Origin of the sequence: Vibrio rumoiensis (assembly GCF_002218045.2) — a bacterium.
GTDB classification, from domain to species: Bacteria; Pseudomonadota; Gammaproteobacteria; order Enterobacterales; family Vibrionaceae; genus Vibrio; species Vibrio rumoiensis.
The window spans coordinates 287,591-341,767 of sequence record NZ_AP018685.1; the positions used below are offsets into that span (position 1 = coordinate 287,591).

Consider the following 54,177-nt stretch of genomic DNA (forward strand, 5'->3'; position numbering starts at 1 on the left):
GAGCTGACGTTGATGATTCAGGGGCAGACATAACACACCAATAGTAAGGAATATCGAAAACAAAACAGGCCGCGCAGAGTAAAGCTTGCACAAGGGATTGTCAACGTCTAGACGTCTAAACATCTGTTCTTGGGTGGCAATAATAAAGGAGGGGTGAAAGTAAAAGAACGTTAAAAATAAAACAAAGGCCACTTGCTAGCCGCCTTTGTTTTGTGGGTTAGTGGGGCTTGATCAATTATTGGGCGAGTTGCGCTTGAATAATCGGCTCGAGTTTTTCAATCGGTAAATAGCCAGGAATCACCTGATCGCCAATGAGCATTGCGGGTGTGCCCTGCAAGCCAAGTTGCGCAAATAATTGATAGTTCTTAGTGACTTGCTGGTGCGTTTTGTCTTGAGGCTCCAATTGTTGACGAGTATCGGTTTTCTTGGCGACTCGTAACAATGAGCCTGGGTTGTGACTGCCTGGCTTGTTGACCAATAACTCACTGACTTGCGCAAACTTGGTAGGTTGATTTTGCCAAGTGTTCAGCGCATAAGAAGCCGAGTTTTCATCACTATTGATTTCTTTTAGTGGTACGAGAATATCCACGACTTTTAGCTCCGGATATTTCTCGGCTAATTGTTGTAATACCGGCGTGAGTTTTTTACACCAAGGGCAGCTGTAGTCGGTAAAAAATGCAATCGTCAGTTTCGGTTGTTTCGCACCGTAAGACGGTTGTTTCGCACCGTAAGACGGTTGGTCTGGGTTGTTGTAGATATAATCATGGTGTTGTTTTAACACCGCATCAAATTGATTTTGTTGGTGTACATAGCGTTGTAAGCTTTCATGGAGATCATCAACTACTTGTGGGTTATCTCGTAGCATTTGGCTAATGTCATTGATTTTCTGCTCAGTGGCTTGTGGCAACGTTGCCGCTTGTCGCGCCGTTACCGGCAAGCTCATCATCAGTAGTCCAAGCCAAATTACAGCGCGTTGTTTTATGGTGGTTCTCATCATAGTGGTTCTCATAATAAATAATTCCCAAGTGAAACTTAATAAAAGGGGTATGCGACTTAACTTAGCCATAGACGGGCAAGTAAACCGAGTGGCGAGGTAAAGCCGGTGGTGATGTGTTTAATCTCGCCATTTTTTACGATGAAAATGGTTGGCGTGACATTCACTCCCCACTGTTGGCCGATCTGGCTACGAGGATCATTGATGTTGGCAAAGCCCAACTGTTTATATTCAAAGTAGCGTTGCAGTTTGTGCGACTCACCAGATGATAGGGAAACGCCGACCGTGGGGTAGTAATCGCTCACCCAATTAACACTTGGCGTGACTAACTGACACACCGAACACCAGCTCGCCCAGAAGTACACCACCACAAGTTGCTGTTGGCTAAGCGCCTCAATATCAATCCATTGTTGATTAATATCTTCTGCTTTGAGGGTAAAACTGGTTTGTGTTGGTACTGACTGACTACGCCATAGATCAACCGCAATTGAGACGATAATCAGCAATAATAGGTACTTGAATAGCCCAATCAGTTTTGATTTTATCGACTTCATTGAACACCTCCCGAGGCTTGCGCGATGGCTTGCATCACATCGTCACTGGAGTAGATCACAGGTAACTCAATACCTTGCGGCGCTTGCGGTCCATACACAATATTGAACGGCACGCCAAAGCGATTATAGGATTGTAAGTATTCACTCACTTGTGGGTTGGGCACCGTCCAATCATCTTGCATGCGTACAATCTTGTCTTGTTGCAGCGCGTCATAAACCGGTTGTTGCAGCAGCACGCCGATCTTGTTGGCTTTACAGGTAATGCACCAATCCGCCGTTACATCGACAAACACGGTATTACCTGCCGCGACTTGTTGTTGGATATGCTGAGTATCTAGCGGCTGCCAGCTTAACTCGGCGGGCAACGGCGAGCGCCAATGATCAGCCGTGAGACTGGCAATGAAAAAGACTAATGCCGCGGCAATTAACCCTAGACTGGCGGTGATGCCAACCAAGCGGCCGCCAAATACCTGAACACTACGCCAAACGAGCAATAACAAAGCGCAGGCACTTATCGCCCATAGAAGTCCGGTCGATAGATGTGATGAGAGCAAAGTGATGAGCCACACGCAGGTCGCGAGCATCATCAAGCCAAATACCACTTTCAGGCGATTCATCCATTGACCCGGTCGAGGCAGTTTTAATGCTAATGAAGGGCGCAGCGCCACCAATAGCCAAGGTAGGGCCATGCCGATGCCTAGACCGGTAAAAATCAGAAATAACGTTAACCAGGAAGCGCCAAGTGCAAAGGCGACTGCGGTACCAAGAAACGGCGCAGAACAAGGCGTGGCCAATAATGTTGCAAACATACCTTGTATAAAGTGCCCGGAATGATTATTGCCTCCCTTCGTGGCGAGCCAAGTGTTCATCGAAGCAGGTAAACGCAGTTCAAATAAACCCAGCATATTGGCGCCAAACAAAGCGGTAACTAGAGCCATCACACCAAGAAAGCCGGCACTTTGAAATTGAATGCCCCAACCAATCGATTGACCAGACCACTTAAGGAGCGCCAAGCTCACGGCAATTAACCAAAACGAAAAGATAATGCCAGCCGCCGAAGCGAAAGATTGCATTCTCACCTGTGATTTTTGCTGGTGTTCCACACTTAATACCGAGGTGAGTTTCATACCTAATACTGGGAGCACGCACGGCATTACATTGAGGATCAAACCACCTAGCAAAGCAAAGAGAAACATCGTCAATAATGATGAGCCTGCGCCGGCTTCAATAACCGGTCCATCGGTTAACGCAATGGTTTGTTCGGCAATAAATTGCTTATCGACCACCGTGATTTGTACCGATTCACCGCTTAAATTCGGCTCACCTAACCAATTAGAAACATCAAACCAAGCCGTCAGCTGATTACCATCAATCGATACCCTTGGGTGAGAAAAACTGCTATCGGCAACATTTTCTGCCTTGCCATCAATAAACAGATCAGGTTGCTGCCAACCTTGCTGACTGGTGAGAGAGACTTGCAGTTTATGATTAGATTCATCCCATGTAGCTCGTGCATTATCCAATCGAGACGAATCTTGCGGCACTAAACTGACCGCTTGAGCATAACGGCGCATCGCCTCCGGATCCGCTTGTAAGTCTGATGGAGTAAAGCTGAGCTCTAACGGATAGTCGGTGATCACGCACACGGTTGAGCAAGACGATAAGCTTAAATTGGCCTTAAAGGTCACGGGCTGGTGGCTATCCTCGACCTTAATCGATAATGGAAATAACACATCATGCTTATAGCCGAGGGTCTCGATGCCTAAAACATCAAAACGCTGCGGATAAGGCCACTGCCAATCGACCGTTTCGATATTACTGGGGGCTTGCCAGTTTAGCTCTGGAGACACGCCGCCTTCGCCCGGAGAACGCCAGTAGGTTTTCCAGTCATCATCGAGTTTGACTTCAATAAAACCGGCGACATGCTGGTCAGCATCCATCTGTCCCGTTAATACAAATTGCACCTCAACTGGCGGGTGCTGTGGTGCTTTAATCCAGCCCGTCGTCAATGGTGCGGCGGTTAATTGAATGCTGAATAAAGCAAATAGCCCAAACAACCCAAAGCGCAATGGACAAAGCTTAGATTGAAGGCGTGTGAATACAGTAAAAAATGGCATAAGTATTCCTAACAATGAAAATAACAAACACGACCCACCCTATAAAAAGGGGGAGATGATTAGAGTGGTGGGTTATTTATCATTCTTGAAAAATACAAAGCTCTAAATGACGTCGCCGTTTGGGGACCGGAGGTTTATGAAATATTCGATGTGAGGTAAGACTAAACCACAGGAAGGCGGCAATTATTAAGCTCGGTAATAGGTTACTAATCACCACGCTATCAAGTTGATGAAAATGAAATTGCAGCAGCTTTTCTGATAAGTGGCATTCGCTCGCACTATCCGATTTCACTGTATTTTCAATGCTATTATCAGAAAATGCAGTGAAATTTGCAGCGACACTACTCGATTGAGAAGCCGACACCGAGCAAGCCGCCGACAACACATTCATATTTTTCATCAGGCACACTAACACCACCCACAGCACAAGAATCAGTGCCCAGCGAGTTGCGGTAGAAGTACGTAGATGATGCAGTGTTTTCAAACCTTACCTTTATCATGATGTTATGTAAGACATCTAAGAGACAGATGATGAGGGTTCAAGTTCGAATCGGCATCTGTTTGATTGTAACTAGGTGTGAATGAGAGTAATAAAAAGCCCTCAATCAAGAGGGCTGTTTTAGTTTGAATGCAGAGTGGTTGATTACTCAATATTCTGAATTTGCTCTCTCATTTGCTCAATCAAGACTTTCAGCTCAACACCTGATGCGGTTACATCTGTACTAATTGATTTAGACGCTAACGTATTCGCTTCACGGTTGAATTCTTGCATCATGAAATCGAGTTTACGACCACAGGCACCGCCTTTTTTCATAATGTTGTTGGCTTCTTTTACGTGAGAATCTAGGCGGTCGAGTTCTTCGGCTACGTCAGATTTTTGCGCCAGTAGAATCAGCTCTTGCTCAACGCGTGAGCTGTCGAGTTCGATTTTGGCTTCTTCAAATTTATTCATTAGGCGATCACGTTGCCATTGTAGGATCTCTGGCATGCGAGCACGGACTTTGGCAGCTTCTGCTGTGATGGCTTCAAGGCGTTGGTCGATCAGCGCTTTCATATTGGCACCTTCACGGCCACGCGCGTCGATGAAATCGGTCATCGCTTCTTCAAATGCCGCAAGCAATTCTTTTTGGATAGCATCCATATCTTGCTCTGGTGCTTCCATCACGCCCGGCCAGTTCATCACTTGGAATGGGTTAATGCGGGAGTCTTCACCGGTTAGCGACATCACTTGGTTGGCCGCTTGAATCACTTGCTTAGCAAGATCTTCATTGATGTTGAGGGCACTTTGCGCTTTGGTATTCGCTTCAAAACGTAGGTGACATTCTACTTTACCGCGTGCTAGACGCTTACGAAAACGCTCACGTAGGATTGGCTCTAAACCACGGAATTGTTCTGGTAGGCGGAAGTAAGTTTCTAAATAACGTTGGTTAACGCTGCGAATTTCCCATACGGCATTGCCCCAATCAGATTTGATTTCTTTGCGGGCATAAGCGGTCATGCTATAGATCATTGAAGATTACCTAGTCTAAATAATGTGGTGATTTTCTGCCGCTATGGTAGCACAGCTCAAGGTGAAAATGGCTAAGTGATGATCGCTTTTTAACGTTAAGCTCGTTATACTCTTGCCCCAATTCTATCGCTAATCAGGTATTTCTTTATGTCTTCAACTTTACGCCCAAATGATCGCGCTGCTGATCAAGTTCGTCCGATTAAAATGACTCGTAACTATACGGCTTATGCTGAAGGTTCAGTATTGGTTGAGTTTGGTAACACCAAGGTGTTGTGTAATGCCAGTGTTGAAGAAAAAGTACCGGGTTGGTTAAAAGGCCGTGGTAAAGGTTGGGTAACTGCTGAATACGGTATGCTGCCACGTGCAACCCATACTCGTAACCGTCGTGAAGCTGCCAGTGGTAAACAAGGCGGCCGTACTATGGAAATCCAACGTCTGATAGCTCGTAGCCTACGTGCGGTCGTCGATTTAGAGGTACTCGGCGAAATGATGATCACCGTTGATTGTGATGTGATTCAAGCGGATGGCGGCACACGTACCGCTTCTATTTCTGGTGCAAGTGTTGCCTTGGCTGATGCGATTCAATCATTAATGGCTTCTGGTAAATTGAAGAAGAACCCGATGAAAGGTCACGTTGCTGCGGTTTCAGTGGGTATTCTAGGTGAGCACGCGTTATGCGATTTAGAGTATGTGGAAGATTCTGCTGCCGATACCGATATGAACGTGGTGATGACCGAAGAAGGTAAGATGATTGAAGTGCAAGGCACCGCCGAGGGCGAAGCGTTCTCTCGTCAAGAATTGAATCAGTTACTGGATTTAGCCGAGAAAGGCATTAACGATATTATCGCGGTCCAGAAAGCCACTCTGGCGGAATAGTTTGTTTTTATAGCTCCTCATTGAGGGGCTATTTTTTTGAGTACAATTTGAGTCTGTTACAGCTGAAATTGAAGATGAAACCCTCTAGGGACTAGACACTAGAAACTAGGGACCAAATAGAGATATTTTATGAAAGCATATCAACGTGAATTTATTGAGTTTGCCCTTGAGAAACAAGTTCTTAAATTTGGCGAGTTTACTTTAAAGTCTGGCCGTACTAGTCCGTATTTCTTTAATGCGGGTTTGTTTAATACTGGTCGTGATCTTGCGCGCTTAGGTCGCTTTTATGCGGCAGCTTTGGCTGATTCTGGTATTGAATTTGATGTGTTATTTGGCCCTGCGTACAAAGGCATTCCGATTGCAACGACGACAGCAGTAGCACTTGCCGATCATCACGATATCGATACGCCTTATTGTTTTAACCGCAAAGAAGCCAAAGATCATGGCGAAGGCGGTAATCTGGTGGGTAACCCGTTAGAAGGTCGCATTATGCTGGTGGATGATGTGATCACAGCCGGTACCGCGATTCGTGAATCGATGGAAATCATTAAAGCCAATGGCGCTGATCTAGCAGGCGTTTTAGTGGCCATCGATCGCCAAGAAAAAGGCAAAGGTGAGTTATCGGCGATTCAAGAAGTAGAACGAGATTTTGGTTGTGCAGTGATTTCGATCATTAGCCTCGGCGATCTTGTGACGTACCTTGAAGAGCAAGGTGGTAATGCTGAGCAGCTTGAATCGGTAAAAGCATACCGTGCGCAATACGGCATTTAAGCTTTATTATTTCAATCTTTGAAAGCCAATGATGTCAAAACCTGGAGGGAATCTCTCTCTGGGTTTATTTTTATTTACATGTGTAATTATTTTTATACACACCAATAAAACCCCATTCCAAGTCAATTTTGTCGAATGTTTAATCAATATCTCGACTTTTCACCTCGATTTACTTCTGATAAATGGTAATGTGTCAGCTAAATATTCCACTAGGTAAAAGACACACTCATGAGTAACTCAAAGGTTTTTGGCAGTACTTTGATTATTGCTGGCACTACGATTGGCGCAGGTATGTTGGCCTTGCCAATTGCTTCGGCAGGCTTAGGTTTTAGCACTTCTTTAATCATTATGATTGGGATGTGGGCGTTAATGGCCTATACCGCATTGCTCATGTTAGAGCTGCACCAACATGCTGATTACGATGCCACTCTACACACGTTAGCGAAACAATTTTTGGGTGACAAAGGAAAATGGGTGGCGACTTTTGCCATGCTCTTTCTTTTCTATGCACTGTGTGCCGCTTACATCGCGGGCGGTGGTGGTCAGTTTAATGAAAAATTACATAACTGGTTTGCTATTGATGTATCTAATGGTATCGGTACGTTGATTTTCACCATCATTATTGCTGCGATTGTGACGTTTGGTACCTCATCGGTCGACCGCGTTAACCGAGTTTTATTTACCTGCAAGCTCATTGCGATGGCCGTGATGTTGTTCTTCTTAACGCCCAATATTCAAGCGGTTCATCTACTTAATATGCCATTAGAGAAAGGCTTGATTATTGCTGCATTGCCTGTGATTTTTACCTCTTTTGGTTTTCACGGTAGCATCCCTGCGGTGGTGCGTTATTTGAACCTTGATATGCAAGCATTGAAAAAGGTGATGGTTTTCGGTTCTTTACTACCGCTAGTCGTCTACATCTTATGGCAGCTGGCCACGCTCGGTGTGGTTGAACAAGCCACGCTTTCACAAGCGGGTGATGTTACCGCTTTAGTGGGCACGCTTTCACAAGTGATTCATAGCTCGGTGATTTCACAAGTCGTTTCTGTCTTTGCCGACTTGGCGTTAATCACTTCCTTCCTTGGTGTGAGTTTAGGCTTATTTGAATTTTTAGGTGACAGCTTAAATAAGAATCAAAGCAAAGGTGGCCGTGTTGGTATTGCACTAGTGACATTTGTACCACCGTTATGTTTTGCGCTGTTCTACCCACAAGGTTTTATTATGGCCTTAGGTTATGCAGCGATTGCGTTAGCGATTTTAGCCATTTTATTACCGGTTGCGATGGTGATGCGTTCTCGAGTCCTAAACCAAGAGACTCAGTCGTTTACCGTTTCCGGTGGAACGCCAGCCTTAATGCTAACACTTGCCGTTGGTGTGGTGATTATTTCAGTTCAAGTTATGATCAGCCTTGGGATGTTGCCGGCAATAGGGTAATTTCGATATTCGTGTCTAGGACGCTAGGCTCGGGAGCTGAAAGAATTATTGACATTAGTTTGTCTCGCTGCACAATCTTCTCGGCTCTCGGCTCTCGGCTCTCGGCTCTCGGCTCTCGGCTCTCGGCTCTCGGCTCTCGGCTCTCGGCTCTCGGCTCTCATCTTTTTCGATCCACAAGCAGCGTAGCGCCCGAATAACGAAACTCGAATACTAAAAAAGCCACTGAACTTATCATTCAGTGGCTTTTAATTTTGTAACTCTGCTAAACGCGATGTAATGCTTAACGCGTGCCGTAAACCACGATGGTTTTACCGTGGGCAGAAATCAAGTTTTGCTCTTCTAGCATCTTCAAGATACGGCCAACCGTTTCACGTGAACAACCTACAATTTGACCAATCTCTTGACGAGTGATCTTAATTTGCATGCCGTCTGGGTGCGTCATTGCATCAGGTTGTTTCGCTAGGTTTAGTAGCGTTTGAGCGATACGACCGGTTACGTCTAGGAATGCTAAGTCACCTACTTTTTGGCTAGTGATTTGCAGACGTTTTGCCATTTGTGCAGAAAGACGCATCAAAATATCTGGGTTAACTTGGATAAGTTGACGGAATTTCTTGAATGAGATTTCAGCAACTTCACAAGGTGATTTGGCTCGAACCCAAGCAGTACGCTCTTGGTCTTCTTCAAATAGGCCTAATTCACCAATGAAGTCACCTTGGTTCAAGTAAGACAAAATCATTTCTTTGCCTTCTTCATCCTTGATTAATACAGCCACGGACCCTTTTACGATGTAATAAAGGGTTTCTGCTTTCTCGCCTGCGTGAATCAAAGTACTTTTTGATGGGTACTTATGGATGTGACAATGCGATAGAAACCACTTTAATGTTGGGTCAGTTTGAGGTTTACCTAGAACCATAATTTGTTACTTCCTCTACAAGGCTTGCTCAGTTTTGAGTCATTCATCCTGAGACCGGCTAAACTGGTCAAATAGAATAGGTGTTAATTGTTATAGCTACAAACTTTGTTGCAGTCGCCCTTCAATACTACCCCTTTCTAGAGCGGATTTCTTGACTTTGATCGGCTAAGTGTGGGGTTTTAGGGGATTAAACCGTGTTCAATGTCACAGAGTCGGCACTAAGTGTGTTCTGAGTAACACTTTTAGGCGATTTTTCCTGTTTCGATTAATTGATGGAGTAGCGGCTGAATAATTAATTCCATCGCAAAACTCATCTTACCGCCCGGCACAACAAGTGTGTTATGACGTGACATGAATGAACCTTCAATCATTGCGAGCAGATATGGGAAGTCAACATTCTTAATTCCACGCAATCGGATCACCACAAAGCTTTCATCCAAACTCGGTATGCCTTTGGCATTAAGCGGATTGGATGTATCAACGGTGGGTACACGTTGGAAGTTAATGTGAGTGCGGGAGAATTGTGGCGTGATGTAATTTAAGTAATCGTCCATTGAGCGCACAATTGAATCCATCACCGCTTCACGTGAATGTCCACGGTCTCGAGTATCACGGACGAATTTTTGAATCCATTCAAGGTTAACAATCGGCACCATGCCAATCAAAAAATCCACATGTTTGGAGACATTAACATCACCATCGACCACCCCACCATGTAAGCCTTCATAAAAAAGAACATCGGTATTTTCAGGTAGGTCCTGCCATGGTGTGAAAGTGCCAGGCATTTGATTGTAAGGAACGGCTTCATCAAAGCTGTGTAAGTAGCGACGAACTTTACCCGTACCTTCTTTGCCAAATTGATGGAAAAAATTAGCTAGAGCGGGAAAGTCATTCGCTTCAGGGCCAAAGTAACTGATGTGTTTACCTTGCTCTTTGGCTTTACGGATCGCGACATCCATTTCTGGGCGTGTATAGCGATGGAAGCTATCGCCTTCAACCCAAGAGGCTTTGATGCCCATCATATTGAACATTTTTCTGAAGGTTTCTGAGGTGGTGGTCGTTCCTGCACCTGATGAACCCGTTACTGCAATAATGGGATGCTTTGCCGACATGATAATCCTTTCTTTCGACTTAAATATTGAGAGATAGTGTAGATGAATGATCCACAAGAATAAATAGCGGCACCATTTGACCGCTTTTTCACTAGCTCAACTCATTGATGGATTTGATATCGACGCTCTCATGCAGTTCAGAGAAAACAATCGCGACACTGCCTGATTTTAGTTGTCCCTTCACTTGTTTGATCTTGGTTTCAAGCGAGGTTTCTTGCATACCGTAATCGGTACCTTCACGTAGGATAAACTCTTTGATTAAGTTATCGAGTGTATCAGGATCGATGTCTTGCCATGGAATGATCATTTATGAGCTCCAGAAAACCACAGATTCTAAAGAATTGCAGTTGAGGTTAAATAGGTTGGCGATAGCCAAGTGGCATGGTGAAGTCAGCAGCGTTATCGCCCAAGTAAGGATGATTATCTACCCAAACACTAGAGGTGGTGCCTTAGCGGTACGCTTTTAGTGTTCCTTTGTCCTAACCCAATGCATCACCGATTTTAATTGGTAGACCCATTGCTTGTAGGGTGATGAAACTGGCCAGAAGTAAGGGAATATATTTTGTAGATGGCATGAAGATTAGCCTTTAATTTTCTATCTTATAAAAAATGGCTGACAGGTGTGGCGCGCCTAGTTTTTGACAATAAAGATGAGTCATTGGTTGGCTCGTTCTTGATGATAGATCAAGATGATTAATACAATGAACAAGATCGGATTGTTGTTGGCGTTCTAATTGTAATTCAAATTGCAGTGATTCACGATAAAGTGTATCAGGTAAGTGAGGTTTGGCTTTGCGGCGGTAATCTCGAAATTGTTGCAATAGGGTTTCAGTTCGCTCAATCGCGTTATCTAATTGTTCCCATTGCTGTTCAGAAAGGCTCAATTCATGTTCATCGAGCCATTTTAATAATAAGACTAAGTTAACCTTGCCTTTATGCCGGTTCTGTAAAACTAAGCAAGCTTCTTTTATTTCACGCACGCCGTAATGTTGCAAACTAAATTGCCATAAGCGTTCAAAAGTTAAAGGCAGAGGGTTATATTGCGTCATTATTGATTAAGAGATTCCAATTCTTCTTGCAAGGCCATCCATTCCATTTCAACGTCTTCTAACTGAGATTTACTGGAGGCTTGCAATGTTAATACTTCGGTAAGCTTAGCCTTATTTTCATCTTGGTAGAGAGAAACATCGCCAAGTTGTTCTTCAGCATCGGCTAATTGTGCGCTCAGTTTGTCCATTTTTACTTCGAGTTGTGTCAGTTTTTTGCGAATTGGTGCACTTTGTTTACGTAATTCTGCTTCAAGTCGCTTTTGTTCTTTACGGGCTGCGGCGCTATTTTGACTTGGTTCCGTCGTGCTATCAGGCTGTGCGTCTTTTTTATCTTGCTTTTGTTGTTCGGTAAGCCATTTGTAGTAATCCCCTAAATCACCATCAAATGGCACGACTTGTTTGGCGTCGACCAGGTATAAATCATCGGTGGTAGCACGGAGTAAATAGCGGTCGTGACTGACGATGACCATCGCACCTTCAAAGGTTTGTAGTGCCATGGTTAAGGCTTGACGCATATCTAGATCAAGGTGGTTAGTGGGTTCATCGAGCAAAAGTAAATTCGGTTTTTGCCAAACGACTAAGGCGAGAACGAGGCGCGCTTTTTCACCACCTGAAAATGGTGCGACTTTATCGAGCGCTTTCTCACCGACAAAGCCAAAGCTGCCTAAGTAATCACGTAGTTGCTGCTCTGTATGATTGGGCGCTATCTGCATCATGTGTTGTAAAGGGGTTTCTTCAGGATGCAAGGTTTCCAATTGGTGCTGAGCAAAGTAACCAATTTTCACGCCTTGAGAGTAGGTTAAATCACCACTTTGTGGATTGAGTTCGCCGGAAAGCAATTTAATAAGCGTCGATTTACCCGCGCCATTACGACCAAGTAGGCCAATACGGCTACCCGGAACGAGATTTAATCGAATATGTTCTAGTATTAAGTTATCACCGTAACCTGCCGATACTTGATCCATCATCATGATTGGGTTCGGCAGAGCTGCAGGTTCTCTAAATTCAAAGCTAAATGGGTTATCAAACTGTGCGGGGAGCACTTTTTCCATTTTCTCTAGTGCTTTAATTCGGCTTTGGGCTTGACGAGCTTTAGAGGCTTTGTAGCGAAAACGATCAATATAGCTTTGCATGTGCGACATTTGTTTTTGCTGCTTGGAATACATCGCTTGTTGCTGCATTAACTTTTGCGCACGTTGATTTTCAAATGATGAATAATTACCGGTGTATTCGTTGAGTTGTTGATTTTCAACATGAATAATGCGGCCCACGATGGGATCAAGAAAATCACGGTCGTGCGAAATTAAGATTAATGTGCCAGGGTAGTTTTGTAGCCATTTTTCTAACCACAATACGGCATCTAAATCTAAGTGGTTGGTGGGCTCATCGAGCAGGAGTAAATCCGAGCGACAAAGTAGGGCTTGAGCAAGGTTCAAACGCATGCGCCAACCACCAGAGAATTGGGTTAGGCTCCATTGCATTTGTTCTTGACTAAATCCGAGGCCATTTAATAATTCTGCGGCGCGAGATTTGATGGTGTACCCACCAACCGTTTCGAGTTTGCCGTGTAACTCAGCCACTAAGGTACCGTTGTCGGCTTGTTCCGCTGCTGCAAGATCTTGCTCTAATTGACGATATTCACGATCGCCATCAATCACATAGTCTAAAGCGGCACGCTCTAAAGCTGGCGTTTCCTGAGCAATCCAAGCCAGTTCCCAATGTGCGGGCATTTGGAAATTACCAGCATCAATGGATAATTCATTTTTCAGTAAAGCAAATAGCGTAGACTTACCACAGCCATTTTTCCCCACTAGGCCGACTTTATCGCCAGGATGAATAGTGGCTGAAGCTTGTTCTAAAAGTGGCTTACCACCACGAAGTAATTGAATGTCTGAAAATGTAATCATAGAAGTCTTATTTTAGGCATGAAAAATCAGAAAATGCAGCGGCTTGAATATTAGGCGTTTCAAGGATAAATGTCGATTATTATACGATTTACGATATGATGATTTTATCCCTTTGCTTTATCGCGATGAAGATTGACTGAATCGGTTTTGGGCGTTTCAATCGTTTAAGGGGTAGGCAATCAGGAGGTTACTTGCCTAAAGCTTAGAGACAAGGTTTTTATATCTTGTTTGAATAGAGAGTCATCGATGTCAGGGAGTCAGGATGTCCGATATAAACCAGCATGTAAGCACGCCAACTCAAAGTGACGATAACTGCGCACAATCACCGCGCGTTTTAGTTATTTATGCTCACCCCGATCCCGATAATTCCATTGCTAACCAAATGCTATTGAAGGCAGCTCATGGCTTGCCTCATGTCACCGTGCATGATTTATATGCCTGTTATCCTGATTTCTTTATTGATGTGGCTTCAGAGCACCGTTTGTTGCTGGAGCACGATGTGATTGTCTTTCAGCACCCGATGTTTATGTATTCATGCCCAGCCTTAATGAAAGAATGGATGGATACGGTATTAGGGAAAGGGTTTGCCTTTGGGAAAGGGCGAGCATTAAAAGACAAATACTGGCGTAGTGTGATCACAACGGGAGGGTCGAAAGAGGCCTTTTCGGCTCAAGGGTATAATCAATATCCTTTGGAACAAATTTTGCAGCCTTTTGAGTTAACCGCAAAACTGTGTCAGATGCATTGGGTTGAACCTTTGGTTCTTTATTGGGCAAGAAATGTAGCGCAAGCGGTGCGTGTTGAACATGCGCAAACGTATCGCTCCTGGTTGTTGAATCCACTGAAAGATAGTCAATAGTACAAGGAAGGATTATGGCATCAACAATTGATTTCTTAGAAAGCGGCGTGGTATTTCTTGCCGCCGCGGTTGTCGCGGTTCCTTTAGCGCAACGTTTAGGTTTAGGCTCGGTGTTGGGGTATTTATTGGCGGGTATAGTGATTGGTCCTTGGGGGATGGGATTGATTAGCGATGTTGATAGCGTGATGCACTTTTCTGAACTTGGGGTGGTGTTATTACTGTTTCTGATTGGCCTTGAGTTAAACCCCAAAAAACTCTGGCAAATGCGTATGCCGATTCTTGGATTGGGCGGTGCGCAAGTGGTCGTAACAACCTTGGTTATTTCGGTTATTACCAATACGTTTGGCATGAGTTGGCAAAATAGCTTAGTGATAGGGATGGGGTTAGCACTTTCTTCGACGGCAATTGCACTACGAGTGATCGAAGAACAAGGCTTGGCAGGAACCGAAACGGGTCAGTCTGGTTTTGCGGTTTTACTGTTTCAAGATATTGCCGTGATCCCAATGTTGGCGGTACTTCCTCTATTAGCTGGTAATGTTGGCGGTGATTGGCTCGACGCCGTTTGGATGATTGGTGGTGTGGTGGGGCTATTAGTCGGCGGTCATTATTTATTGCGTCCGATTTTTCGTTATGTAGTGATGAGCCGGGTACGTGAACTGTTCACGGTGGCGGCGCTGCTGTTGGTGATTGGTATCTCCGTTATCATGCAACAACTTGGGTTATCGATGGCGCTTGGCACATTTTTGGCGGGCGTACTGTTGGCCGAAAGTGAATATCGTCATGAATTAGAAAGCGCGATCGAACCATTCAAAGGTTTGTTGCTGGGTTTGTTTTTTATGTCAGTAGGCATGGCGGTGAATCTTGGGTTACTGACTTTGTATCCCATTAAAATTTTGGCGGCGGTCGTCGCGTTGGTCACCATAAAAGGCTTTATTCTTTACTTGTTGGCTCGTTTGATGGGCACTCGAGCAAAAGCCCGTAGCCGTATGGCGGCAATTTTAAGCCAAGGTGGTGAGTTCGCTTTCGTATTATTCACAGCGGCGAAAGGTCATGGCTTACTTGGCGCAGAGGTGAGCTCATTCTTATTAGTTGTGGTGAGTTTATCTATGATGACCACCCCCTTGATTTTATTAGCCCAACAAAAATGGTTTAACCGTACGATTAACGATACGGAGAGTATGCAATCGGATGTAGTGAATGAAGAGCCCAAAGTGATCATTGCGGGTTTTGGTCGTTTTGGCCAAGTTGTGGGGCGTTTGCTGTATGCCAATAAGATCCGTATCACGGTATTAGAAAGTGATGCGAGTCAAATTCAATTATTACGCAAATTTGGCTACAAAGTGTATTACGGTGATGCAACTCAACTTGATTTGTTACGTGCAGCTGGCGCCGAACAAGCAGAGGCGATTGCTATTTGTACGGACTCTCCTGATGAAGTATTGAAAATTGCAGAGTTGTGTAAACAGCATTTTCCTCATTTAAAGATATTGGCGCGTGCTCGTAGCCGGGTTGAAGCCTATCAATTGATGAATATTGGCGTGACGCTATTTTCTCGTGAAACCTTTTTAGGGGCATTAGATCTTGGGCGGCAAGTCTTGACGCAATTAGGTATGCATCCATACCAAGCGAAGCGGGCTGAAGCGCATTTTCGTAAGCTCGATACGACAATGTTAAAAGAGCTATTACCTCTGCACATGGAGGATAAAGATATGGGGATTCGAGCCAAGGAAGCACGTAAAGAATTAGAAGAAATTTTTGACCGAGAGATGGAAAGTGATCGCCAAGCTCAACAGCATTGGGATTAACTAAGCTCATGGCTATGAAATAGGACCGTTATGAAAACCAAGAAACGATTTATTGCCGGCGCTAAATGCCCGATGTGTAAACAAAGTGATAGTTTGCGTGTATGGGAAGAAAACCAAATTGAAGTAGTGGAGTGCGTTGAGTGTGATTATGTGGAGCAAAAGACGCCACAAGCAATAGAGCAGAGCGTGCACGGGACTGAGCAATTAATTGGTATTTTTAAACCAGAATAGGGTTGGCTAAGCGCCAGATCTTAATAAGATTTGTAAAATAATCCATTAATATCGATTGAAATCTGCTTAGCTTATCCCCATTATCTTGCACATAAAGATTAAGTGCTCACACATTCTCACGCTTAATCTGAATTTGGAGCGAATATGAAAATTGAAAAAAACGTTGTTGTAAGCTTGGCGTATCAAGTAAAAGTTGAAGATGGTGTTGTCGTTGACCAATCAACGGTTGAAGCACCGTTAGATTACCTACACGGTCACAACAACCTGATTACTGGCCTAGAAAATGAGCTAGAAGGTAAAGTCGCTGGTGATAAATTCTCAGCAACGATTGCTCCAGAAGATGCTTACGGTGAGCACAATGAAGGTCTAGTTCAACGTGTTCCTGCTAACGTATTCCACGGTGTAGATGAAATTGAAGTGGGTATGCGTTTTCTAGCGGATACTGACCAAGGTCAAATCCCTGTAGAAATTACTGAAGTGGATGGCGATGAAGTTGTGGTTGACGGTAACCACATGCTTGCTGGTCAAACATTAACATTTGATGTTGAAGTTGTTGCCGTTCGTGCTGCGACAGAAGAAGAAATGGCTCACGGTCATGTACACCAAGCTGGTGGCCATGATCATGATCACGATGGCGACTGTTGTGGTCATGACCACGAAGAGAAAAAAGAAGGTTGTGATGGTAATGGCGGCTGTGGCTGCTCTCACTAATCTTTAAATAAAAAACGCCAGCGTCTAACGTTGGCGTTTTTTATTATGCAAACAATCAAAGCAACAGTGTGCACTAGTAATGAGGCGGTGGTGTTTCTTCTGATGCATCGGCTAAGTTAGAGGCATCTAGATTTTTCACTTTACCGACCACGAACTTCATTTGATCTTGTATGCGAGTGAGCTGCATTTGTTGCTGACTTAACGCATCATTTAGTTCGTTGATGGTTTGTTCTTGGAAGGCTACCTGACATTCTAGATCATCAATTCGTTGTTTTAATTCGTGGGTCATATTATCTGAATGCATGTTGTTCACTATTTGGTTATTCAATACAGGTCGTGATGAAACACGATCGTTTCAATATGGAGTGGCGGGATTATACCTGAAATATGCCACTCTGTTTATCATTGATTGAGTGAAATCATTCGGTGACAAATACAATACACTTCATATTTTATTAATATATTCACCAATAGTCAGGCTTATTTTATGGATAAAAATGAACTTTACTGAAAAAATACAGTCAGCTAACAATAGCTTAAATTAAGCCCGTGATAGTGTTAATGTACACCAATCGCATAGGGAGTTGCTTGGCTATAGAGCTACGACAGTTCTAAGATATTAATAAAATAAATTTTTATACATCATAACGATGGTTTGCCATCATGCTGGAGAATTTAATGAAATCGATTTTTAAAGTATCATTGCTTGCAGCCACTGTTTTACTTGCAGTTGGTTGTCAGAAAGAAGAATCAAAAGACGCACCACAAGCAGCAGCAAAAGCTGAACAAACTCAATCAGCGGCAGCTTCTACTCTATACAAAACGGATGACGAAAAAGCGGCATACGCAATTGGTGTTTCTTTCGCTAACTACTTAAATACTAGCATTGAGAAGCCAGCGGAAATCGGTATCAACCTAGATAAAGATATCGTGTTAAAAGGCATTGAAGACGTATTTGCTAATAAGGCAAGTATGACAGAAGAAGAAACTCATCAAGCACTTCAAGAACTTGATAAGCGCGTTTCTGAAAAAATGAAAGCGCAAGCCGCTGAAAAATCAGCAGCAGCGAAAAAAGCCGGTGATGATTTCCGCGCTGAGTTTGCTAAAGAAGATGGCGTGAAGAAAACTGAATCAGGTATTCTTTACAAAGTTGAGAAAGAAGGCGACGGCATTTCACCAAAAGCAACGGATACTGTTGTCGTGAACTACGAAGGTACATTGGTTGATGGTACTAAATTTGATAGTTCATACGATCGTAAAGAACCGGCTACTTTCCCACTTAACCGCGTAATTCCTGGCTGGACTGAAGCGGTACAGCTAATGAAAGTAGGTTCTAAATATAAAGTTGTGATCCCGCCAGAGCTTGCTTATGGTGAACAAGACACTCCAACTATTCCTGCTAACTCAACATTAGTATTTGAAATTGAGTTAATGTCAGTGAAATCAGCAGAAGCACCAAAGGCGCCAGCTGCTAAATAATTGACTGGATAGATTTGATTTAGGCTCATCAGTTTGATGGGCCTTTTTTACATCTAGCGTTTTATTTCAGGTTATTGCACAGAAAAAAGTCGGGCAATTATTTGTTCCAAATCATCATATTGAAGTTAGAACGGTGTCTCTTTCAAATTTTCTGATAAACTTACGTTAATTTGTTTAATTGTTCAGCAGTGTTTATAAACTGTTTTTTATCGGAGTAGAGGTGAGTGTGAGTCAATCTGAAGTTGTGCATTCTGAAGCATTATTGGAAATGGAGTCAGTTCATGTGATGCCCTTTACTGAGCACGATAAGATCATTCTTCACTCTTATGAAGCGGTGGTTGATGGATTAGCGAGCTTAATTGGCAACTATTGTGAAATCGTACTTCATTCTCTAGAAGACCTGAATACGTCAGCCATTAAAATTGCTAATGGTGAAAATACTGGGCGTCAAGTGGGGTCTCCCATTACCGATTTAGCATTGAAAATGTTGAAAGATATCGAAGGATCTCAGCGTAATTTTTCACGATCTTATTTCACTCGAGCGAAAGGTGGGGTATTGATGAAATCAATTACCATCGCAATTCGTAATGGTGATCAGCGAGTGATCGGGTTGTTATGTATCAACATCAATTTAGATGCTCCTTTTTCGCAAGTGCTTCATGCCTTTATGCCAACTGCAGAAGCCGAAGAAGCGGCTTCGTCGGTAAACTTTGCCAGTGATGTTGAAGAGCTGGTGGATCAAACAGTAGAGCGCACAATAGAAGAAATCAATGCTGATAAATCGGTGTCTAATAACACTAAAAATCGTCAAATTGTGATGGACTTGTATGACAAAGGAATCTTCGATATCAAGGATGCGATTAACCGTGTTGCAGAACGTTTAAATATCTCTAAACATACGGTTTACCTCTATATTCGCCAACGTAAAATTGAGGATGGCGAAAAGTGAGCCAATCTGTAACTGAGCCTGAAAAAATGCTGACTTATACTCTGGTTGTTAATGGTTCGGTCTACGGCAGCCAATCTGCTCGTAACGCTTATCTATTTGCTTGTGCATTGCTCGAAAAAGGTCATCAATTGGTAAGTGTGTTTTTCTATCAAGATGGGGTAAATAATGCTTCGAATTTGATACTGCCAGCTAATGATGAATTTGATCTGACGAAAGCATGGCAAGCATTAAGCTTTCAGCATGGTATTCGCCTCGAATCTTGTGTCGCCGCTTCATTACGCCGGGGCGTTGTGGACGACAATGAATCAAAAACACACGGCTTAACAAGCCGCAATGTAGCAGAAGGTTTTGAGCTGGCTGGCCTTGGTGGGCTAGCCGAAGCCATGTTGGTACAAGATAGGGTGGTACAGTTTTAATGCGATTAGGTTTTGTATTTCGTTCTTACCCTCATTCAAGTGCTAAGGGAAGAGAAGGGCTAGATGCTTTACTTGCAGCATCGGCTTATTGTGACGACATTGATGTGTTTTTTATCGGGGCAGGGATAACGCAACTGCTGAAAGAGCAACACCCAAGCAATATATTGTCGCGAGACTACATTGCGGCTTTTAAATTACTTGAACTCTACGATATTGAGAATGTTTTTGTGTGTCAGGCATCATTGCTTGATTATCAAATCACGCCAGAAAACTTACTCATCGAGACGACATTACTCAGTCATCAAGAAATAGCGAAAAAGCTACAACATTGCCATAAGATCATGACGTTTTAATTAGGATTGGTTCGATGCTACATATTATAAAAACACAATCAGGATTAGACGATGCGATCCCCTTGATCCAACCTGATGATGATATTTTACTGGTTGAAGATGCCGTCTATGCACTTTTTCGCCAATCTAGCCCACTTGTTGACTTGAAAGATCAAAAAGATCATTGTTGGGTGCTGAAAGAAGATTTATTGGCTCGTGGTTTAACGCTATCGACCCATGGTTGCTTTCAATGTATTGATTTTGAAGGTTTTGTTTTTCTTACCGAACAGCATTTTCAATCCATCACGTGGGATTAGATATCACTCACTGATGACTTTCTTCGTTGTTTAAGAAAAAAACTCAGTAGCAGGATTGTATATTTCTTGACACATCCCCCCTTGATGCATAAAATTTCGCGTCCTTATTTCTCGCTTCATCCAAATGTTGCTTGGAACTAGGATTAGATTTTTCACAAGCTTATTTTCGTAAATCAGGAGCTATTTAATGGCAACTATTAACCAGTTGGTACGCAAGCCACGTGCAAAGCAAGTTGTTAAAAGCAACGTGCCTGCGCTAGAAGCGTGTCCACAAAAACGTGGTGTATGTACTCGCGTATATACTACTACTCCTAAAAAACCGAACTCAGCATTACGTAAAGTATGTCGTGTTCGTTTAACTAACGGCTTTGAAGTTACTTCATACATCGGCGGTGAAGGTCACAACCTTCAAGAACACAGCGTTGTTCTAATCCGTGGTGGTCGTGTTAAAGATTTACCAGGTGTGCGTTACCACACCGTTCGCGGCGCTCTTGACTGTGCTGGCGTTAACGACCGTAAACAAGGTCGTTCTAAGTATGGTGTTAAACGTCCTAAGTCTTAATAGCTCTCTGTACTAACAGAACAGCGTTAAGTAAGGCCAAACACTAAATAATTGTATTTTGATAAAACTGAAAAGTTTTGGATAACCTGAAGAAGACAACGGAGAAACATCCATGCCACGTCGTCGCGTAATAGGCCAGCGTAAGATCCTTCCAGATCCTAAATTCAAATCTGAATTGCTGGCAAAATTTGTAAACATCCTTATGGTTGATGGTAAGAAATCAACTGCTGAAAAAATTGTTTACACTGCACTAGATACTATGGCTGAGAAATCTGGTAAAGATCACTTAGCTGTATTTGAAGAAGCTCTTGAAAATGTTCGTCCTGCGGTAGAAGTTAAATCTCGCCGTGTGGGTGGTTCAACTTACCAAGTACCTGTAGAAGTTCGTCCGGTTCGCCGTAACGCTCTTGCTATGCGTTGGTTAGTTGAAGCTGCGCGTAAGCGTGGTGAAAAATCTATGGCACAACGTCTTGCAGCAGAAATGCTAGACGCGTCAGAAAACAAAGGTACTGCTGTTAAGAAACGTGAAGACGTTCACCGCATGGCAGACGCGAACAAAGCGTTCGCACACTACCGTTGGTAATAACTTCTTTGCTCGCAAAGAAACAACGTTAGTTATACCTTCTGTGCTGCAGGATATCCTGCAGCACATTTTTACTATTTATCGATACTCAATTATATTGATGAATAGATTGAACTACCTAAGGGTTCCCTTAGTAAGAGGATACAATCGTGGCTCGTAAAACTCCTATTGAGCGCTACCGTAATATCGGTATTTGTGCGCACGTAGATGCAGGTAAAACAACCACAACTGAGCGTATTCTGTTCTACACAGGCCTTTCTCATAAAATTGGTGAAGTTCACGATGGTGCAGCAACCATGGACTGGATGGAGCAGGAGCAAGAGCGTGGTATTACTATCACATCTGCTGCTACAACTACCTTCTGGCGTGGTATGGAAGCTCAATTCGAAGAACATCGCGTCAATATCATTGATACCCCTGGACACGTTGACTTTACAATCGAAGTAGAGCGCTCTTTGCGTGTGCTTGATGGTGCAGTGGTTGTTTTTTGTGGATCATCTGGTGTTGAACCTCAGTCTGAAACTGTATGGCGTCAAGCGGACAAGTATCACGTACCTCGTTTGGTTTTCGTGAACAAAATGGACCGTGCCGGTGCAGATTTTTTACGCGTTGTTGAACAAATTAAAAATCGTCTTGGTGCAACTCCGGTTCCAATCCAATTGAATATTGGTGCAGAAGAAGAGTTTAAGGGTGTCATCGACCTTATCAAGATGAAAGCGATTAACTGGAATGAAGCCGATCAAGGCATGACCTTCACATATGAAGAAATTCCAGCTGATATGCAAGAACTTGCTGAAGAATGGCGTAGCCATTTAGTAGAAGCCGCTGCAGAAGCTTCTGAAGAGCTGATGGATAAGTATCTTGAAGGTGAAGAGTTGAGTGAAGCTGAAATCAAGCAAGCTCTACGTGCTCGTACTTTGAATAACGAGATTGTTCTTGCAACTTGTGGTTCAGCCTTTAAAAACAAAGGGGTTCAAGCAGTACTCGATGCTGTGATTGACTTCCTTCCATCGCCAACAGAAGTACCTGCAATTAAAGGTGTTGATGAGAATGATAATGAAGTCGAGCGTCATGCCGATGATAAAGAACCATTCTCAGCATTAGCCTTTAAAATTGCGACAGACCCATTTGTTGGGACGCTAACTTTCATGCGTGTGTATTCGGGAACCGTAAACTCGGGCGATACCGTTTATAACTCTGTGAAAGAAAAACGTGAGCGCTTTGGACGTATCGTTCAAATGCACTCCAACAAGCGTGAAGAAATTAAACAAGTTTTAGCGGGTGATATTGCCGCAGCGATCGGGCTTAAAGATGTGACAACAGGTGATACCCTATGTTCTCTTGACCATAAAGTGATCCTAGAGCGCATGGAATTCCCTGAGCCAGTGATTCAAATCGCTGTAGAGCCGCGTTCACAAGCTGACCAAGAAAAAATGAGTATTGCACTAGGTAAACTAGCTGCAGAAGATCCATCTTTCCGCGTGGAAACCGATGATGAAACTGGCCAAACCTTAATCTCAGGTATGGGTGAACTTCATTTAGACATTATTGTCGATCGTATGAAGCGTGAATTCAGTGTGGATTGCAACGTGGGTAAACCTCAAGTTGCGTACCGTGAAACCATTCGTGGTAAAACGGAAGTCGAAGGCAAATTTATTCGTCAATCTGGTGGTCGCGGGCAATACGGTCATGTATGGCTTAAACTTGAACCGTCAGAGCCGGGCGAAGGGTTTGTGTTTGTTGACGAAATCGTGGGTGGCGCTGTTCCTCGTGAATACATTAGCTCAGTGGCGAAAGGTATTGAAGAACAGATGAACAACGGTGTACTTGCCGGGTATCCTGTACTGGATGTGAAAGCAACCTTGTTCGATGGCTCATACCACGATGTCGATTCAAACGAGATGGCGTTTAAAATTGCTGGCTCAATGGCTTTCAAAAAAGGGGCATTAGAAGCGCAACCTGTGCTACTAGAACCTATGATGAAAGTAGAAGTAACTACCCCTGAAGATTGGATGGGGGATGTGGTTGGTGATCTTAACCGTCGCCGCGGCATCATTGAAGGAATGGATGAAGGCTACGGTGGCTTGAAAATTATTCGAGCGCAAGTACCATTATCTGTGATGTTTGGTTACGCAACTGACTTACGTTCTGCAACTCAAGGTCGTGCATCATACTCAATGGAGTTTTCCGAGTATGCTGAAGTACCGAAAAATGTTGCTGAAGCAATTATCGCAGAACGCGGTTAAGGTTGATTTGGTGATTGGTTTTATTGCTGATCGCCTTATTAAACAATGAATCTATTGCGTTGATGAAAATTGACGCATAAAATAGCAAATTCTGGCGCGTTTTGACGCAAACTTTGTCAAAGCGAATCATAACTAGGAAGGAACACGATTGTGTCTAAAGAAAAATTTGAACGTACGAAACCGCACGTAAACGTTGGTACTATCGGCCACGTTGACCACGGTAAAACAACTCTTACTGCTGCTATCTGTACTACACTTGCAAAAGTGTACGGCGGTGTAGCTAAAGACTTCGCATCTATCGATAACGCTCCAGAAGAGCGCGAGCGTGGTATCACAATCGCAACTTCTCACGTTGAGTACGATACTCCAGCACGTCACTACGCACACGTAGACTGCCCAGGACACGCCGATTATGTTAAAAACATGATCACTGGTGCTGCGCAAATGGACGGCGGTATCCTAGTAGTTGCTGCAACTGATGGTCCTATGCCACAAACTCGTGAGCACATCCTACTTGGTCGTCAGGTTGGTATCCCTTACATCATCGTATTCATGAACAAATGTGACATGGTTGATGATGAAGAGCTTCTTGAGCTAGTTGAAATGGAAGTTCGTGAACTTCTTTCTGAATACGATTACCCAGGTGATGATTTACCAGTAATCCAAGGTTCAGCTCTAGGCGCACTAAACGGCGAAGAGCAATGGGAAGCAAAAATCATTGAGCTTGCTGAAGCACTAGATTCTTACATCCCAGAGCCAGAGCGTGCAGTAGACCAACCGTTCCTACTACCAATTGAAGATGTATTCTCAATTCAAGGTCGTGGTACTGTTGTAACGGGTCGTATCGAGCGTGGTATCCTACGTGTAGGTGACGAAGTAGAAATCGTTGGTATCAAAGATACTACATTGACGACTTGTACTGGTGTTGAAATGTTCCGTAAACTGCTTGACGAAGGTCGTGCAGGTGAGAACGTTGGTGCACTTCTACGTGGTACTAAGCGTGATGACGTTGAACGTGGTCAAGTATTGGCTGCTAAAGGTTCAATCAACCCACATACAACTTTCGAATCAGAAGTATACGTACTTTCGAAAGATGAAGGTGGTCGTCATACTCCATTCTTCAAAGGTTACCGTCCACAGTTCTACTTCCGTACAACTGACGTAACTGGCGACATCCAACTACCAGAAGGTGTTGAGATGGTAATGCCTGGTGATAACGTACAAATGACAGTTACTCTAATCGCGCCAATCGCGATGGACGAAGGTCTACGTTTCGCTATCCGTGAAGGTGGCCGTACAGTTGGTGCTGGTGTTGTAGCGAAAGTTATCGCTTAATATCAGAAACAAATCTGTATAAAAAAGGGGAGCTTCGGCTTCCCTTTTTGTTGTTTATTCGCTACACATAACTAAAATCCTCTCGGCTCTCGGCTCTCGGCTCTCGGCTCTCGGCTCTCGGCTCTCGGCTCATTCTTTTTACGATTAATTTTCGAACACCACTTGCATACCATTTTGTGATCTGTATAATGCACGACTCTGGTTTAGCCAGTTGTGAACCAATGAGCAGCGAGGATTCGCGTCAGCACTTTTAATTTTTAAGAAATTATTCGGTGTCTGGCCATAATGTATACTCAGCTTATGTTCGCAGTTAATAAAATTAGTTATCTAGATACCTAGAAATAGCGAAATAGTTTCTGATGGAAATTAACTGACAATGTACCCAATAAGGGCACTACGGTTTCACATAAATCAATCGACATTCCTGCGAATTTACGCAGTTGAGTGGCGATATTGTTTGTGTAATTAATTAATTGGAGCTCTGTCTCATGCAGAACCAACGTATTCGTATCCGCCTAAAGGCTTTCGATTATCGTCTAATCGATCAGTCTACTGCGGAAATCGTTGAAACAGCAAAGCGCACCGGCGCACAGGTTCGTGGTCCGATTCCACTACCTACTCGTAAAGAGCGTTTCACTGTTCTTATTTCTCCTCACGTCAACAAAGACGCACGTGACCAGTACGAAATTCGTACTCACAAGCGTTTAATCGACATCGTTGAACCAACAGATAAAACTGTTGATGCATTGATGCGTTTAGATCTTGCTGCTGGCGTTGATGTTCAAATCAGCCTAGGTTAAGGGAGAAGAAATAATGATTGGTCTAGTCGGTCGTAAAGTGGGTATGACCCGCGTATTTACCGAAGAAGGCGTTTCTATCCCTGTAACAGTTGTTGAGGTTGAAGCGAACCGTGTTTCTCAAGTACGTACACTTGAAAACGACGGTTACTCTGCAATCCAAGTAACTGCAGGTGCTAAGAAAGCTAACCGTGTATCTAAGCCTGAAGCTGGTCACTTTGCGAAAGCAGGTGTTGAAGCAGGCCGCGGTCTTTGGGAATTCCGTTTAGAAAACGGTGAAGAGTTTGAAGTTGGCGCTGAGCTAAACGTAGAACTTTTCAATGAAATCAAAAAAGTAGACGTTACTGGTACATCTAAAGGTAAGGGTTTCCAAGGCGCAATTAAGCGTTGGAACTTCCGTACTCAAGATATGACTCACGGTAACTCTTTGTCTCACCGTGCTCCGGGTTCAATTGGCCAATGTCAAACTCCAGGTCGCGTGTTTAAAGGCAAAAAAATGGCTGGTCACATGGGTGCTGAGCGTGTAACGACTCAAAACCTAGAGATCGTACGTGTTGACGCTGAGCGCAATCTGCTTCTTATTAAAGGTGCAGTACCTGGTGCTATCGGTGGCAACGTAATCGTAAAACCAGCTGTTAAAGCATAACGTCTAGGAGTAAGTAATGGAATTGATGGTTAAAGGTGCTGATGCACTAACTGTTTCCGAGACTACTTTCGGACGTGAGTTTAACGAAGCTCTTGTACATCAAGTAGTTGTTGCGTATGCAGCAGGTGCTCGTCAAGGTACTCGTGCTCAAAAGACTCGTTCTGAAGTATCTGGTGGCGGCGCTAAACCATGGCGTCAAAAAGGTACTGGCCGTGCGCGTGCTGGTACAATCCGTAGCCCAATCTGGCGTACAGGTGGTGTTACTTTTGCTGCGAAACCACAAAATCACAGCCAAAAAGTAAACAAAAAAATGTACCGTGGTGCTATGAAAAGCATTCTTTCTGAATTAGTTCGTCAAGAGCGTTTAATCGTTGTTGATAACTTCTCAGTTGAAGCGCCAAAAACTAAAGACCTAGTTGCTAAGCTTAAAGATCTTGAGCTAAACGATGTATTAATCGTAACTAGCGAAGTAGACGAGAATCTATTCTTAGCTGCTCGTAACCTTTACAAAGTTGATGCACGTGACGTTGCTGGTATTGATCCAGTAAGTCTAATCGCATTTGACAAGGTTCTAATGACTGCAGACGCAGTTAAGCAAGTTGAGGAGATGCTGGCATGATCAGTGAAGAGCGTCTACTAAAAGTTCTACGTGCTCCGCACATCTCTGAAAAAGCGACAATGGCTGCTGAAAAAGCAAACACTATCGTTTTTAAAGTTGCTATCAATGCAACCAAGAAAGAGATCAAAGCAGCTGTAGAAAAGCTATTTGAAGTTGAAGTTAAGTCTGTAAATACCCTAGTTCTTAAGGGTAAGACCAAACGTCAAGGTATGCGTGAAGGCCGTCGTTCAGACGTGAAAAAAGCTTACGTTACGTTGAAAGAAGGTCAAGACCTTGACTTCGTTGGCGGTGCTGAGTAACAGGAGTAGTTAAAAATGGCTATTGTTAAGTGTAAGCCGACTTCCCCTGGTCGTCGCCACGTTGTTAAAGTAGTTAATGCTGACCTACATAAAGGTAAGCCTTACGCACCTCTTTTAGAGAAAAACTCTAAAAATGGTGGTCGTAACAATAACGGTCGTATTACAGTTCGTCACATTGGTGGTGGTCATAAACACCATTACCGTGTAATTGACTTTAAACGTACTAAAGACGGTATCCCAGCGAAAGTTGAGCGTCTTGAATACGATCCAAACCGTAGTGCAAACATTGCTTTAGTATTGTATGCAGACGGTGAACGTCGTTACATCATTGCACCTAAAGGCATTCAAGCTGGTGATGCGATCCAATCTGGTGTAGATGCGCCTATTAAAGCAGGTAACACCCTGCCGTTGCGTAACATCCCAGTTGGTTCAACTATTCACTGTATTGAACTTAAGCCTGGTAAAGGTGCACAGCTAGCTCGTTCAGCTGGCGCATATGCTCAACTTGTCGCTCGCGACGGTTCATATGTAACTCTACGCTTACGTTCTGGTGAGATGCGTAAAGTGTTATCTGAAGGCCGTGCAACTATCGGTGAAGTAGGTAACTCTGAGCACATGCTTCGTGAACTAGGTAAAGCTGGTGCTAACCGCTGGCGCGGTGTTCGTCCTACCGTTCGCGGTGTGGTAATGAACCCAGTAGACCACCCACACGGTGGTGGTGAAGGCCGTACTTCTGGTGGTCGTCACCCAGTTTCTCCTTGGGGTATGCCTACTAAGGGCTTCAAGACTCGTAAGAACAAACGCACTGACAAGTACATTGTACGTCGTCGTAACAAATAATCTATAAAGAGGAATCGCCATGCCACGTTCTCTCAAGAAAGGTCCTTTTATTGACCTACACTTGCTGAAGAAGGTAGAGAAAGCGGTGGAAAGCGGAGACAAAAAGCCTATTAAGACTTGGTCCCGTCGCTCAATGATCATTCCATCAATGATTGGTTTGACCATCGCTGTCCATAATGGTCGTCAACACGTTCCAGTATTCGTAACTGATGAAATGATCGGTCACAAACTGGGCGAATTTGCACCAACTCGTACCTATCGCGGCCATGCTGCAGATAAGAAAGCTAAGAAGAAATAAGGAGTAAATAATGGAAGCTATTGCTAAACATAACTTTGCTCGCATTTCTCCTCAGAAAGCTCGCTTAGTTGCAGACCAAATCCGTGGTAAATCAGTAGACCAAGCTCTTGAAATTTTAACTTTCAGCAACAAAAAAGCTGCTGAGTTAATTAAGAAAGTACTTGATTCTGCGATTGCAAATGCGGAACACAACGAAGGTGCAGATATCGACGATCTATCAGTCGCTAAAATCTTCGTAGATGAGGGCCCTATCATGAAGCGTATTATGCCTCGTGCTAAAGGCCGTGCGGATCGTATCTTGAAGCGTTCAAGCCACATCACTGTTGTTGTAGCAGATCGCTAAGAGACTAGGAGAGTAAGCAAATGGGTCAGAAAGTACATCCAAATGGTATTCGTCTTGGCATCGTTAAGCCTTGGAATGCTACATGGTTTGCTAATACCAACGAATTCGCTGACAACCTAGACGGCGACTTCAAGGTACGTCAGTTCTTAACGAAAGAACTGTCTAAAGCGTCTTTATCTCGCATCGTTATCGAGCGTCCTGCGAAGAGCATCCGTGTGACTATTCACACTGCTCGTCCAGGTGTTGTTATCGGTAAAAAAGGCGAAGACGTTGAGAAGCTACGCGCAGCTGTAGCTAAAATTGCAGGTGTACCAGCGCAAATTAACATTGCTGAAGTACGTAAGCCTGAGCTAGACGGTCAATTAGTGGCTGATAGCATCTCGTCTCAGCTAGAACGTCGTGTTATGTTCCGTCGTGCTATGAAGCGCGCAGTACAAAACGCAATGCGTCTAGGTGCTAAGGGTATTAAAGTAGAAGTAAGTGGTCGTTTAGGCGGCGCTGAAATCGCGCGTACTGAATGGTACCGTGAAGGCCGTGTGCCACTACATACCCTACGTGCTGATATTGATTACGCAACTTCTTCGGCTCACACTCAATATGGTGTGATCGGCGTTAAAGTTTGGATCTTCAAGGGTGAAATCCTTGGCGGTATGCCAGACGCTAACGCGGTAGAGCCAAAGGCTGATAAGCCTAAGAAGAAGCCACGTCAAAGCCGTAAGTAAGGAGTCGACTGATGCTACAACCTAAACGTACTAAATTCCGTAAGGTTATGACTGGTCGTAACCGCGGTCTAGCGAAAGGTACTGATGTAAGCTTCGGCGAATACGGCCTTAAAGCTGTTGGCCGTGGTCGCATTACTGCTCGTCAGATCGAAGCGGCTCGTCGTGCAATGACGCGTCACGTTAAGCGTCAAGGTCAAATCTGGATTCGTATTTTTCCAGACAAACCTATCACTGAAAAACCTCTTGAAGTTCGTCAAGGTAAAGGTAAGGGTAACGTAGAATATTGGGTTGCCCAAATCCAGCCTGGTAAAGTGATGTACGAGATGGGTGGTGTACCTGAAGAGTTGGCACGTGAAGCGTTCCGCTTAGCGGCACGTAAACTGCCTATAAAAACAACTTTTGTAACTAAGCAGGTGATGTGATGAAAGCACAAGACCTACGCGAAAAAAGCGTTGAAGAGCTTAACGCTGAGTTATTGAATTTGCTACGCGAACAGTTCAACTTGCGCATGCAAGCTGCAACTGGTCAGCTACAGCAAACTCATACTCTGAAAGCTGTACGCCGTGATATCGCACGTGTTAAGACTGTTTTGACTAGTAAGGCAGGCGCATAATGAGCGAAACAACTCGTACGACTCAAGGTCGTGTAATTAGCGATAAAATGGACAAGTCTATTGTTGTTGCTATCGAACGTTTTGTTAAACACCCAATTTATGGGAAGTTCATCAAACGTACGACAAAAGTACATGCACACGATGAAACCAACGAATGTGGCCTAGGCGACAAAGTTGAGATTCGTGAGTGTCGTCCTCTGTCTAAGACTAAGTCTTGGACATTGGTTAAAGTTCTAGAAAAAGCGAAAATTTAATTTTTCCTTATTTTTTAGGCTTTTAAAGCGGCTCCAAAGTTTTTTTTGGAGCCGTTTATTTTTTGACTACCTTTCTTCTAGAAACGGTGGTACAATTCGCAGCCCTTATAAAGAGGCAGCCCGACCCGTGATGGGTCTAGTTTTAATATTTAGCGGAGCACTAACATGATCCAAATGCAAAGTACACTGGACGCAGCGGATAACTCCGGCGCTCGCAGAGTAATGTGTATTAAGGTTCTGGGTGGCTCTCACCGCCGTTATGCACATATCGGAGATATCATCAAAGTTACTGTTAAGGAAGCAATTCCTCGCGGTAAAGTAAAAAAAGGTGATGTTCTGAAAGCGGTAGTGGTGCGCACCCGTAAAGGCGTTCGTCGTCCAGACGGTTCTGTCATTCGCTTCGACCGTAATGCTTGTGTGTTGTTGAATGACAATACTGAGCAACCAGTCGGTACACGTATCTTTGGTCCTGTGACTCGTGAGCTTCGTAATGCGAAATTCATGAAAATTGTGTCACTAGCACCTGAAGTTCTGTAAGGAGCGGCAATAAAATGGCAGCTAAAATCCGTCGTAATGACGAAGTAATCGTTCTTGCTGGTAAAGATAAAGGCAAGCGCGGTAAAGTAACTAAGGTTCTCGAGACTGGTAAAGTTTTCGTTGAAGGTATCAACCTTGTTAAAAAACACCAAAAGCCTCAACCGGCTCTAGGTCAACAAGGTGGCATCGTTGAACAAGAAGCAGCTATTGATGCTTCTAACGTTGCAATCTTTAACGCATCTACTGGTAAAGCGGATCGTATCGGTTTCCGTTTGGAAGAAGGCAAAAAAGTGCGTTTCTTCAAATCAAACGGTGAATTAATTAAGTAATTTGGAGTTCTACTATGGCGAAACTGCATGATTACTACAAGTCGTCTGTAGTCGCTGAACTGACCAAAGAGTTCAGCTACACAAGCGTCATGCAAGTCCCTAGGATTGAGAAAATCACCCTAAATATGGGCGTTGGTGAAGCAATCAACGATAAGAAACTACTTGAGAATGCTGCAAGTGATATGGCGACCATTTCTGGTCAAAAGCCACTAATCACTAAAGCACGCAAATCTGTTGCTGGTTTCAAAATTCGTGAAGGCTACCCAATTGGTTGTAAAGTAACCTTGCGTGGCGAGCGTATGTGGGATTTCTTTGAGCGTTTGATTTCTATCGCTCTTCCACGAGTACGTGATTTCCGTGGTGTTAGCGCTAAGTCTTTTGACGGACGCGGTAACTACAGCATGGGCGTTCGCGAGCAAATCATCTTCCCGGAAATCGACTACGATAAAGTCGATCGTGTACGCGGTCTTGATATTACTATCACGACGTCTGCAAACACTGATGAGGAAGGCCGAGCTCTGCTGGCTGCCTTTAACTTCCCATTCCGCAAATAAGGTGAAGGGTTACTGTTATGGCTAAACAATCAATGAAAGCACGTGAAACAAAACGTGCCAAGCTTGTAGCACAATACGCTGAAAAGCGTGCTGCGCTAAAAGCAACCATCAGTGATGTTAACGCATCTGAAGAAGATCGTTGGAACGCAGTTCTTAAACTGCAAGCTCTTCCACGTGATTCAAGTGCATCGCGTCAGCGCAACCGTTGCAACCAAACTGGTCGTCCACACGGTTACCTACGTAAATTCGGTCTAAGCCGTATCAAAGTTCGTGAAGCTTGCATGAAAGGCGAGATTCCTGGACTTCGTAAGGCTAGCTGGTAATTGCCACTTAATCATTTGGAGTAAATCATATGAGCATGCAAGATCCGATTTCGGATATGCTGACCCGCATTCGTAACGGTCAGGCAGCAAACAAAGTTGCTGTGAAAATGCCTTCTTCAAAGCTTAAAGTTGCAATTGCTACTTTACTAAAAGCTGAAGGCTACATCGCTGATTTCGCTGTTGAAGGCGAAGTAAAACCAGAGCTAGAAGTTACTCTTAAGTACTTCCAAGCAAAACCAGTAATCGAGCAAATCCAACGTGTTTCACGTCCTGGTCTTCGCGTCTATAAGAAAAAAGACGAGTTGCCATCAGTGATGGGCGGTTTGGGTGTTGCTGTTGTTTCCACTTCCAAGGGTCTGATGTCTGACCGTGCTGCTCGTAAAGCAGGTCTTGGTGGTGAAATCATCTGTTACGTAGCTTAAGGAGTAGTATATGTCTCGTGTTGCTAAAGCACCTGTCGCTATTCCAGCTGGCGTAGAGGTGAAACTGAATGGTCAAGAAGTTACTGTTAAAGGTGCAAAAGGTGAGTTAACTCGCGTTTTACACAATGCAGTAGTGATCGCTCAGGAAGAAAACAACCTGACTTTCGGTCCACGTGAAGGTGTAGTGAATGCTTGGGCTCAAGCAGGTACTGCGCGTGCACTTGTAAACAACATGGTTGTTGGTGTTACTGAAGGCTTTACGAAGAAGCTAGTTCTAAAGGGTGTTGGTTACTGTGCTGCTATTAAAGGCAACTCTGTAGCTCTAACTCTAGGCTTCTCTCATCCTGTAGAGCATGAATTGCCTTCAGGTGTTAAAGCTGAATGTCCAAGCCAAACTGAAATCGTATTAACTGCTTGTGATAAGCAATTAGTCGGTCAAGTTGCTGCTGACATTCGTTCTTACCGTGAGCCTGAGCCTTATAAAGGCAAAGGTGTTCGTTACGCAGATGAAAATGTGCGTACTAAAGAAGCTAAGAAGAAGTAAGGTAACACTATGGATAAGAAAGCATCTCGCATCCGTCGTGCTACACGTGCACGTCGTAAGATTGCTGAGCTAGGTGCAAACCGCCTAGTAGTACACCGTACTCCGCGTCATGTGTACGCTCAGGTTATCGCACCAAACGGCTCTGTGGTTATCGCTTCTGCTTCTACTGTAGAAAAGGCGATCCGTGAGCAAGTTAAGAATACTGGTAACGTTGACGCTGCTAAAGCTGTAGGTAAAGCTATTGCTGAGCGCGCTATCGAAAAAGGCATCTCTGATGTGGCTTTCGATCGTTCTGGTTTCCAATACCACGGTCGAGTGGCGGCACTTGCAGATTCTGCACGTGAAGCTGGTCTGAAATTCTAAGGTAGGGTTGGAAGATGGCTAAACAAGAACAACAAGCTTCAGATTTGAATGAAAAGCTTATCGCTGTTAACCGTGTATCTAAGACGGTTAAAGGTGGTCGAATCTTTAGCTTTACTGCACTAACTGTAGTTGGTGACGGTAATGGTCGCGTTGGTTTCGGTTACGGCAAAGCTCGTGAAGTACCAGCTGCGATTCAAAAAGCAATGGAAAAAGCGCGTCGTAACATGGTTACTATCGCTCTTAACGAAGGCACTCTTCACCACTCAGTGAAAGGTCGCCACACAGGCTCTAAAGTTTACATGCAACCAGCTTCTGAAGGTACAGGTATCATTGCCGGTGGTGCAATGCGTGCAGTACTTGAAGTTGTAGGTGTTCATAACGTACTTGCGAAAGCGTACGGTTCTACGAACCCTATCAACATCGTTCGTGCAACGATCGATGGTTTGAGCGGCATGAAGTCACCAGAAATGGTTGCTGCTAAACGTGGTCTAACTGTTGAATCTATTTCGGAGTAAGAACACATGGCAACTATTAAAGTAACTCAAACTAAAAGCTCAATTGGTCGCCTACCAAAGCACAAAGCTACTTTGCGTGGACTAGGCCTTCGTCGAATCAACCACACTGTTGAACTTGAAGATACTGCTTGCGTACGCGGCATGATCAACAAAGTTCAATACATGGTTAAAGTTGAGGAGTAATCAGAATGCGTTTGAATACTCTATCACCGGCTGCGGGTTCTAAGCCTTCTAAGAAGCGTTTAGGTCGTGGTATCGGTTCTGGACTAGGTAAAACTGGTGGCCGCGGTCACAAAGGTCAAAAATCACGTTCTGGCGGCTCTGTTCGTCCAGGTTTTGAAGGTGGTCAAATGCCTTTGAAACAACGTCTACCAAAATTCGGTTTCACTTCTCGTAAGAGCCTAGTGACTGCTGAAGTTCGTCTAGCTGAGCTAGCGAAAGTAACGGCTGACGTTATCGATCTTGACAGCTTGAAAGCTGCTAACGTAATCACTAAGAACATCGAGTTTGTTAAAGTTGTTCTTTCTGGTGAAATCAGCAAGCCAGTAACTGTTAAAGGTCTACGTGTGACTAAAGGTGCTGTAGCTGCTATCGAAGCTGCTGGCGGTAAAGTCGAAGCTTAATCTTCGAAGGATAGGTACAGATGGCTAAAAAACCAGGACAAGATTTCAGTACTGCTAAACAGGGTACTGGTGAATTAAAATCGCGTTTATTATTCGTAATCCTCGCGCTTTTGGTATTCCGAGCTGGCTCTTTTGTGCCGATTCCTGGTATTGATGCGGCTGTACTTGCCGATTTGTTCGAACAGCAAAAAGGTACCATCATTGAAATGTTTAACATGTTCTCTGGTGGTGCTCTTTCGCGTGCATCTATATTAGCGTTGGGCATCATGCCGTATATTTCGGCTTCGATTGTTGTCCAATTGCTAACTGTAGTTCATCCAGCGTTAGCGGAACTCAAGAAAGAGGGTGAAGCAGGCCGTCGTAAGATAAGCCGATACACACGCTATGGCACGCTTGTACTAGCAACTTTCCAAGCAATTGGTATTGCAACTGGTCTGCCGAATATGGTCCAAAATCTGGTCGTTATCGACCAAACCATGTTCACAATCATTGCTACCATCAGTTTAGTAACCGGTACCATGTTCTTAATGTGGTTAGGTGAACAAATTACTGAGCGTGGAATTGGTAACGGTATCTCGTTGATTATTTTTACGGGTATTGTTGCTGGGTTGCCAGCTGCAATCGGACATACAATTGAGCAAGCGCGTCAAGGTGAATTGAACGTGCTTCTTCTATTGTTAATCGCTGTGGTTGCGTTCGCTGTTATTTATTTCGTTGTTTTCATGGAACGTGGTCAACGTCGTATTGTCGTTAACTATGCGAAGCGTCAGCAAGGTCGTAAAGTGTTTGCAGCACAAAGTACGCATTTACCATTGAAGATAAACATGGCAGGTGTAATCCCAGCTATATTTGCTTCAAGTATTATCCTGTTTCCAGGTACTCTTGCTCAATGGCTTGGCCAGAACGGTGAAAGTAAAACATTTGGTTGGTTAACGGACGTGTCATTAGCACTGAGCCCAGGTCAACCGTTGTATATAATACTTTATGCGACAGCAATTATTTTCTTCTGTTTCTTTTATACAGCGATGGTATTTAACCCTCGTGAAACAGCAGATAATTTGAAGAAGTCCGGTGCATTCGTACCCGGCATCCGCCCAGGTGAGCAGACAGCTAGATATATAGATAAAGTAATGACTCGTTTAACACTAGTTGGTGCTTTATATATTACCTTTATTTGTCTAGTCCCACAGTTTATGATGACCGCTTGGAACGTTAAGTTCTATTTCGGTGGTACTTCACTACTTATCGTAGTGGTAGTAATCATGGACTTTATGGCACAGGTACAGACTCATCTGATGTCTCAGCAGTATGATTCTGTGTTGAAAAAAGCGAATCTGAAAGGCTATGGCCGCTAATAACAGCGGGTATAGTTCAGATTTCATTTACGGAGTTTAGCAATGAAAGTTCGTGCTTCCGTTAAAAAAATCTGCCGTAACTGTAAAGTTATCAAGCGCAACGGTGTTGTGCGTGTAATTTGCAGTGAGCCAAAGCATAAACAACGCCAAGGCTAATTAGCAGAAATTTTTACTTGAAATATGAGGGCAGGCCGAGTATATTCCTCGGCCTACCTTTTGCGTGCAAAAGAAGTAGTATGCCGCTGCGTATCCTCGACGGGCTCTGCAGCGGATAATTCTTTATATAAGTACTAGGAGTGAATAGTGGCCCGTATAGCAGGCATTAACATTCCTGATCAAAAACACGCTGTTATCGCATTAACTGCGATCTACGGCATCGGTAAAACTCGTTCTCAAGCTATTCTAGCTGAAGTGGGTATTGCTGAAGATGTTAAGATCAGTGAACTAACTGAAGAGCAGATTGATCAACTGCGTGATGGTGTAGCTAAATACACTGTAGAAGGTGATCTACGTCGTGAAGTATCGATGAACATCAAGCGTCTTATGGACCTTGGCTGTTACCGCGGTCTTCGTCATCGTCGCAGTCTACCACTACGTGGACAGCGTACTAAAACCAACGCACGCACTCGTAAGGGTCCGCGCAAGCCGATCAAAAAATAATCGGATAAGGTAGAGAGTACAATGGCAAAACAACCAACACGCACGCGTAAACGCGTTCGCAAGCAAGTAGCAGATGGCGTAGCGCACATCCATGCTTCTTTTAACAACACAATCGTGACCATCACTGACCGTCAAGGTAATGCTCTTTCATGGGCTACTGCAGGTGGTTCAGGTTTCCGTGGTTCTCGTAAATCTACGCCGTTCGCTGCACAGGTTGCTGCTGAACGCGCAGGTGAAATGGCCAAAGAATATGGCCTAAAGAACTTGGAAGTTATGGTTAAGGGCCCTGGTCCTGGTCGTGAGTCTACTATCCGTGCTTTAAACGCATTGGGTTACCGCATCACTAACATCGTTGATGCAACTCCGATCCCTCATAACGGTTGTCGTCCACCTAAGAAACGTCGCGTTTAATTCGTTTCTAGGAATATTGGAGAAAGATCATGGCAAGATATTTGGGCCCTAAGCTAAAGCTTAGTCGTCGTGAAGGTACTGACTTATTCCTTAAGTCAGGTGTCCGCGCGATCGATACCAAGTGTAAAATTGATAACGCACCAGGTGTACACGGCGCTCGTCGCGGTCGTCTATCTGAGTTTGGCGTTCAGCTTCGTGAGAAGCAAAAAGTTCGTCGTATGTACGGCGTACTAGAAAAACAATTCCGCAACTACTACAAAGAAGCTGCACGCCTTAAAGGCAATACAGGTGCAAACCTGCTTCAACTTCTTGAAGGTCGTTTAGATAATGTTGTTTACCGTATGGGTTTCGGTGCTACACGCGCTGAATCACGTCAACTAGTTAGCCACAAAGCTATCTTAGTAAACGGCAAAGTAGTTAACGTTCCTTCATTCAAAGTTACGGCTAACGACGTTGTTTCTATTCGTGAAAAAGCTAAACAGCAATCACGTATTAAAGCTGCTCTAGAAGTTGCTGAACAACGCGAAAAACCAACTTGGATTGAAGTAGATGCTAGCAAGATGGAAGGTGTGTTTAAACGCATCCCAGAGCGTTCTGATCTATCTGCTGACATCAACGAACACTTGATCGTCGAACTTTACTCTAAGTAAGGTTTAAACAAAAGAGAGGACACAATGCAGGGTTCTGTAACAGAATTTCTTAAGCCACGTCTTGTTGACATCGAACAGATCAGCACGACACATGCAAAAGTAACTCTTGAGCCTTTAGAGCGTGGTTTTGGCCACACTTTAGGTAATGCACTTCGCCGTATTCTTTTATCTTCTATGCCAGGTTGTGCTGTAACAGAAGTTGAGATTGAAGGCGTTCTACACGAGTACAGCACCAAAGAAGGCGTTCAAGAAGATATCCTTGAGATTCTTCTGAACCTGAAAGGGTTAGCTGTAAGTGTTGCCGAAGGCAAAGATGAAGTGTTTATTACACTAAAAAAATCAGGCTCGGGCCCTGTTGTTGCAGGTGACATCATCCATGATGGTGATGTAGAGATCGCTAACCCAGAACACGTTATTTGTCACCTAACGGATGACAAAGCTGAAATCGCTATGCGCATTAAAGTTCAACGTGGTCGTGGTTATGTTCCGTCTTCAGCTCGTATCCATACTGAAGAAGATGAGCGTCCAATTGGTCGTCTACTTGTTGATGCAACATACAGCCCGGTTGATAAAATCGCCTACGCTGTAGAAGCAGCACGTGTAGAACAACGTACTGACTTAGACAAGCTTGTTATCGATATGGAAACAAATGGCACTTTAGAACCTGAGGAAGCTATCCGTCGTGCGGCTACAATCTTAGCTGAACAATTGGATGCATTCGTAGATCTTCGCGATGTACGTGTTCCAGAAGAGAAAGAAGAGAAGCCGGAGTTCGATCCTATTCTACTGCGTCCTGTAGACGATCTTGAACTAACAGTTCGCTCTGCTAACTGCTTGAAAGCAGAAGCGATTCACTACATCGGTGATCTTGTACAGCGTACTGAGGTTGAGCTTCTTAAAACGCCAAACCTTGGTAAGAAGTCTTTAACAGAGATTAAAGATGTTCTAGCGTCGCGCGGTCTTTCTCTAGGTATGCGCCTAGAAAACTGGCCACCAGCGTCGATTGCTGAAGATTAATTGATATTAGTTAGAAGGATTAGGTCATGCGCCATCGTAAGAGTGGTCGTCAACTCAACCGCAACAGCAGCCATCGTAAAGCGATGTTTAGCAACATGGCTAGCTCTCTAGTTCGTCATGAAGTTATCAAGACAACTTTGCCTAAGGCAAAAGAGCTTCGCCGCGTAGTTGAGCCTTTGATTACACTAGCTAAGACTGACAGCGTTGCTAACCGTCGTCTAGCATTTGCTCGCACTCGTGATAACGAAGTTGTAGCAAAATTATTTAATGAATTAGGTCCACGTTTTGCTGCCCGTCAAGGCGGTTACACTCGTATCCTAAAAGCTGGCTTCCGTACAGGTGATAAAGCGCCAATGGCATACATTGAGCTTGTTGACCGTCCAGAAGCAGCAGCTGAAGAAGCTGCTGAGTAAGCAAGTTAAATAAATAAAGAACGCCGAGTATTGATTACTCGGCGTTTTTTTATGTCTCAAATATGGAAAAGTACATAGTAAAAAACGCCTAGCACTTAAGGCGCAATTGCTGTGTATTATTTCCAAAGACTGGTTAATGAGCCCAGTAGATCGCTACTTGCCCCTTCATCACCTAAATAATCTAGTATGATTGGCACGTATTGTTCAACCATTGAGCTATCTAGCCCGAGTTTTTCAAATGCAGTTTTTACCGCTGCCATACTATCTAATGAGCTACCTGCTGATTTTGCACTATTCAACAGCCCACTAAGATTGGAGGATAAGCCAGAGAACTCTTTTCCAGAAGTTCCAGATAGTTGATTGGAAGCCATTGCTAACAACGCGCCTGCGCCACCTGCAGCTTGTTCGGTAGAGACGCCTAATTGATCTTTTAGACTATTGACTAGCTCCGAACTGCTTTGAGCTTGAGTTGCTAATTTGGTCACGGCATCGGTATCTTTATCGCCAAGGCCGAAGAGTGCATAACTCGGTGACGATATCACAAGGCTAGCAGTGATTAAGGTAAGGGCCAGTTTTTTCATAACAGAATTCCATTTGTATTAATTCAGAAACTAGTTATAGCTGTTTTTTATGTATAAAAAAAGCAGCGGTCGCTGCTTTTATGTAACTTAACAATTTACAAATAATTGTTATAGGATAGCAAGAAGTTCAACTTCAAATACTAAAGCGGCAAAAGGAGGGATTGCTGCACCTGCACCACGTTCACCGTATGCAAGATCTTGAGGGATGTATAACTTCCACTTTGAACCTACAGGCATTAGTTGAAGTGCTTCAACCCAACCAGCGATAACGCCAGTTACTGGGAATTCAGCAGGTTGACCGCGAGATACAGAACTGTCAAATACTGTGCCGTCAGTTAATTGACCGTGGTAGTGTACACGTACTTGCTTGTCTGATGTTGGGATCTCGCCAGTGCCTTCAGTGATCACTTCGTATTGAAGACCAGATTCTAAAACCGTCACTTCTGGACGTAGACCATTGTCTTTCAAAAATACTTCACCATCTGCAGCAGCAGCTTTTGCCGCCTCAGCACGTAATGCTTCTGCACGAGTATGTAGTTCGCGAAGTGCATTGTTGATTTCATCTACTTCGATTTCAGGCATGTCACCCGTTAGTGATGTAGCGATACCTTTAGCGATAGCTGCAACATTAAGACCTTCTAGGCCACTTCCTGCAAGTTGTTGGCCCATTTGTAGACCAATACCATAACTTGCTTTTTGCTCAATAGTTTCTAATTTAACGTCAGACATGCGAATCTCTTGTTTGCTTAAATGAAGTACCAAGAATATCAGTTCTAACTAATAGATGAAATACGAGGTTAACAGTTACAGCTATAGAAAATTTTGTAATATACTGACAAAGTGAGTAGTTTATTGAATATCCTTGACGTAAATAACATTAGGATGATGCGACGTGAATCAACGTAAAAAAAATAACCCAAGCCGTACACAAGCACTTAAGGATAAACTTATTCAATCAGATCTTGTGAGTCGAGTTATTGACGCCTGGCACTCTCTGCCTAAGTTACATCAGCGTGTTTTGATGGTACTTATTCCTTTAGTCATTGTTTTATTACTACTTCCTAGTGAAAAAGCTCCAGAGCCTCAAACGCAAGAAGTCGTTGCTAAGCCTACGAAACCGTCACGCATGACCGTTCCTTTAGTTATTAATGGTGAAGAGACAGCGGCAACTAAACCTAAGCCTAAAGTTGAGAATAATGAAAAACGAGTGCAGTTAAGTGATCCTGAATCGAATTCAGAGGATAAACCTGAACGTAAGATCACGAATAATGCTGGGCCTGAGCCTTGGAATAATTATACGGTTGAGAAGGGGGACACGCTTTCTCAAGTATTTAGGAATAATGATTTATCTCTATCGGACTTAAATCAATTGGTTGAGATTGAGGGTAAAGATAAACCACTGAGCCAGATTAAGCATGGTCAGTTGATTCGTTTTAAGCTGACCAACCGTGGCGATTTAGATATTCTACAAATAGAAAAAGAAGATGGCCCAGTGATGTTTTTCCGCTTATCGAGTGGCGGTTTTGCCCGAAGTACTCAATAATCTAGGGTGTACTAGACTCTTCTTATCATATCAATATGAGGAATATCATCTTCTAGATATTCCTCTGAAATCTTCTCAAATCCATGTTTTGCATAATAGTGCTCAAGGTGAGATTGAGCTCCAATCGTAATATCAACGTCTCCCCATAATTGAATGCAGTATTCAAGGGCAGTCTGAATTAGTTGGTGACCAAGTCCGTTACCGCGATGATTTAAGTTTGTGGCGACACGTCCAATACTCGCAGTTTCAAAGCTTATCCCCTTTTCAAGTAAGCGAGCACAAGCGATCAATTGATTATCTTTGTAGCCCAGTAATTGATAAACCCCTTCAAGTTGGTCTTTGCCATCAAGTTCAGGGTAAGGACAAGTTTGTTCGACTACAAACACATCCACTCTTAATCTGAGTAATTGGTATAGCTCATGAGTGGTTAATTGTTCAAAAGATTTACAAATCCATTGCATAAAAACGATGCTCTCTCTAATTTCTGGCTTATTTACTTTAAATACTGAACCTAATTTCATCAGGTTACTTCCAAGATAATCGAGTTTATTTTTCAGTCAAGCCTTATCAAATCAGCTTTCATGTAGCGATTTTGTTCCTATGTATACCTTCCTTAAATATTCCCTTAGCAGTTATTCGAATAAAAAATGAAATTTTAGCATTTCAGCTAATAACATCAGATGGTCATAATGATTGCCTAATAAGCATTCAGATAAGAAGATCTCGTGGTATGGATACGATAACTTTATTCCCAAATAGGAAGGGAAGCCGGATGGCATCAAATAAAGCTAGCCGAACAAACGCTTTGCTAAGTTTTAGCCAAAGCCAATTGCAACCTGGTTGTGTTGCACTTATCGGCGCAGGTCCCGGTGATGCCGAGCTTTTAACTCTGAAAGCACTTTCTTATCTACAACAAGCCGATGTCGTGCTTTATGACTATTTGGTATCTGATGAAATTATGGCGCTTATTCCTAGCGAAACCATATTAGTTTGCGTAGGTAAGAAAGCGGGTCATCACAGTGTGCCTCAGCATAAAACTAACCAACTATTAGTGGATTTTGCCCAACAAGGCTACAAAGTTGCGCGTATTAAAGGCGGTGACCCCTTTATGTTTGGCCGCGGTGGTGAAGAACTAGAAGTGCTAGCGGATGCAGGTATTGGCTTTGAAGTGATCCCGGGCATCACTGCGGCGGCTGGTGCGACGGCTTACGCTGGGATCCCACTGACACATCGTGACTACGCCCAATCCGCCATGTTTATTACTGGCCACTTAAAGTCTGAAGATGATCATATGGATTGGTCAACACTTGCTCGTGGCCATCAAACGTTAGTGATCTATATGGGATTGATGAAGTCTTGTTATATCCAACAGCAATTGATTGAACACGGTAGGGCAATCGATACACCGGTTGCCATTATCGAACGTGGTACTCAAGCCCAACAAAAAGTGCTTATCGGAACGTTATCCGAGTTAGCTAATCTCGCTGAGGATGCTCAGTCTCCCTCTTTAATTGTTATCGGTGAGGTGGTGAGCCTAGCGTCAAAGCTCGCTTGGTTTGGCTCGCAAACGCAGCAGGAAAAATCAACTCAGTCGATGGCGATTTAGCTTAAGTAAGGCTCAGTATCGTCGACTATTAGGAACGCATTTCTCGCAAAGGACATGAATCATGGAACAAGAACGTTTAACCCATTTACAGCAACTTGAGGCGGAGAGTATTCATATTATCCGTGAAGTCGCGGCCGAGTTTGATAATCCGGTAATGATGTATTCAATCGGTAAAGATTCAGCGGTGATGTTGCATCTTGCCCGTAAAGCTTTTTATCCAGGAAAGATCCCTTTCCCACTTTTACATGTAGATACTGATTGGAAATTCAAAGAAATGATTGAATTTCGCGATCGTACTGCCAAGAAATATGGCTTTGATTTATTGGTGCACAAGAACCCTGAAGGTCTAGCGATGGGCTGTAATCCATTTGTTCATGGTTCATCAAAACATACCGATATCATGAAAACCCAAGGCTTGAAGCAAGCATTGAATAAATATGGTTTTGATGCGGCATTTGGTGGCGCCCGTCGTGATGAAGAAAAATCTCGAGCTAAAGAACGAGTCTATTCATTTCGCGATAAACACCATACTTGGGATCCAAAAAATCAGCGCCCAGAGCTTTGGCATACTTATAACGGCCAAGTGAATAAAGGCGAAAGCATCCGAGTATTCCCATTATCAAATTGGACGGAATTGGATATTTGGCAATACATCTACCTAGAAAATATTGAAATCGTGCCACTGTATTTATCGGCGGTTCGTCCGGTGGTGAATCGTGATGGTATGTTGATTATGGTCGACGATGATCGTTTTCAATTCGAAGAAGGTGAGAAGGTTGAGCATAAGAGTGTGCGTTTCCGCACGCTAGGTTGTTACCCATTAACGGGAGCGATCGAATCGGAAGCGGCGACGTTGCCGGAGATCATTCAAGAAATGTTAGTGGCGACATCCAGTGAGCGTCAAGGCCGTGCGATCGACCATGATCAATCCGGATCGATGGAACTGAAAAAGCGCCAAGGCTACTTCTAAGCTCGTTAAGTTATCGACTCAAGTTATCAAAAGGATTTTATTATGAACGCAGTTGTTGAAGCCGAACTGGCTGAATTGGGCATTGAAGGTTATCTCACCCAGCATCAGTATAAATCATTGATGCGTTTTTTAACCTGTGGCTCTGTGGATGATGGCAAAAGTACCTTAATCGGTCGCTTGCTCCATGATTCAAAGCAGATTTATGAAGATCAATTAGCCGCTGTGAATAGCGATAGCCAACGTGTTGGCACGACAGGTGAGCGTCCTGATTTAGCCTTATTAGTCGATGGTTTGCAGGCTGAGCGTGAACAAGGTATTACCATTGATGTCGCGTATCGTTATTTCTCAACCAAAAAGCGCAAATTCATCATTGCCGATACTCCGGGACACGAGCAATACACTCGTAATATGGCAACAGGTGCCTCGACTTGTGATGTGGCCGTGATCTTGATTGATGCGCGTAAAGGGGTGTTAGATCAAACGCGTCGTCATTCGTTTATTGCTAGCTTATTAGGTATTCGTCACTTTGTGGTGGCGGTGAATAAGATGGATCTAGTCGATTATTCTGAACAACGTTTTAACGATATCCGTGAAGAATATTTAGCGTTTTCGAAAAACTTAAACTCAGAGATTAATATTCAATTGATCCCGATCTCAGCATTAGAAGGTGACAATGTTGTTGATCAAACTCAGAATTTATCTTGGTATCAAGGTAAACCACTACTGCAAATCTTAGAAGACATCGATCTAAGCCAAGAACATACTCAAGGTGAGTTCCGGTTACCGGTGCAGTATGTCAATCGACCTAATCTCGATTTCCGTGGTTTTGCGGGTACGATTGCTAATGGAACGATTGCGGTCGGTGATAGTGTGACGGCTCTGCCTTCTGGTAAAAGCTCTAAAGTGGCTCGCATTGTGACGTTTGATGGCGATTTGGATTCTGCTCGAGCAGGTCAAGCGGTGACCGTGACTTTAGAAGATGAAATTGATATTAGTCGCGGCGACTTATTAGTTCCAACTGGCGCGACGATCAAAGCCACCAATCAGTTTTTAGCCGATGTAGTATGGATGACCGATCAGCCTTTTGCGACAGGACGTCAATACGACATTAAAGTGGCCGGTAAACAAACGGTAGGGCAACTGGAATCGATTAAGCATCAGTATGACATCAATAAGTTAGAAGAATTTGATGCGACGGAGCTGCCATTAAATGGTATTGGTTTGTGTGAAATATCATTAACGGAAACTGTTGCTTTAGATAAATACACCGAGTGTGCAGATACCGGTGGTTTTATCATTATTGACCGTTTAACCAATGTTACTGTCGGTGCTGGTATGGTGCGTGAACGTTTAACTCAACAACAAGCTAATACCACACCTGTATCGAGCTTTGAAGTTGAATTGAATGCGCTCATTCGTAAACATTTCCCACATTGGGGAGCGAAAGATATTAGCCAACTGTTTAACTCTTCTTCTCTCACTGTTCAGCAGCAGTAAGGCATGATAATGGTGGAGTATGCCATGTGGGATAAATGGTTGGTGTTACTGCTGTTAATCGCCATTATTGGCAGTTTAATCTTCACCAAGATTAAGCCGAGCTTTATTTTTGCTAGTGCTGCGTTGGTCGCTTTTATGACTGGCGCAGTGGATCTTGATGGCATCGCGAAGAACTTTACTAATTCATCATTGTTGACATTAGTGTTATTGATTTTAGCCTCATGTGCTTTAGAGAAAACGCGGCTGATCAGTTGGATCAGCCGCCATATTTCTTCCGGTCGATTGGGGAGCGTTGTCGCTAAATTAGGTCTTTCGACCGCCTTTCTTTCTTCTTTTACCAATAATACCGCGGTGGTGGTGTCTTTGATTGGAGCGATTAAACGTAACCAGTCACATGCTCCATCGCAGTTATTAATTCCACTTTCATATGCCGCTATTTTAGGCGGTACGCTGACTTTAATTGGCACTTCGACCAATTTGATCATCAATAGTTTTGTGGTGGATGCTGGCTTACCGAGTCTTGGCTTTTTTGCACCGACCTGCATTGGCCTCGCCATTTTAGTGATTGGTGTTTTGGTGCTCATTCCACTTAGTTACTTATTACCGAATAGCGATGTGCACGAGCAAGACGATCTTCCTTATTTTTTAGAGGCGAGAGTGGAAGCGGGCTCTCCTTTGATAGGGAAAAGTATCGCACAAAATAATTTAAGAGCGTTGCGTAAGTTATTTTTAGCCGAAGTGATTCGAGATGGCGTGACAATAGCGTCAGTCACCCCAGATCTAGTGTTACTGGAAAAAGACCGTTTGTTGTTTTGTGGTGATGTAGAAAGTGTCGCTACCTTACAAGAGATCCCTGGAGTAACATTATTTGGTCAACACCACCTGAATGGACAAAGTTTTATTGAAGTGGTGGTCAGTCAATCGGCTTCGATTTGCAACAAGACGTTAAAGTCGAGCCAGTTTCGAGATCGCTTTGATGCCGTTGTGGTGGCGATTCGTCGCGGACACGAACGTTTAGAAGGCGGTTTAGGAAATGTAAAACTGGCAGCAGGCGATACCTTGGTGTTGGTTCCCGGTAAAGGCTTCCACTCGGCTCGTCAAGATCATGGTAAAGAGTTCGTCTTGATTAACGATCTTGATTCGAGTGCAAAATTAGATCGAACCAAATCATCTTTGGTGTTGTTCGGTTTTGCGGCAATTATTGGGTTATCGCTGCTTGGAGTGATCCCAATCATTAAGGGGTTAGCGGGTTATATCATATTGATGCTTGCTCTAGGTGCCGTTGGAATAAGTGAACTAAGACGACGATTTCCTATTGATATTATGGTGATCGTTGGCTCCGCGTTGTGTTTGGCTCAATTAATGATGTCGTCTGGTTTATCTAAGCAAATGGGCGATCTATTCATTTATTTGTTTAATGGTAGTGGGCCAATGGGGGCATTGATTGCGACCTATTTGTTGACGCTGATTTTAACCGAGCTTATTACCAATAATGCTGCTGCAGCGTTGGCTTTTCCTATTGGCTACAGCATGGCGATAGGCTATGGCGTGGATCCTATGCCATTTATTATGGCGGTATTGTTTGGCGCCAGCGCCAGTTTTATTTCTCCTTATGGTTATCAAACCAATTTGTTGGTGTATAGCGTTGGAAATTACCATATTAACGATTTTATTAAAGTGGGAGTGCCGATCTCGATCGTTTATTCGGTCGTAACATTGACGCTAATTCCTTATTTCTTCCCTTTTTAAAGCTTACTTTTATGAAAAGTAAACTCAGTAGGATGGACTCTATTAATGACTGTTTTGAATAAAGATGAAAATGTAATTTGGCATCAACATCAGGTGACTAAACAAACTCGCTCAGATTTGAAAAAGCAAAAGCCAGTGGTGCTTTGGTTTACAGGGTTATCTGGTGCTGGTAAATCAACAGTGGCAGGGGCTCTTGAATCTCAACTAGCGAGCTTGGGTTATCATACCTATCTACTCGATGGCGATAATGTTCGTCATGGATTATGCAGTGATTTAGGTTTTTCATCACAAGATCGCAGAGAGAATATTCGTCGTATTGGTGAGTTGGCAAAACTCATGGCGGATGCCGGCTTAATTGTCTTATCCGCTTTTATTTCTCCACATCGAGCTGAGCGCCAGATGGTACGAGATTTACTGCCGGACGGGGAATTCATTGAAGTGTTCGTTAATGCGCCACTAGAGGTATGTGAACAGCGTGACCCGAAAGGATTATATAAGAAGGCGAGAGCAGGCGAAATTCCGAATTTTACGGGGATTGATTCGGAATATGAAGCGCCACAACAGCCTGAGATTGATTTACCAGCCGGTGAAATGTCATTGGATGAGCTGGTGGAAATGTGTTTGCAGCATTTACGAGATCGGTCGGTTATTGCTTAACTGACAATGAAGAGAACACAAATTAACGGAATAGAAAAAAGGGAGTCAATGGGCTCCCTTTCTCGTGTGTTTACGATTACTGATCATCGTATTCTTCGATGGCGTCTCCTTGTAGGGTATAACCAGTTTGCGCTAAGTCATGATCGAGCACTTGAGTTTCTAATTTACCGACCACATACACCACATCCCATAATTGCTGAACGGGCGCGCCTTTGGGAAATTTGACATAAATAATTTGGTTGGGCGGTGGTGGTGGTACGTGGATACAGGCACCAAAATAGGGCACTAATAGAAACTCAGTAATGGTGTTTTGGTCGCCTTCTAAGGGGATAACAAAACCGGGGATTTTCACATAGCTGTTATTCAGCTCTGGACGAGTATGACCGATGGGGTTTTGCTTTGCTTTGCCACCAGTGTGATTACCTGGTGCAGGCATACCGAGCTTATCAAAGTTTTTTTGTTCATCGACTGGCACTAAATCAATCCAATCTAACTTGAGCGGTTCTTGTGATGTTTCCGCGTGAGCCAGTGGGATAGAAAATAAATTAACCAGAACAATAAGCCATGCAACCCTTGTTAAGTGTTTCCATTTGAACGGTTGATTGACGAACGTTTGCATCGTTATACCTTAATGGTCATGCCATCGGCGACAGAATGACGATATGCTTTGAGCGATGGAAATAACCCAATGATTATCCCTGACAGTTGTACCAGCATTAGTAACATAAGGTCATGTTGGGATAAAGCTGTTAGAGCAATTTTGACGCCATATTGATGTTCAATGAGTGGAGCACTCAGCGTCAACACTAGATAAAGAAGTCCGGTGCCAACCGCGATCCCTAATAAGGTTAATAGACTGGCTTCACTCATCAATAGGAAGAAGATGTGTTTTGGCTGTGCACCCATCGCACGTAATATTGCCATTTCACGGCGTCGTTCTTGTAACCCTGTTAATAGGCTAGTTAACATTCCTAATAGACCCGCAATCACCACAAAGCCTGAAATCACCATGAGGGCTTGTTCTGCCACCGACATCATTCCCCATAATTCACTGAGCGCGATGCCTGGCAAAATGGCACTTAACGGTTCTTTCGTATAATTGTTAATTTGCCTTTGTAGCATAAAGGTTTGAATTTTAGAGTTGAGCCCGAGCATAAAAGCGGTAATTTCTTTGGGTTCAAATTGCTGGTTTTCTAATGCTTTTTTATCTGGTGTATGCCCGAGATGGGCACCTGATTCCCATCCAACATGTATCGCTTCAATTGCCCCGAGTGATACGTGAACTGTTTTATCTACTGGGGTTCCGGTTGGCGCTAAAATACCGGTGATAGTGAATGGGAGATTTTTGTGGCGTGTAAAGGATTTATCACTGATGCCATGCGCAATAATAATGTCATCACCGAGATGGTAGTTGAGTTTTTTGGCGACATCCGAGCCAATCACGGTTTCAAATAAACCATGAAACGCTTGCCCTTGCGAGAAAGTAAGTGGTTGCTTACTTCCGTAGCGGTAAAATGTAAAGTAATCCTGATTGGTGCCCATCACACGAAATCCGCGGTGTGAATCCCCCAATGAAATCGGAATAGCCCACTTTACCTGTGGCAGATGAGCGATATCTTGATAGCTTTTCCAATCGATATTGTTGGTTGCATTGCCAATTCGAAAGACCGAATAAAGCAGTAAATTCACTTCACCAGAACGAGCTCCGACAATTAAATCTGTGCTCGAAATGGTATTGGCAAAACTACTTTTCGCTTGAGTTCGAATCTGTTCGACTCCGAGCAGTAATACCACTGAAATGGCCACTGTCAAAATCGTTAATAGCGCGGTGGTTTTTCGGTTGAGTAAGCTTTTCCAAGCCAGAGAGATAATGGCACTCATGAGCTTTCCCCTTCCTGATTCACCTGATTCATCGTCGGAAGATCAACATGAACGTTAAAGTAACGGCGCAGGTTTGAGTCGTGACTGACAAAAATGACGGTTGCAGCGGAGCGATTCGCCTCTTCCAGCAAGAGCTCGATAAAGGCTTGGCGGTTTTCTGGGTCAAGGGCAGATGTCGGTTCATCGGCAATGATTAGTTCGGGCTGGCCGATCAGCGCGCGAGCCGCGGCAACTCGTTGTTGCTGGCCAATACTAAGTTCATTAATAGGGCGATCAAAGCACGATGCAGGCAAATGTAGCCTTGTTAATAATTGTGTTGCTTGTTGTGCTAAAGACTCTGATTGTTGTTCTGCTTTAGCTTTACGAGCTTGAGAAAAGCGGCAAGGCAGTAAGACATTCTCAAGTACAGAAAGATAAGGCAGTAAATTGAATTGCTGGAAAATATAGCCAATATGCTGAGCGCGAAATTGATCTCTCTGAGATTGAGATAACCCATTGAGAGCTCGATTAAGAATGTCGATTTGGCCGACTTGTGGCGTAATAATGCCGGTTAATAAACTTAATAATGTCGATTTTCCACAACCACTTGGCCCTTGAATAAATACATGTTGTTGCAAGGGAATCGATAAATAGTCAATGACTAAGGTTGGTGTAGCTTGTTTTGGCCAAGTAAAGCTGACTTGCTTGAGTTCTATTGCAAGAGAAATCGTCATGTTGGTCTCTTTTTAGGCTTATCTTTTAAATAAAGCGACGTCGCGGAGCAGGCCGCGACGTAAATTGCATTGAATAATGACTTTACCATTGAATGCTTTGGTTTGGCTGCTTAAGTTCGATGTGTTTTTGGGCGTTATCGGTTAACACGTTAATCTCAATGGTTTGAGTGGCCGGAAAGTGAGAAAACCATTGAGTATCGATAGTCGATAATTGCGAAATATTGTCACATTGATACTGGTATTGCAGAGTGAAGGTGCCATGCTGGTGGTCGTGGTCGTGGTCGTGGTCGTGGTCGTGGTCGTGGTCGTGGTGTGACTCATGATCGTGATGCTGGTCATGGCTATCATGCTCAGATTCGATTTGTTGACCAATATTGTCTTTTATTAGTGAGTCTATTGGCTGGCAATTCGCTGTTTTAGTCAATGTGAATAGTTGATTGGGTTGCTTAAGTAGAGCCACTGCTTGTTGATAAGCTTGTTGCTCCTCTTGGTTAGTTGGGGCGTGTTCAAACCCTAAAATATCTTGTCCAGGAGAGGTAACCTCGATTAAAAAGTCATTACCATCTTGCACCATATTGAACGTGACTATGCCATGAACATGAGGTTGATGTTGGCGGAATTCATGTTGATCGGCGGCGACAGCTAGATTTGGCAAACTTAGTAAGCTGGCAGATAAAATTGAAGAGATGGCGGTCATTTTATGCATGTTGGGCTCTCATTGGCTAGAGGATAAATGTGAGAGCAAGCATGAAGTTTATGCATCTCACTAGAATGATAATTGTTATACTATAACAACCACCAATCTAGCAGAAATGTTATGTTATTACAATTTGTGTCAATTAAAGATTTTGCTTAATCAATTGTAATACTTGGTTAATTTGTTGCGGAGTTAGCTCACCGTCTTGGTTGAAGAGCACTCGACCTGTTTTATCTTGCACAATGATGGTGGAAGACTTCGGTGTCAGTTGCCATTGCTTGGCTGCGACACCCTCTTGATCCAATACCATCGAAGACCAAGAGAAGTCTTTCTTACCATCTTCTGCTGATGATTTTACAAAAGAGCTGGTTCCCCAAATGGCATCATCTTGGTTGACGATGGTGGTTGTTTGATATTTGTCTGCAGGAAAATCCGCTTTGGTGATGGCTTCCATTAATGGCGCGTTCATTGCTTTCGCACCACTTCTCCCGGCAATCGCCTGAATGACACGCACTTTGCCGAGTAGCAATTCTGTATTCCAAGGTAAGTAGTTGAAATCGTCATTTTGAAGGAAAATTTCGCCTCCTTTTTCGATGGTTACCGCCGGAATGCTGCGACCAACCTGAATGTTATTAGCGCTCACTGTGAGTGAAATCATGCTCAAAAAAAGGGCAATGGATAGTTTTCTTATCATCGTTGTCTACCTAGTTAGATGCTGGAAATGAGAAAGTCCTCATATAATAGCGCATAAACAAATTTGAAAAGTACGAAATGTTGTCTGGCTCTAATTTTGCGTAACTTTTTTTGACTATAAAGAGTGTCTTGAGTGAGGAGTTTGCACCTTGTCACTATTTTGCAGCAATTTTACTGTATCAATGTGGCTCAATTGAATTTTAGCCACTATAACCATACTAATGGCCAATGCGAGATTGCCATCTTAATGATGTGAATCAGGCTTGTTAGAACGCTATCGAAAATAACAATAATCTGGATATACACATGAACATGCAGCCAATTTTTAATCGCTATCGTCCACTTCAAATTGCCCGTTTTGTGAAAGTTGTATTTAAAGGGCATTTTGGTATCAAAGGTGTTGGGGAATTTTATTTCGATAAAGGTAAAGTGCTATTACCTGATGTGTCGAATAAAAAACAATTAAAGATTATGAAAGAGGTCAACTTAGCGATTCATCAACTATCGTTGGAGTCTTGAAGGTATTGCTTAGATAAACAGGCTTACCGTTAAGCCTGTTTATGTCGGTCGTCTTCCTATATGTAGGTTTTAGGCTTGGGTTATTCGCTTAAGCTAGGTGGGAAGCACACACCGGTTCCACCGATACCGCAATAGCCTTGTGGGTTCTTGGCTAAATATTGCTGGTGGTAAGTTTCGGCGAGGTAATAGTCACCCATCACTGCTAGTTCGGTGGTGATATTTTTACTTAATGATTCACCAATCGCTTGCTGGTAAGTTGCTTTGCTTTGTTCTGCAATCGTAAGATCGTTCGTATCTTCAGTAAAAATAACCGAGCGATATTGGGTACCAATATCATTACCTTGGCGCATTCCTTGAGTCGGATCGTGCTTCTCCCAAAATACGACCAACAGCTCTTGTAGTGACAATTGGCTTGGATCGAAAATGACACGAACCACTTCCGCATGCCCCGTTTCACCACTGCACACTTCTTGATAGGTTGGGTTTGGTGTATAACCACCGCTATAGCCTACCGAAGTACTTATGACACCATCAAGTTGCCAGAAAACGCGTTCAGCACCCCAGAAACATCCGAGCCCTAATAGCACTTCTTTACTTCCTGTTGGTTTCTCAGCCGTTAAATCGGTTTGATTAATATAATGCAATTCAGTGATAAGCATTTTTTCATCACGACCGGTTAATGCGGTTTCTTGGGTGATTAATTTATCTTTATTCGACATTAATAATCCTTATTCGACTTTTGAGAACAGGGAAAGTCTGGTAGTTTAAGTCGCATACAATATATGAGGTCAAAAAGACCTTAACCATAGACTGACGAATCCCTGTGATCATTTCCAATTAAAGTAGTGTAATCCCTATTTTGATCTGACAAATTACAGTAGTTTGGGCCATGAGTACAAATATTCACTTATGAAAAAGAGTCATCTCACTTCATTGTTGACCTGTTTGCTGATTTTTTCGGCTACCCCTAGCTATGCAGAAACAGATCTCACTATCGAAGGGTTAGATGGTGATCTAGAAGATAATGTCTCCTCTTACTTATCGGCAATCAAAGAGAGTGAATATTCCACTTCGCTACGTTTTCAATCTCGCGTCAAAGAAAATATTACCGATGCGCTTAAAGCTCTGGGTTATTACAACCCTGATATTCAATTTAAGATAGAAGGGGATCGTGATAATCCGGAAGCAGATCATGAGATTATTGTGACCGTAGATGCCGGTATCCCGACGATCATTTATGAAAGTGATATTGTGATTGAAGGTGAGGCGGCAACCGATGCGGATTTTTTACGTTTAATCGATCGCTCAAAATTAAATTTAGGCCAGGTTTTAAACCATGGTAATTATGAAGGGTTGAAGAGCGCTTTGCGTAACTTGGCATTGCAGAAAGGGTATTTCGACGGCCAATTTATTGTTACGCGTTTGCAAGTGTCACCAAGCCGTAATCAAGCTTTTGTCCATCTGCATTATCAAAGTGGACAACGTTACGTATTTGGTTCAACCAGTATTTCTGGTAGCCAAATTGAGCAAAAACGCGTTCAATCTTTGGTACCTTATCAAGCGGGTGACCCTTACCAATCGATTTTGGTTGGAGAGTTAAATCAAAATTTATCCAGCTCTGAATGGTTTTCTAATATTTCAGTCGAACCGGATATTGCCAGCGTGGATGAAGAAAAATCATTACCAATGAAGGTGAGGGTTTCTCCTCAAACGCGCAATCAAATTGAGACCGGCTTAGGCTATTCAACGGATGTTGGGCCTCGAGGTAAGCTCTCATGGAAAAAACCTTGGCTCAATAAATATGGCCACAGTGTCGGTGCCAGTGTGATGTTATCGCACCCAGAAAAAACCTTTACTGCTAA

The 54,177-nt window shown here is 43.5% G+C and carries 73 protein-coding genes (2 of these 73 only partly in view); 52 read left to right on the forward strand and 21 right to left on the reverse strand.

The genetic code is table 11. The annotated features are described in order from the left end of the window. The 6 genes from VRUMOI_RS01270 to VRUMOI_RS01295 form a co-directional block, all read right to left on the reverse strand. On the reverse strand, positions 1-31 hold the start of the coding sequence (locus VRUMOI_RS01270) for a Na+/H+ antiporter NhaC family protein (protein WP_089139991.1). It extends 1,325 nt beyond the left edge of the window; the window shows 31 of its 1,356 coding nt (coding positions 1-31); it begins with the start codon at positions 29-31; the stop codon falls past the left edge of the window. 204 nt (positions 32-235) lie between these two features. Further along, complete coding sequence (locus VRUMOI_RS01275) at positions 236-997, reverse strand: DsbA family protein (RefSeq protein WP_231897471.1); 762 nt, start codon at positions 995-997, stop codon at positions 236-238. A 56-nt stretch (positions 998-1,053) separates the two neighbouring features. Next, entirely contained in the window at positions 1,054-1,548 is a 495-nt protein-coding gene (locus VRUMOI_RS01280; protein WP_089139992.1) for a protein disulfide oxidoreductase, read from the reverse strand. Beyond that, positions 1,545-3,665 carry a protein-disulfide reductase DsbD family protein gene (locus VRUMOI_RS01285; protein ID WP_089139993.1) on the reverse strand — a complete coding sequence of 707 codons (2,121 nt, stop codon included), beginning with the start codon at positions 3,663-3,665 and terminating at the stop codon, positions 1,545-1,547. Before VRUMOI_RS01285 ends, VRUMOI_RS01280 begins: the two co-directional genes overlap by 4 nt. Positions 3,666-3,744: 79 nt before the next feature. Continuing rightward, complete coding sequence (locus VRUMOI_RS01290; RefSeq protein WP_089139994.1) at positions 3,745-4,149, reverse strand: hypothetical protein; 405 nt, start codon at positions 4,147-4,149, stop codon at positions 3,745-3,747. 159 nt (positions 4,150-4,308) lie between these two features. Beyond that, on the reverse strand, positions 4,309-5,175 hold the full coding sequence (locus VRUMOI_RS01295) for a YicC/YloC family endoribonuclease (RefSeq protein WP_089139995.1): 867 nt from the start codon (positions 5,173-5,175) through the stop codon (positions 4,309-4,311). 147 nt (positions 5,176-5,322) lie between these two features. Between VRUMOI_RS01295 and rph the strand changes: the two genes are divergently transcribed. The 3 genes from rph to VRUMOI_RS01310 all read left to right on the forward strand — a co-directional run bounded on the left by rph (position 5,323) and on the right by VRUMOI_RS01310 (position 8,256). After that, positions 5,323-6,051, forward strand: coding sequence for a ribonuclease PH (gene rph, locus VRUMOI_RS01300; RefSeq protein WP_089139996.1), 729 nt, complete (start codon positions 5,323-5,325; stop codon positions 6,049-6,051). Positions 6,052-6,180: 129 nt separating this feature from the next. Continuing rightward, the gene (gene pyrE / locus VRUMOI_RS01305; protein WP_089139997.1) at positions 6,181-6,822 is read left to right on the forward strand and encodes an orotate phosphoribosyltransferase; all 642 of its coding nucleotides are present in this window, start codon (positions 6,181-6,183) and stop codon (positions 6,820-6,822) included. A 228-nt stretch (positions 6,823-7,050) separates the two neighbouring features. Then, positions 7,051-8,256, forward strand: a complete 1,206-nt coding sequence (locus tag VRUMOI_RS01310; RefSeq protein ID WP_089139998.1) for an aromatic amino acid transport family protein — start codon at positions 7,051-7,053, stop codon at positions 8,254-8,256. 280 nt (positions 8,257-8,536) lie between these two features. On the opposite strand, the gene crp is transcribed toward VRUMOI_RS01310, so the two are convergent. The 5 genes from crp to VRUMOI_RS01340 form a co-directional block, all read right to left on the reverse strand. Next, a complete protein-coding gene (gene crp, locus VRUMOI_RS01320; protein WP_089140000.1) occupies positions 8,537-9,169 on the reverse strand; it encodes a cAMP-activated global transcriptional regulator CRP in 633 nt (210 codons plus the stop codon). 242 nt (positions 9,170-9,411) lie between these two features. After that, the gene (locus VRUMOI_RS01325; RefSeq protein ID WP_089140001.1) at positions 9,412-10,281 is read right to left on the reverse strand and encodes a phosphoribulokinase; all 870 of its coding nucleotides are present in this window, start codon (positions 10,279-10,281) and stop codon (positions 9,412-9,414) included. A 91-nt stretch (positions 10,282-10,372) separates the two neighbouring features. Beyond that, positions 10,373-10,588 (reverse strand): YheU family protein, encoded by a 216-nt coding sequence (locus VRUMOI_RS01330; protein WP_089140002.1) that lies wholly within the window; start codon positions 10,586-10,588, stop codon positions 10,373-10,375. A 280-nt stretch (positions 10,589-10,868) separates the two neighbouring features. Further along, on the reverse strand, positions 10,869-11,333 hold the full coding sequence (locus VRUMOI_RS01335; protein ID WP_089140003.1) for a TIGR02444 family protein: 465 nt from the start codon (positions 11,331-11,333) through the stop codon (positions 10,869-10,871). Continuing rightward, entirely contained in the window at positions 11,330-13,237 is a 1,908-nt protein-coding gene (locus tag VRUMOI_RS01340) for an ABC transporter ATP-binding protein (protein WP_089140004.1), read from the reverse strand. The genes VRUMOI_RS01335 and VRUMOI_RS01340 overlap by 4 nt, the downstream gene beginning before the upstream one ends. Before the next feature lie 262 nt (positions 13,238-13,499). Between VRUMOI_RS01340 and kefG the strand changes: the two genes are divergently transcribed. The 4 genes from kefG to slyD all read left to right on the forward strand — a co-directional run bounded on the left by kefG (position 13,500) and on the right by slyD (position 16,843). Continuing rightward, positions 13,500-14,096: a glutathione-regulated potassium-efflux system ancillary protein KefG gene (gene kefG / locus VRUMOI_RS01345; RefSeq protein WP_089140005.1), complete on the forward strand. Its 597-nt coding sequence runs from the start codon at positions 13,500-13,502 to the stop codon at positions 14,094-14,096. 14 nt (positions 14,097-14,110) lie between these two features. Next, on the forward strand, positions 14,111-15,901 hold the full coding sequence (gene kefB / locus VRUMOI_RS01350) for a glutathione-regulated potassium-efflux system protein KefB (RefSeq protein ID WP_089140006.1): 1,791 nt from the start codon (positions 14,111-14,113) through the stop codon (positions 15,899-15,901). A 30-nt stretch (positions 15,902-15,931) separates the two neighbouring features. Further along, positions 15,932-16,132 carry a YheV family putative zinc ribbon protein gene (locus tag VRUMOI_RS01355; protein WP_089140007.1) on the forward strand — a complete coding sequence of 67 codons (201 nt, stop codon included), beginning with the start codon at positions 15,932-15,934 and terminating at the stop codon, positions 16,130-16,132. 144 nt (positions 16,133-16,276) lie between these two features. After that, entirely contained in the window at positions 16,277-16,843 is a 567-nt protein-coding gene (slyD, locus tag VRUMOI_RS01360; protein WP_089140008.1) for a peptidylprolyl isomerase, read from the forward strand. 73 nt (positions 16,844-16,916) lie between these two features. On the opposite strand, the gene VRUMOI_RS01365 is transcribed toward slyD, so the two are convergent. Then, a complete protein-coding gene (locus VRUMOI_RS01365; RefSeq protein WP_089140009.1) occupies positions 16,917-17,147 on the reverse strand; it encodes a SlyX family protein in 231 nt (76 codons plus the stop codon). 374 nt (positions 17,148-17,521) lie between these two features. Between VRUMOI_RS01365 and fkpA the strand changes: the two genes are divergently transcribed. From fkpA to rplQ, 37 genes are all read left to right on the forward strand, one after another. After that, the gene (fkpA, locus tag VRUMOI_RS01370) at positions 17,522-18,322 is read left to right on the forward strand and encodes an FKBP-type peptidyl-prolyl cis-trans isomerase (RefSeq protein ID WP_089140010.1); all 801 of its coding nucleotides are present in this window, start codon (positions 17,522-17,524) and stop codon (positions 18,320-18,322) included. Positions 18,323-18,590: 268 nt separating this feature from the next. Further along, on the forward strand, positions 18,591-19,271 hold the full coding sequence (locus VRUMOI_RS01375; protein ID WP_394608142.1) for a helix-turn-helix transcriptional regulator: 681 nt from the start codon (positions 18,591-18,593) through the stop codon (positions 19,269-19,271). A 26-nt stretch (positions 19,272-19,297) separates the two neighbouring features. Beyond that, positions 19,298-19,687 carry a sulfurtransferase complex subunit TusD gene (tusD, locus tag VRUMOI_RS01380; protein WP_089140083.1) on the forward strand — a complete coding sequence of 130 codons (390 nt, stop codon included), beginning with the start codon at positions 19,298-19,300 and terminating at the stop codon, positions 19,685-19,687. After that, positions 19,687-20,040, forward strand: coding sequence for a sulfurtransferase complex subunit TusC (gene tusC, locus VRUMOI_RS01385; RefSeq protein WP_089140011.1), 354 nt, complete (start codon positions 19,687-19,689; stop codon positions 20,038-20,040). Before tusD ends, tusC begins: the two co-directional genes overlap by 1 nt. A 14-nt stretch (positions 20,041-20,054) precedes the next feature. Next, the gene (tusB, locus tag VRUMOI_RS01390) at positions 20,055-20,336 is read left to right on the forward strand and encodes a sulfurtransferase complex subunit TusB (protein ID WP_089140012.1); all 282 of its coding nucleotides are present in this window, start codon (positions 20,055-20,057) and stop codon (positions 20,334-20,336) included. 187 nt (positions 20,337-20,523) lie between these two features. Further along, positions 20,524-20,898 (forward strand): 30S ribosomal protein S12, encoded by a 375-nt coding sequence (rpsL, locus tag VRUMOI_RS01395; RefSeq protein WP_004399892.1) that lies wholly within the window; start codon positions 20,524-20,526, stop codon positions 20,896-20,898. Positions 20,899-21,010: 112 nt separating this feature from the next. Continuing rightward, entirely contained in the window at positions 21,011-21,481 is a 471-nt protein-coding gene (rpsG, locus tag VRUMOI_RS01400; RefSeq protein ID WP_045957025.1) for a 30S ribosomal protein S7, read from the forward strand. A 149-nt stretch (positions 21,482-21,630) separates the two neighbouring features. After that, positions 21,631-23,727: an elongation factor G gene (gene fusA / locus VRUMOI_RS01405; RefSeq protein ID WP_089140013.1), complete on the forward strand. Its 2,097-nt coding sequence runs from the start codon at positions 21,631-21,633 to the stop codon at positions 23,725-23,727. Between the two features lie 150 nt (positions 23,728-23,877). Next, a complete protein-coding gene (tuf, locus tag VRUMOI_RS01410; RefSeq protein ID WP_089137635.1) occupies positions 23,878-25,062 on the forward strand; it encodes an elongation factor Tu in 1,185 nt (394 codons plus the stop codon). 488 nt (positions 25,063-25,550) lie between these two features. After that, the gene (rpsJ, locus tag VRUMOI_RS01415; RefSeq protein ID WP_086982059.1) at positions 25,551-25,862 is read left to right on the forward strand and encodes a 30S ribosomal protein S10; all 312 of its coding nucleotides are present in this window, start codon (positions 25,551-25,553) and stop codon (positions 25,860-25,862) included. Positions 25,863-25,875: 13 nt separating this feature from the next. Continuing rightward, the gene (rplC, locus tag VRUMOI_RS01420) at positions 25,876-26,505 is read left to right on the forward strand and encodes a 50S ribosomal protein L3 (RefSeq protein WP_017026394.1); all 630 of its coding nucleotides are present in this window, start codon (positions 25,876-25,878) and stop codon (positions 26,503-26,505) included. 16 nt (positions 26,506-26,521) lie between these two features. Further along, positions 26,522-27,124 carry a 50S ribosomal protein L4 gene (rplD, locus tag VRUMOI_RS01425; RefSeq protein ID WP_027697926.1) on the forward strand — a complete coding sequence of 201 codons (603 nt, stop codon included), beginning with the start codon at positions 26,522-26,524 and terminating at the stop codon, positions 27,122-27,124. Then, complete coding sequence (rplW, locus tag VRUMOI_RS01430) at positions 27,121-27,423, forward strand: 50S ribosomal protein L23 (RefSeq protein WP_017026392.1); 303 nt, start codon at positions 27,121-27,123, stop codon at positions 27,421-27,423. The genes rplD and rplW overlap by 4 nt, the downstream gene beginning before the upstream one ends. Positions 27,424-27,438: 15 nt before the next feature. Beyond that, positions 27,439-28,263, forward strand: coding sequence for a 50S ribosomal protein L2 (gene rplB / locus VRUMOI_RS01435; RefSeq protein ID WP_089140014.1), 825 nt, complete (start codon positions 27,439-27,441; stop codon positions 28,261-28,263). A 19-nt stretch (positions 28,264-28,282) separates the two neighbouring features. Then, positions 28,283-28,561, forward strand: coding sequence for a 30S ribosomal protein S19 (gene rpsS, locus VRUMOI_RS01440; protein ID WP_004398469.1), 279 nt, complete (start codon positions 28,283-28,285; stop codon positions 28,559-28,561). 10 nt (positions 28,562-28,571) lie between these two features. Next, complete coding sequence (gene rplV, locus VRUMOI_RS01445) at positions 28,572-28,904, forward strand: 50S ribosomal protein L22 (protein WP_027697924.1); 333 nt, start codon at positions 28,572-28,574, stop codon at positions 28,902-28,904. Between the two features lie 20 nt (positions 28,905-28,924). Beyond that, positions 28,925-29,626 carry a 30S ribosomal protein S3 gene (gene rpsC, locus VRUMOI_RS01450; RefSeq protein ID WP_017026389.1) on the forward strand — a complete coding sequence of 234 codons (702 nt, stop codon included), beginning with the start codon at positions 28,925-28,927 and terminating at the stop codon, positions 29,624-29,626. An 11-nt stretch (positions 29,627-29,637) separates the two neighbouring features. Beyond that, positions 29,638-30,048, forward strand: a complete 411-nt coding sequence (rplP, locus tag VRUMOI_RS01455) for a 50S ribosomal protein L16 (RefSeq protein WP_017026388.1) — start codon at positions 29,638-29,640, stop codon at positions 30,046-30,048. Beyond that, complete coding sequence (rpmC, locus tag VRUMOI_RS01460) at positions 30,048-30,239, forward strand: 50S ribosomal protein L29 (RefSeq protein ID WP_017026387.1); 192 nt, start codon at positions 30,048-30,050, stop codon at positions 30,237-30,239. The genes rplP and rpmC overlap by 1 nt, the downstream gene beginning before the upstream one ends. After that, the gene (gene rpsQ, locus VRUMOI_RS01465) at positions 30,239-30,493 is read left to right on the forward strand and encodes a 30S ribosomal protein S17 (protein ID WP_089140015.1); all 255 of its coding nucleotides are present in this window, start codon (positions 30,239-30,241) and stop codon (positions 30,491-30,493) included. Before rpmC ends, rpsQ begins: the two co-directional genes overlap by 1 nt. Positions 30,494-30,658: 165 nt before the next feature. Further along, a complete protein-coding gene (gene rplN, locus VRUMOI_RS01470; protein WP_017026385.1) occupies positions 30,659-31,030 on the forward strand; it encodes a 50S ribosomal protein L14 in 372 nt (123 codons plus the stop codon). Positions 31,031-31,044: 14 nt separating this feature from the next. Beyond that, entirely contained in the window at positions 31,045-31,359 is a 315-nt protein-coding gene (gene rplX, locus VRUMOI_RS01475; RefSeq protein ID WP_027697921.1) for a 50S ribosomal protein L24, read from the forward strand. A 14-nt stretch (positions 31,360-31,373) separates the two neighbouring features. Then, positions 31,374-31,913 (forward strand): 50S ribosomal protein L5, encoded by a 540-nt coding sequence (gene rplE, locus VRUMOI_RS01480; RefSeq protein ID WP_027697920.1) that lies wholly within the window; start codon positions 31,374-31,376, stop codon positions 31,911-31,913. A gap of 17 nt (positions 31,914-31,930) precedes the next feature. Continuing rightward, complete coding sequence (gene rpsN / locus VRUMOI_RS01485) at positions 31,931-32,236, forward strand: 30S ribosomal protein S14 (protein WP_027697919.1); 306 nt, start codon at positions 31,931-31,933, stop codon at positions 32,234-32,236. Between the two features lie 29 nt (positions 32,237-32,265). Next, a complete protein-coding gene (rpsH, locus tag VRUMOI_RS01490) occupies positions 32,266-32,658 on the forward strand; it encodes a 30S ribosomal protein S8 (RefSeq protein WP_089122135.1) in 393 nt (130 codons plus the stop codon). Between the two features lie 10 nt (positions 32,659-32,668). Beyond that, complete coding sequence (rplF, locus tag VRUMOI_RS01495; protein ID WP_089140016.1) at positions 32,669-33,202, forward strand: 50S ribosomal protein L6; 534 nt, start codon at positions 32,669-32,671, stop codon at positions 33,200-33,202. A gap of 9 nt (positions 33,203-33,211) precedes the next feature. Then, the gene (rplR, locus tag VRUMOI_RS01500; protein WP_027697916.1) at positions 33,212-33,565 is read left to right on the forward strand and encodes a 50S ribosomal protein L18; all 354 of its coding nucleotides are present in this window, start codon (positions 33,212-33,214) and stop codon (positions 33,563-33,565) included. 14 nt (positions 33,566-33,579) lie between these two features. After that, positions 33,580-34,080, forward strand: coding sequence for a 30S ribosomal protein S5 (rpsE, locus tag VRUMOI_RS01505; RefSeq protein ID WP_017026378.1), 501 nt, complete (start codon positions 33,580-33,582; stop codon positions 34,078-34,080). A 6-nt stretch (positions 34,081-34,086) separates the two neighbouring features. Further along, positions 34,087-34,263, forward strand: a complete 177-nt coding sequence (gene rpmD / locus VRUMOI_RS01510) for a 50S ribosomal protein L30 (RefSeq protein WP_089140017.1) — start codon at positions 34,087-34,089, stop codon at positions 34,261-34,263. Positions 34,264-34,268: 5 nt separating this feature from the next. Beyond that, complete coding sequence (gene rplO / locus VRUMOI_RS01515) at positions 34,269-34,703, forward strand: 50S ribosomal protein L15 (RefSeq protein ID WP_089140018.1); 435 nt, start codon at positions 34,269-34,271, stop codon at positions 34,701-34,703. Between the two features lie 20 nt (positions 34,704-34,723). Further along, on the forward strand, positions 34,724-36,058 hold the full coding sequence (gene secY / locus VRUMOI_RS01520; protein WP_017026375.1) for a preprotein translocase subunit SecY: 1,335 nt from the start codon (positions 34,724-34,726) through the stop codon (positions 36,056-36,058). A 42-nt stretch (positions 36,059-36,100) separates the two neighbouring features. After that, a complete protein-coding gene (gene rpmJ, locus VRUMOI_RS01525; protein ID WP_000868186.1) occupies positions 36,101-36,214 on the forward strand; it encodes a 50S ribosomal protein L36 in 114 nt (37 codons plus the stop codon). A gap of 147 nt (positions 36,215-36,361) precedes the next feature. Then, the gene (rpsM, locus tag VRUMOI_RS01530) at positions 36,362-36,718 is read left to right on the forward strand and encodes a 30S ribosomal protein S13 (protein WP_005450559.1); all 357 of its coding nucleotides are present in this window, start codon (positions 36,362-36,364) and stop codon (positions 36,716-36,718) included. A 21-nt stretch (positions 36,719-36,739) separates the two neighbouring features. Then, entirely contained in the window at positions 36,740-37,129 is a 390-nt protein-coding gene (gene rpsK / locus VRUMOI_RS01535; RefSeq protein WP_027697910.1) for a 30S ribosomal protein S11, read from the forward strand. Positions 37,130-37,158: 29 nt separating this feature from the next. Further along, positions 37,159-37,779, forward strand: a complete 621-nt coding sequence (gene rpsD / locus VRUMOI_RS01540; RefSeq protein WP_089140019.1) for a 30S ribosomal protein S4 — start codon at positions 37,159-37,161, stop codon at positions 37,777-37,779. A gap of 24 nt (positions 37,780-37,803) precedes the next feature. Then, positions 37,804-38,796: a DNA-directed RNA polymerase subunit alpha gene (locus VRUMOI_RS01545; RefSeq protein ID WP_017026372.1), complete on the forward strand. Its 993-nt coding sequence runs from the start codon at positions 37,804-37,806 to the stop codon at positions 38,794-38,796. Positions 38,797-38,822: 26 nt separating this feature from the next. Continuing rightward, positions 38,823-39,209, forward strand: a complete 387-nt coding sequence (gene rplQ / locus VRUMOI_RS01550; RefSeq protein WP_089122139.1) for a 50S ribosomal protein L17 — start codon at positions 38,823-38,825, stop codon at positions 39,207-39,209. A gap of 116 nt (positions 39,210-39,325) precedes the next feature. On the opposite strand, the gene VRUMOI_RS01555 is transcribed toward rplQ, so the two are convergent. Together VRUMOI_RS01555 and VRUMOI_RS01560 are read right to left on the reverse strand one after the other, a co-directional pair. Beyond that, positions 39,326-39,790, reverse strand: a complete 465-nt coding sequence (locus VRUMOI_RS01555; RefSeq protein WP_089140020.1) for a DUF2780 domain-containing protein — start codon at positions 39,788-39,790, stop codon at positions 39,326-39,328. Positions 39,791-39,898: 108 nt separating this feature from the next. Next, positions 39,899-40,519 carry an FKBP-type peptidyl-prolyl cis-trans isomerase gene (locus VRUMOI_RS01560; protein WP_089140021.1) on the reverse strand — a complete coding sequence of 207 codons (621 nt, stop codon included), beginning with the start codon at positions 40,517-40,519 and terminating at the stop codon, positions 39,899-39,901. Positions 40,520-40,682: 163 nt separating this feature from the next. Here VRUMOI_RS01560 and VRUMOI_RS01565 point away from each other — a divergent pair, with 163 nt between their 5' ends. Further along, the gene (locus VRUMOI_RS01565; RefSeq protein WP_089140022.1) at positions 40,683-41,333 is read left to right on the forward strand and encodes a LysM-like peptidoglycan-binding domain-containing protein; all 651 of its coding nucleotides are present in this window, start codon (positions 40,683-40,685) and stop codon (positions 41,331-41,333) included. A gap of 11 nt (positions 41,334-41,344) precedes the next feature. Here VRUMOI_RS01565 and VRUMOI_RS01570 read toward each other — a convergent pair whose 3' ends face one another. Further along, complete coding sequence (locus tag VRUMOI_RS01570) at positions 41,345-41,794, reverse strand: GNAT family N-acetyltransferase (RefSeq protein WP_089140084.1); 450 nt, start codon at positions 41,792-41,794, stop codon at positions 41,345-41,347. A gap of 269 nt (positions 41,795-42,063) precedes the next feature. Here VRUMOI_RS01570 and cobA point away from each other — a divergent pair, with 269 nt between their 5' ends. From cobA to cysC, 5 genes are all read left to right on the forward strand, one after another. Next, positions 42,064-42,939: a uroporphyrinogen-III C-methyltransferase gene (gene cobA, locus VRUMOI_RS01575; RefSeq protein WP_089140023.1), complete on the forward strand. Its 876-nt coding sequence runs from the start codon at positions 42,064-42,066 to the stop codon at positions 42,937-42,939. A 61-nt stretch (positions 42,940-43,000) separates the two neighbouring features. Then, the gene (gene cysD / locus VRUMOI_RS01580) at positions 43,001-43,909 is read left to right on the forward strand and encodes a sulfate adenylyltransferase subunit CysD (protein WP_089140024.1); all 909 of its coding nucleotides are present in this window, start codon (positions 43,001-43,003) and stop codon (positions 43,907-43,909) included. 42 nt (positions 43,910-43,951) lie between these two features. Then, on the forward strand, positions 43,952-45,406 hold the full coding sequence (gene cysN, locus VRUMOI_RS01585) for a sulfate adenylyltransferase subunit CysN (protein WP_089140025.1): 1,455 nt from the start codon (positions 43,952-43,954) through the stop codon (positions 45,404-45,406). Between the two features lie 24 nt (positions 45,407-45,430). Continuing rightward, positions 45,431-47,155: an SLC13 family permease gene (locus tag VRUMOI_RS01590; protein WP_089140085.1), complete on the forward strand. Its 1,725-nt coding sequence runs from the start codon at positions 45,431-45,433 to the stop codon at positions 47,153-47,155. Between the two features lie 45 nt (positions 47,156-47,200). Further along, a complete protein-coding gene (gene cysC, locus VRUMOI_RS01595; protein WP_089140026.1) occupies positions 47,201-47,812 on the forward strand; it encodes an adenylyl-sulfate kinase in 612 nt (203 codons plus the stop codon). 76 nt (positions 47,813-47,888) lie between these two features. Here the strand turns inward: cysC and VRUMOI_RS01600 are convergent, their stop codons facing one another. From VRUMOI_RS01600 to VRUMOI_RS01620, 5 genes are all read right to left on the reverse strand, one after another. Further along, positions 47,889-48,431 carry a DUF3299 domain-containing protein gene (locus VRUMOI_RS01600; protein ID WP_089140027.1) on the reverse strand — a complete coding sequence of 181 codons (543 nt, stop codon included), beginning with the start codon at positions 48,429-48,431 and terminating at the stop codon, positions 47,889-47,891. 2 nt (positions 48,432-48,433) lie between these two features. Beyond that, positions 48,434-49,693 carry an ABC transporter permease gene (locus VRUMOI_RS01605; protein WP_089140028.1) on the reverse strand — a complete coding sequence of 420 codons (1,260 nt, stop codon included), beginning with the start codon at positions 49,691-49,693 and terminating at the stop codon, positions 48,434-48,436. Continuing rightward, a complete protein-coding gene (locus tag VRUMOI_RS01610) occupies positions 49,690-50,406 on the reverse strand; it encodes an ABC transporter ATP-binding protein (protein ID WP_089140029.1) in 717 nt (238 codons plus the stop codon). Before VRUMOI_RS01610 ends, VRUMOI_RS01605 begins: the two co-directional genes overlap by 4 nt. A gap of 82 nt (positions 50,407-50,488) precedes the next feature. Beyond that, entirely contained in the window at positions 50,489-51,112 is a 624-nt protein-coding gene (zrgA, locus tag VRUMOI_RS01615; protein ID WP_089140030.1) for a zinc uptake protein ZrgA, read from the reverse strand. A 133-nt stretch (positions 51,113-51,245) separates the two neighbouring features. Next, on the reverse strand, positions 51,246-51,797 hold the full coding sequence (locus VRUMOI_RS01620; RefSeq protein WP_089140031.1) for a YtfJ family protein: 552 nt from the start codon (positions 51,795-51,797) through the stop codon (positions 51,246-51,248). 305 nt (positions 51,798-52,102) lie between these two features. Here VRUMOI_RS01620 and VRUMOI_RS01625 point away from each other — a divergent pair, with 305 nt between their 5' ends. Continuing rightward, positions 52,103-52,315 (forward strand): DUF1107 family protein, encoded by a 213-nt coding sequence (locus tag VRUMOI_RS01625; RefSeq protein WP_089140032.1) that lies wholly within the window; start codon positions 52,103-52,105, stop codon positions 52,313-52,315. Positions 52,316-52,395: 80 nt separating this feature from the next. Here the strand turns inward: VRUMOI_RS01625 and msrA are convergent, their stop codons facing one another. Then, positions 52,396-53,034, reverse strand: a complete 639-nt coding sequence (gene msrA / locus VRUMOI_RS01630) for a peptide-methionine (S)-S-oxide reductase MsrA (protein WP_089140033.1) — start codon at positions 53,032-53,034, stop codon at positions 52,396-52,398. A gap of 190 nt (positions 53,035-53,224) precedes the next feature. Between msrA and tamA the strand changes: the two genes are divergently transcribed. Next, positions 53,225-54,177: the 5' portion of an autotransporter assembly complex protein TamA gene (gene tamA, locus VRUMOI_RS01635; RefSeq protein ID WP_089140034.1), read on the forward strand. It continues 784 nt past the right edge of the window; only the first 953 of its 1,737 coding nucleotides appear in the window; its start codon is at positions 53,225-53,227; the stop codon falls past the right edge of the window.

Bases quoted from the DNA above. Each gene is read 5' to 3' on its own strand.
- VRUMOI_RS01285 (WP_089139993.1), bottom strand. From the start codon at position 3,665: ATGCCATTTTTTACTGTATTCACACGCCTTCAATCTAAGCTTTGTCCA.
- rplE (WP_027697920.1), top strand. From the start codon at position 31,374: ATGGCGAAACTGCATGATTACTACAAGTCGTCTGTAGTCGCTGAACTG.
- pyrE (WP_089139997.1), top strand. From the start codon at position 6,181: ATGAAAGCATATCAACGTGAATTTATTGAGTTTGCCCTTGAGAAACAA.
- tusC (WP_089140011.1), top strand. From the start codon at position 19,687: ATGCGATTAGGTTTTGTATTTCGTTCTTACCCTCATTCAAGTGCTAAG.
- rpsH (WP_089122135.1), top strand. From the start codon at position 32,266: ATGAGCATGCAAGATCCGATTTCGGATATGCTGACCCGCATTCGTAAC.
- VRUMOI_RS01355 (WP_089140007.1), top strand. From the start codon at position 15,932: ATGAAAACCAAGAAACGATTTATTGCCGGCGCTAAATGCCCGATGTGT.
- VRUMOI_RS01545 (WP_017026372.1), top strand. From the start codon at position 37,804: ATGCAGGGTTCTGTAACAGAATTTCTTAAGCCACGTCTTGTTGACATC.
- rpsL (WP_004399892.1), top strand. From the start codon at position 20,524: ATGGCAACTATTAACCAGTTGGTACGCAAGCCACGTGCAAAGCAAGTT.
- msrA (WP_089140033.1), bottom strand. From the start codon at position 53,034: ATGTCGAATAAAGATAAATTAATCACCCAAGAAACCGCATTAACCGGT.
- cysC (WP_089140026.1), top strand. From the start codon at position 47,201: ATGACTGTTTTGAATAAAGATGAAAATGTAATTTGGCATCAACATCAG.
- rplC (WP_017026394.1), top strand. From the start codon at position 25,876: ATGATTGGTCTAGTCGGTCGTAAAGTGGGTATGACCCGCGTATTTACC.
- kefB (WP_089140006.1), top strand. From the start codon at position 14,111: ATGGCATCAACAATTGATTTCTTAGAAAGCGGCGTGGTATTTCTTGCC.
- rplO (WP_089140018.1), top strand. From the start codon at position 34,269: ATGCGTTTGAATACTCTATCACCGGCTGCGGGTTCTAAGCCTTCTAAG.
- rplV (WP_027697924.1), top strand. From the start codon at position 28,572: ATGGAAGCTATTGCTAAACATAACTTTGCTCGCATTTCTCCTCAGAAA.
- rplD (WP_027697926.1), top strand. From the start codon at position 26,522: ATGGAATTGATGGTTAAAGGTGCTGATGCACTAACTGTTTCCGAGACT.
- VRUMOI_RS01555 (WP_089140020.1), bottom strand. From the start codon at position 39,790: ATGAAAAAACTGGCCCTTACCTTAATCACTGCTAGCCTTGTGATATCG.
- fkpA (WP_089140010.1), top strand. From the start codon at position 17,522: ATGAAATCGATTTTTAAAGTATCATTGCTTGCAGCCACTGTTTTACTT.
- rplQ (WP_089122139.1), top strand. From the start codon at position 38,823: ATGCGCCATCGTAAGAGTGGTCGTCAACTCAACCGCAACAGCAGCCAT.
- VRUMOI_RS01600 (WP_089140027.1), bottom strand. From the start codon at position 48,431: ATGCAAACGTTCGTCAATCAACCGTTCAAATGGAAACACTTAACAAGG.
- VRUMOI_RS01610 (WP_089140029.1), bottom strand. From the start codon at position 50,406: ATGACGATTTCTCTTGCAATAGAACTCAAGCAAGTCAGCTTTACTTGG.
- VRUMOI_RS01275 (WP_231897471.1), bottom strand. From the start codon at position 997: ATGATGAGAACCACCATAAAACAACGCGCTGTAATTTGGCTTGGACTA.
- VRUMOI_RS01340 (WP_089140004.1), bottom strand. From the start codon at position 13,237: ATGATTACATTTTCAGACATTCAATTACTTCGTGGTGGTAAGCCACTT.
- rph (WP_089139996.1), top strand. From the start codon at position 5,323: ATGTCTTCAACTTTACGCCCAAATGATCGCGCTGCTGATCAAGTTCGT.
- rpmD (WP_089140017.1), top strand. From the start codon at position 34,087: ATGGCAACTATTAAAGTAACTCAAACTAAAAGCTCAATTGGTCGCCTA.
- VRUMOI_RS01375 (WP_394608142.1), top strand. From the start codon at position 18,591: ATGGAGTCAGTTCATGTGATGCCCTTTACTGAGCACGATAAGATCATT.
- rpsC (WP_017026389.1), top strand. From the start codon at position 28,925: ATGGGTCAGAAAGTACATCCAAATGGTATTCGTCTTGGCATCGTTAAG.
- rplF (WP_089140016.1), top strand. From the start codon at position 32,669: ATGTCTCGTGTTGCTAAAGCACCTGTCGCTATTCCAGCTGGCGTAGAG.
- VRUMOI_RS01310 (WP_089139998.1), top strand. From the start codon at position 7,051: ATGAGTAACTCAAAGGTTTTTGGCAGTACTTTGATTATTGCTGGCACT.
- secY (WP_017026375.1), top strand. From the start codon at position 34,724: ATGGCTAAAAAACCAGGACAAGATTTCAGTACTGCTAAACAGGGTACT.
- VRUMOI_RS01560 (WP_089140021.1), bottom strand. From the start codon at position 40,519: ATGTCTGACGTTAAATTAGAAACTATTGAGCAAAAAGCAAGTTATGGT.
- rplX (WP_027697921.1), top strand. From the start codon at position 31,045: ATGGCAGCTAAAATCCGTCGTAATGACGAAGTAATCGTTCTTGCTGGT.
- rplB (WP_089140014.1), top strand. From the start codon at position 27,439: ATGGCTATTGTTAAGTGTAAGCCGACTTCCCCTGGTCGTCGCCACGTT.
- zrgA (WP_089140030.1), bottom strand. From the start codon at position 51,112: ATGCATAAAATGACCGCCATCTCTTCAATTTTATCTGCCAGCTTACTA.
- slyD (WP_089140008.1), top strand. From the start codon at position 16,277: ATGAAAATTGAAAAAAACGTTGTTGTAAGCTTGGCGTATCAAGTAAAA.
- rpsJ (WP_086982059.1), top strand. From the start codon at position 25,551: ATGCAGAACCAACGTATTCGTATCCGCCTAAAGGCTTTCGATTATCGT.
- VRUMOI_RS01295 (WP_089139995.1), bottom strand. From the start codon at position 5,175: ATGATCTATAGCATGACCGCTTATGCCCGCAAAGAAATCAAATCTGAT.
- rpsK (WP_027697910.1), top strand. From the start codon at position 36,740: ATGGCAAAACAACCAACACGCACGCGTAAACGCGTTCGCAAGCAAGTA.
- tusB (WP_089140012.1), top strand. From the start codon at position 20,055: ATGCTACATATTATAAAAACACAATCAGGATTAGACGATGCGATCCCC.
- cobA (WP_089140023.1), top strand. From the start codon at position 42,064: ATGGATACGATAACTTTATTCCCAAATAGGAAGGGAAGCCGGATGGCA.
- VRUMOI_RS01570 (WP_089140084.1), bottom strand. From the start codon at position 41,794: ATGCAATGGATTTGTAAATCTTTTGAACAATTAACCACTCATGAGCTA.
- VRUMOI_RS01330 (WP_089140002.1), bottom strand. From the start codon at position 10,588: ATGATCATTCCATGGCAAGACATCGATCCTGATACACTCGATAACTTA.
- tusD (WP_089140083.1), top strand. From the start codon at position 19,298: ATGCTGACTTATACTCTGGTTGTTAATGGTTCGGTCTACGGCAGCCAA.
- rpsD (WP_089140019.1), top strand. From the start codon at position 37,159: ATGGCAAGATATTTGGGCCCTAAGCTAAAGCTTAGTCGTCGTGAAGGT.
- rpsG (WP_045957025.1), top strand. From the start codon at position 21,011: ATGCCACGTCGTCGCGTAATAGGCCAGCGTAAGATCCTTCCAGATCCT.
- kefG (WP_089140005.1), top strand. From the start codon at position 13,500: ATGTCCGATATAAACCAGCATGTAAGCACGCCAACTCAAAGTGACGAT.
- rplR (WP_027697916.1), top strand. From the start codon at position 33,212: ATGGATAAGAAAGCATCTCGCATCCGTCGTGCTACACGTGCACGTCGT.
- cysD (WP_089140024.1), top strand. From the start codon at position 43,001: ATGGAACAAGAACGTTTAACCCATTTACAGCAACTTGAGGCGGAGAGT.
- rplN (WP_017026385.1), top strand. From the start codon at position 30,659: ATGATCCAAATGCAAAGTACACTGGACGCAGCGGATAACTCCGGCGCT.
- VRUMOI_RS01590 (WP_089140085.1), top strand. From the start codon at position 45,431: ATGTGGGATAAATGGTTGGTGTTACTGCTGTTAATCGCCATTATTGGC.
- rpmC (WP_017026387.1), top strand. From the start codon at position 30,048: ATGAAAGCACAAGACCTACGCGAAAAAAGCGTTGAAGAGCTTAACGCT.
- crp (WP_089140000.1), bottom strand. From the start codon at position 9,169: ATGGTTCTAGGTAAACCTCAAACTGACCCAACATTAAAGTGGTTTCTA.
- rpmJ (WP_000868186.1), top strand. From the start codon at position 36,101: ATGAAAGTTCGTGCTTCCGTTAAAAAAATCTGCCGTAACTGTAAAGTT.
- rplW (WP_017026392.1), top strand. From the start codon at position 27,121: ATGATCAGTGAAGAGCGTCTACTAAAAGTTCTACGTGCTCCGCACATC.
- rpsE (WP_017026378.1), top strand. From the start codon at position 33,580: ATGGCTAAACAAGAACAACAAGCTTCAGATTTGAATGAAAAGCTTATC.
- VRUMOI_RS01365 (WP_089140009.1), bottom strand. From the start codon at position 17,147: ATGCATTCAGATAATATGACCCACGAATTAAAACAACGAATTGATGAT.
- VRUMOI_RS01620 (WP_089140031.1), bottom strand. From the start codon at position 51,797: ATGATAAGAAAACTATCCATTGCCCTTTTTTTGAGCATGATTTCACTC.
- rpsS (WP_004398469.1), top strand. From the start codon at position 28,283: ATGCCACGTTCTCTCAAGAAAGGTCCTTTTATTGACCTACACTTGCTG.
- cysN (WP_089140025.1), top strand. From the start codon at position 43,952: ATGAACGCAGTTGTTGAAGCCGAACTGGCTGAATTGGGCATTGAAGGT.
- rpsN (WP_027697919.1), top strand. From the start codon at position 31,931: ATGGCTAAACAATCAATGAAAGCACGTGAAACAAAACGTGCCAAGCTT.
- VRUMOI_RS01325 (WP_089140001.1), bottom strand. From the start codon at position 10,281: ATGTCGGCAAAGCATCCCATTATTGCAGTAACGGGTTCATCAGGTGCA.
- VRUMOI_RS01625 (WP_089140032.1), top strand. From the start codon at position 52,103: ATGAACATGCAGCCAATTTTTAATCGCTATCGTCCACTTCAAATTGCC.
- VRUMOI_RS01280 (WP_089139992.1), bottom strand. From the start codon at position 1,548: ATGAAGTCGATAAAATCAAAACTGATTGGGCTATTCAAGTACCTATTA.
- rplP (WP_017026388.1), top strand. From the start codon at position 29,638: ATGCTACAACCTAAACGTACTAAATTCCGTAAGGTTATGACTGGTCGT.
- rpsQ (WP_089140015.1), top strand. From the start codon at position 30,239: ATGAGCGAAACAACTCGTACGACTCAAGGTCGTGTAATTAGCGATAAA.
- VRUMOI_RS01605 (WP_089140028.1), bottom strand. From the start codon at position 49,693: ATGAGTGCCATTATCTCTCTGGCTTGGAAAAGCTTACTCAACCGAAAA.